Origin of the sequence: Streptomyces sp. NPDC005752 (assembly GCF_040630715.1) — a bacterium.
In the GTDB taxonomy this organism is placed as follows: Bacteria; Actinomycetota; Actinomycetes; order Streptomycetales; family Streptomycetaceae; genus Streptomyces.
The window spans coordinates 1-57,671 of the sequence record NZ_JBEXYB010000012.1; the positions used below are offsets into that span (position 1 = coordinate 1).

Here is a 57,671-nt window from a genome sequence, read left to right on the forward strand (position 1 = left end):
TCACCCGACCGCAACGCCTGAATCGCCCAGTGCAACGCCACCAACGACGACGAACACGCCGTATCCACCGTCACCGCAGGACCCTCCAGGCCCAACGCGTACGACACCCGCCCCGACGCCACACTGCCCGAGTTGCCGATTCCGAGGTATCCCTCGGAATCGTCCGGCGCGGTACGCAGCCGGGCAGCGTAGTCGTGGTACATGAGGCCCGCGAACACACCCGTCCGGCTGCCCCGCAGCGACTCGGGGTCGATACCCGCCCGCTCGACGGCCTCCCACGACGCTTCCAGCAGCAGACGCTGCTGCGGGTCCATCGCCAGCGCCTCACGCGGCGAGATCCCGAAGAACTCGGGATCGAACTCGGCGGCCTCGTAGAGGAATCCGCCCTCCTGCGTGTATGTCGTTCCCGTCCGGTCGGGATCGGCGTCGTAGAGTGCGGCGATGTCCCAGCCTCGATCTGCAGGGAAGCCGTCGATGCCGTCACCGCCGCCTGCCACCAGTCGCCACAGGCCGTCCGGATCGGACACCCCACCCGGATAGCGGCAACTCATGCCGACGATCGCGATCGGATCGTCCACCGCCACGGCGGCGACGGCCGAGTCACGGGAGGACCCGTCCTCGTCCCCGAGCGCCTCGGAGAGCACGAACGCGGACAACTCCGCGGGCGTCGGATAGTCGAAGACCAGGGTGGCGGGGAGCCGTAGCCCCGTCGAGGTCGCCAACCTGTTACGCAGCTCGACTGCGGTGAGGGAGTCGAACCCCAGCTCCTTGAACGCCTGCGTCGCTCCGATTGCATCACTGGACGAGTGCCCGAGAACCGTCGCCACCTGCGCCTTGACCAGCTCTTCCACGAGCCGAACCCGCTCAGCGGGCGACAGTTCGATCACGCGGTCGGCAAGCGCGGCCCCACGGCCGGCTCCAGCTCGTGCAGCTCGCGTCCTGGGTACCTGCGCGAGGTCCCGGAACAGCGGCGGCAAGGCGGCCGTGGAAGCGAGGCGCCTCAGGACGGCGCGGTCCAGCTTGATGGGCAGCAGAGCGCCTGCGCGGGCTCCTGGTGCGCCATCGAACAGAGACAGCGCTTCGGGTGCGCTCAGCGGCAGGACGCCGTCCCGGGCCATGCGCTGGAGGTCGGTGGCGTCGAGGCGCCCGAGCATCCCGCCCTCGGCCCACGGCCCCCAGCCCAGCGACAGACCCGCCAGCCCTTCCGCCCGCCGCACCACAGCCAGAGCGTCGAGGAACGCGTTCGCCGCCGCATAGTTCGCCTGACCCGACGACCCCAAAGTCGCCGCCGCAGACGAGAACAACGTGAACATCGACAGATCCATGCCACACGTCAACTCGTGCAGGTGCCAGGCGGCATCGACCTTCGGCCGCAACACCGCAGCAATCCGCTCCCGCGTCAACGACGACACCACACCGTCATCCAGCACACCCGCCGTATGCACCACACCCATCAGCGGATGTTCGGGAGCGACACCATCCAGCACCATGGCCAGCGCGGCACGATCCGCCACATCACACGCGACGAAACGAGCCCGCGCACCGAGCTCCTCCAGCTCCGCGACAAGACCTGCCGCCCCCGGGGCATCCCCACCCCTGCGGCTCACCAGCAACAGATGCCGAACCCCACGCTCCGCCACCAGATGACGCGCCACCAAACCACCCAGAGCACCACTGGCACCCGTCACCAACACCGTGCCCGACCCGTCCAGCCCGGCAGCCGTACTCGAACCGACCGCCGTACGCACCAGCCTCGGCACGAACACCACACCACCACGCACCGCCACCTGCGGCTCACCCGAAGCCACCGCAGCCGACAGAACCGACTCATCAGCCCCCTCGACATCGACCAGCACGAACCGACCCGGATTCTCCGACTGCGCCGTCCGCACCAGACCCCACACAGCAGCCTGCGCCGGATCCGGCGACTCGCAGAACACCGCACCCGAAGTCACCACCACCAGACGCGCATCGGCGAACCGCTCGTCCGCCAACCACCCCTGCACCAACTCCAACGCCCGGACCGTCACCTCATGCGCACGGGACACCACGCCCGCAGACCCCGAACCGGCCTCCGCGAGCGACACCGCCACCACGCCCGGCACCGCTTCCAGCGCTTCCAGCGCTTCCAGGCCCGTCCCCACCCGGACGACGGACGCCACACCCTCCCCACCATGCGCGTGCTCGACCCAGTCCACCTCGAACAACGCATCACGCGGCACAACCGAAGACTGAACCTGCTCAGCCGAAACAGGCCGCAGCACCAACGAATCCACCGACGCCACCGGCTCACCGGCCACATCCGCCAGCACCAACGACACCCCGGAACCAGCCGGCGCGATCCGCACCCTCAGAACCGAAGCACCCACAGCATGAAGAGAAACCCCGGACCACACGAACGGCAGCTGAGCCGACTCACCTTCACCGCCCACCAGCCCCATGCCATGCAGGGCAGCGTCCAGCAAAGCTGGATGAAGCCCGAAACCCTCGACATCCACACCCTCAGGAAGAGCTACCTCCGCAAAAAGGTCGTCCCCACGCCGCCACGCAGCACGCAACCCACGGAAAACCGGCCCGTACCCAAGCCCCAGCCCCAGCAACTCCCCGTAATAAGCGGTCACATCGAGTCCGACAGCGTCCCGCGGCGGCCACTCCCGCAGCGATTCACCCGTCTCAGAACCCACCGCCGACAGCACACCCGTCGCGTGACGCACCCACTCACCATCAGCATCATCAGCCGACCGCGAATGCACACTCACCACACGACGCCCCTCCACCGAGGGCCCACCCACCGACAACTGCAACGACACCCCACCACGCCCAGGCATCACCAACGGCGCCTGCAGCGTCAACTCCTCCAGGTACCCACAACCCACCCGCTCCCCCGCATACAACACCAACTCCACAAAAGCCGTACCCGGCAACAACACCGAACCCAACACCACATGATCCACAAGCCACCCGTGCGACTGAAGCGACAACCGCCCCGTCAACACCAACCCATCACCCTCAGCAAGCGACACCTCCGCACTCAACAGCGGATGATCAACCGCACGCGCACCCAGACCAACCCCATCAACCACACCCGCCGCAACAGACTCCAACCAGAAGTGCTCACGCTGAAAGGCGTAGGTGGGAAGGTCGATACGCCGGGCACCGGTACCGGCGAAGTGCGCCGCCCAGTCCACGGCCGACCCACGCACGTACAGATCGGCCAGCGCGGTGACCAGCGTCGTCGCCTCGTCACGGTCCCTACGCAGGGCAGGTACGAACGCCGCGTCCCCGACGCAGTCCTGACCCATCGCGGACAACACACCGACCGGACCCAACTCCAGGAACCTGGTCACGCCCTGGCCCTGGAGCGCCCGCATCCCGTCGACGAAGCGCACCGCCTCCCGGACGTGACGCACCCAGTAGTCCGCCGAGCACATCTCGTCACCCGACACGACCAGCCCGGACACATTGGAAACGATGCCGATGCCGGGCGGGTGGAAGGTCAGACCCTCCGCGACGGTGCGGAACTCCTCCAGCATCGCGTCCATACGGGGCGAGTGGAACGCATGACTGACACGCAGACGCTTGGTCTTGCGGCTCTGCTCCGCGAAGTGCGCGGCGATCATGAGGACAGCGTCCTCGTCACCGGAAATCACGGTGGCGGAAGGCCCGTTGAGCGCGGCGATAGATACACCGTCGGTCAGCAGCGGCAGGACTTCGTCCTCCGACGCCTGGAGCGACACCATCGCCCCACCCGCCGGCAGATCCTGCATCAGACGACCCCGGGCCGCGACCAGCTTCGCCGCGTCCTCGAGTGACAGCACCCCCGCCACATGCGCGGCCGACAGCTCACCGATGGAGTGCCCCAGCAAGTAATCCGGCTTCACACCCCACGCCGACACCAGACGGAACAACGCCACTTCAAGCGCGAACAGCCCCGCCTGCGTGAACTGCGTCTGATCCAGCCGCTCACCACCCTCGAACACCACATCCCGCACCGAACGGTCCACGTGCCGGTCCAGTTCCGCACACACGGCATCAAAGGCCTCGGCGAACACCGGGTAGGACGTGTACAGCTCACGGCCCATACCCGACCGCTGCGCACCCTGACCCGAGAACAACACCGCCAGACCACCATCGGTCACGGTCGAACCGCGTACCACCCGGTCGCCGATGACCACGGCACGGTGATTCATCACCGCACGCATCGTGACCAGCGAGAACCCGACATCCACCGGGTTCTGATCCGCGGCGGACGCCGACAACCGCTCCACCTGCGCCGAAAGACCCGCCTCGGACTTCGCCGACACCACCCACGGCACCACCGGCAACGACGAGGCACCTGCCACGTCAGCCGTCTCCGCCTCAGGAGCCTGCTCAAGGATCACGTGCGCGTTCGTGCCACTCACGCCGAACGACGACACGCCCGCCCGCCGCCGCTCCCCCGTCTCGGGCCACGCCACCGACTCCGTCAGCAGCCGGACGTCGCCGGATTCCCAGTCCACCTGCGGCGTCGGCTCGTCCACGTGCAGCGTCTGCGGCAGCACACCGTGCCGCATCGCCATCACCATCTTGATCACCCCGGCAACACCGGCAGCTGCCTGGGTGTGGCCGAGGTTCGACTTGATCGAACCGAGCCACAGGGGCCGGCCCTCCGGACGCTCCTGCCCGTAGGTCTCCAACAGGGCGTGCGCCTCGATCGGGTCGCCCAGTTTCGTCCCCGTGCCGTGCGCCTCCACCGCGTCGACCTGTGAGGCGTTCAGGCCCGCGCTCGTCAGACCCTGCCGGATGACGCGCTGCTGCGCGGGCCCGTTCGGCGCGGTCAGACCGTTCGACGCACCGTCCTGGTTCACCGCAGAGCCCCGCACGACCGCCAGGACCTGGTGCCCGTTGCGTCGCGCGTCCGACAGCCGCTCCACCACCAGGACGCCGACGCCCTCCGACCAGCCGGTACCGTCGGCGGTCGACGAGAACGACTTGCACCGCCCGTCGCCTGCGAGGGCGCGCTGACGGCTGAAGTCCACGAAGGTGCCGGGTGTCGCCATCACCGTCACGCCGCCCGCCAACGCCATCGTGCACTCGCCCTTGCGCAGCGACTGCACCGCCAGGTGCAGCGCGACCAGCGACGAGGAACACGCCGTGTCGACGGTGACGGCGGGGCCTTCGAGGCCGAAGGTGTACGCCACTCGGCCCGAGACGACACTGCCCGAGTTCCCGATGCCCAGGAACGCTTCCACGCCCTCGGGTACCGCCGCGAGACGGGCCGCGTAATCGTGGTACATCAGCCCGGCGAACACGCCCGTGCGGCTGCCGCGCAGCGTGGCCGGGTCGATACCGGCCCGCTCGAACGCCTCCCAGGAGGTTTCGAGGAGCAGCCGTTGCTGGGGGTCCATCGCCAGCGCCTCGCGCGGCGAGATCCCGAAGAATCCGGGATCGAATTCACCCGCGTCGTGAAGGAATCCGCCTTCCTCCGTGGCGGATTTACCGTTCTGACCGGAGTCGGCCTCATAAAGGTTGCCGAGATTCCAGCCGCGGTCGTCCGGGAATGCGGAGATACTGTCGGCGCCCGTGGCGACGAGTTGCCACAGGTCCTCGGGGCTCGCCACTCCACCCGGATACCGACAGCTCATTCCCACAATCGCAATGGGCTGTTGGTCCTGGGCCTCGATGTCTCGGAGGCGCTGTCGCGTACGGCGCAGGTCTGCGGTCGTACGCTTCAGGTACTCACGGAGCTTCTCTTCGTTGTCCACTCAACCCAACCCGTCGCGGCGGCCAGCAGGTGAATTTCGACCCACCGTCAAAGGTCCGTCAACACGGAAATCGGCTCAGCGTCACGCGATTTCCTTACGGTTGTTTCGCGGTGCCGCTCATCCGAAGCACTCCGCAGCACTCGAATTGTTCCCCTTACTCGGGGAATCTACGGGGGCTCCGTAGAACCGGACAACCCCTAGGGGGTTGGCTCAGCCCCCTACCCCGAAGTCCCCCTACCCGGAATGCGCGCCACGGGCGAGAAGAACGGCCCCGCGCAGGGACGACAGGCCGCCGAGCGCGGCGGCGCGTACCTGGGCGACGGGGTGGCCCGGCCTGGCGAGTGCGTGCGCTCGGTCAGCCACGGTGGCGGCGAAGCCGGGCAGTCCGTCGGCGAAGCCGCCGCCGATCACGGCCAGTGAGGGACGGACGAGTTCGTTGAGGTTGACGATCGCCACGGCGAGGGCGTCGCAGCTCTCCCCGATCGCCGTGACGGCCCAGTCCCGTTCGTCTCGCAGTCCTTCGGCGAGCTCGGCGAAGCTGACGGGCTCACCACGCAGGCGGGCGGCCCGGCTCAGGGTGGCCGGCCCGGAGGCGACGGCCTGCACGCAGCCGCGCCGTCCGCAGCCGCACCGTGGCCCTTCGGGGTCGACGATCACGTGGCCGAGCTCGCAGGACCCTCGGGCGGTTCCGGGGCAGAGGCGTCCGTCCAGGACGATCCCGCCGCCGATGCCGGTCCCGACGCCGACGTAGACGACGTCCTGGCAGCCCGCTTCGTCCGCCTCCGCGAGGGCTGCGAGGTCTCCGTCGTCCGCCCAGCGCACGGCACTTCGGGGGAAGAGCGAGTGGAGCGCGGCGCGAAGGTCGAGTCCCGTCCAGCTGGGGCGGCCCGGCCAGGTGGTCACCAGGCCGTCCGGGCCGACGGTCGCCGGCATGGCGACGCCGACGGCCTCGAGGGGCTCCTGAGCGTCGTCGAGCAGCGCGCGGACGTTGTTGGTGAGAGCTGCCAGGTCGTCCGCGGCACTGCTGGTCGGGGGCCAGGGGAACACCGCGCTGCGCACGGTTGTCCCCCCGTCGGTCCGCAGGGCAACCTTGGTGCCCCCGACGTCTATTCCCAGAACGGTCACGCCGGCGAGGCGACGACGGCGAGGGTGAGGATCAGGTAGCGGGCGGTCATGCCCTTGTCGGCGGTGATCCCGAAGGCGTACCGGTCGATCTTCGTGGTGGCGCGGAAGCTGATCCCGTCCGGCCCGCTCAGGGACTGCTCGATGAGGAGTTCCACCGGCCGGGTCGTGGCGCGGACGGTCAGTTCACCGTGCAGGGTGTAAGTGCCCTGGGACTCACGTACCGCGTCGGAGGTGAACGTGATGTGGGGGTGCGTGGCGGTGGCCAGGTACTTGTCGGAGCGTACGACGTCGTCCCGTGTGCCGTTGCCCGAGGTGAAGCTGTTGGCGTCGATGACGGCCGTCGCGCCGGATTCCGCGGTTTCGGCAGCGACCCGGATTTGGCCGCTGAGGACGGAGAAGGACCCGTCGACGCCCGCGAGGCCGAAGACATGTCGGGTACGGAAGGCGATGCTGCTGCGACTGGGGTCGATGGTGTAGGTGCCGGGGGCCGGCACGGTCAGGGCGTTCGCCGCTGTCTGGGACATCTCACTACCTCTGCAGGGGGTTCGAGGGGGCGTGCGGAGAAGGGGAATGGACTTCAGCCGCAGTCGAGTTGGGCTCGTTCAGTCTTGACCACATCACTGCGGAGATCCACAGGCAGGTCCTTTCGGCGTTTCACCTTGAGTTTGCGGTAGACGCGGGTGAGGTGCTGCTCGACCGTGCTCGCGGTGATGTGGAGCTTGCTCGCGATCTCGCGGTTGGTGCAGCCCATGACGGCCAGCGAGGCGACGCGCCGTTCCGAGCCGGTGAGTGAGGGGATCCCGTCGACGCCGGCGGAAGCCGTGTCGGGGCCGTTCAGGTCGCCTGTGGCCGCGAGGAGTTCCTTCGTCAGTGGACCGGCGTCGCACAGGTTCGCCACGTGCCAGGCCCGCCGGGAGACCATGCGGGCCCGCCGGTACTCCTCGAGCTGGTGGTGGCTGCGGCTGAGGTCGACGAGGGCTCTGGCCTGCTCGTAGCGGTCGCCGCAGTCCTCCAGCAGATCGAGCGCCTCGGTGAGCAGTTCGGGACGTCTGGCGGCGGGGCCCGTCGCCGCGAGCAGCCGCAGGGCGGAGCCGCGGGCACGCGGTCTGTCCGTTCCCGCGCCGGCCAACTGGTCGTGGAGGAGCCGCTTGGCCTGGTCCCGGTTGCCGAGGCGGAGCCATGCCTCGGCCGCACCGGTCCGCCAGGGTATGAGTGCTGCGGCGTCGAGGCCCCAGGCGCGCAGGAGTTCACCGCAGGAGATGAAGTCGGCGAGCGCGGCGTGAGGGTGATTGGTGGCGAGGTAGTAGTGGCCGCGGGCGTGGAGGTAGTGCAGCCCGTAGCGGCTCTGGAACATGGCGTCGGTCGCGGAGAAGGTGAGGTGCTTCGCGGCTTCCTCGTAGTCGCCCATCCTTGTCAGGGCGAGGACGAGGCTGCCCAGCGGAAAGCCGATCGCGACGCCCCACGCCTGGGGCGGGAGCTGTGTCAGAGCCTGCCGGGCGTGTTCGGCCCCCGCTGCCAGGTCGCCCTGCCTGACGTCGATCTCGGCACGTGTCGCGTAGGCCATCGCCACCCAGACGGGGGCCTCCCTCGACCCCGCCTCGGCCAGGAGGTTCTCGCACTGTTCGGCTGCGCTGCGCAGGCGTCCCGCGCAGATCAGGACGAGCAGGGCCAGCTGTACGGCTTCCTCGGTCCAGGGCGACGTACGGCCCAGGCCCAGGCCGAGGCCGTCCAGGACCCGTTCGGCTCGGTCCGCGGTCGGCTCACCGGGCCCGTGGGTCAGCAGACCTGCCAGTTCGGCGGCCGAACGCAGCCACGGATCACCGCGGGGGTCGGCGAAGGCGGGGGATCCGTCATCGGCCGGGACGGGCCCGTGGTGTCTGCGGGCGAGCTGGGGATGGGTGGCGGCCAGCCAGAGTTCGGTGTTCCGCTTCGGTGCGGTCTGCGGCGTCCGGTCCGTTTCGGGCCGGGCGCCGCGGATCCGTCGGAGAACGGTCTCGGCCTCGCTCGTGCGTCCGTGCCAGAGCAGGTGCCGGAGCAGCACCAGCAGATCGCAGTGGCCCAACTGGCCGGTGCCCGCCGCCGCTGTCAGCGGGGTGAGATGACGCGCGGCCGCCGCAGGGTTGAGTTCCCATTCGGCCTGGGCCAGCCGTGCCCTGATGCCCGGCCGCTCCCGCTCGTCGCCGCAGGATCTGTGGGCGAGCGCGAGGCACTCCGTCGCGAGCCGGGTCCTGCCCCCGAGCAGTGCCTGATCGGCGGCCTCCAGCAGTACCCGGACCGCCCAGGGGCCCTGGGTGTGCCTGGACTCCACGAGGTGGTGGGCGACGGTCATGGCCGACGCTCCCCGGGCGTGCATGAGCTGGGCGGCCCGGCGGTGCAGAGCCGCCCGGTCCGGGGCCTGCAGGCCGTCGAGGATGGTCGAGCGGGCCACCGGGTGGCGGAACACGCCGTTGTCGGTCAGGCCGGCCGCTTCCATGTCGAGGAGGGCGCGGCCGACCGCCTCAGTGTCGGCTCCGGCCAGTTGGGCCAGCTCCTTGACGGTTCCCTCCTCGTCGAGGACCGCGAGGGCGCGAGCCACGTGCGCGATCGCGGGCTTGTCCCGGTACAGGCAGTTGAGCAGGGCCAGCCCGTAACCCTGGGCACGCGCCTCACCCGCGATGTGATGGTCCTCGATGAGGGCGTGCAGGAGCAGGGGGTTGCCGCCGCTGATCCGGAAGAAGTCGTCCACGTCCCAAGGGGCCGTACCGTCCTCCGCCTGCTGCGGCGGGGCCTTGTCCTCCAGCTCGAAGGAACGGCCGGAGGGCCGGCCCCGGAGCACCTCGGCCACGCCTGCCCGGGTGAGCGGTGCCAGGCGCAGCCGGTGGAACTGCGACTGACGTCGAAGTTCGGCGCGGAACGGGCTGTGCTGTGCACCGAGTTCCGCGTCCTCGGTCAGGACGGCGAGGATCCGCGCCGATCCGATCCTGCGGACGATGTGGAGCAGGCAGTGCAGGGAGGACTCGTCGGCGTGCTGGACGTCGTCGACGGCGATCAGCACGGGGGATTTGGCGGCCAGGTCGAGCAGTACGACGCCGAGGCCCTGGAAGATCCGGACGACCTCCGGTTCGATGGTGTCGTGGTGAGTCCGCGACAGTGCGTCCGAAGCCGCTCCCTCCTTCAGCAGCTGCGCGGCCCGGTCCGCGATGTCCAGGGGCAGAGTGGCGCTGTGCAGCAGCTGGGTCAGGACGCCGAAGGGCAGGGTGCGCTCCGCGCGCGAGCACGTCGCGCGGAGCACGACGACGTCACTCGACGCGCGCTCGGTGAACACCCGCAGCAGTTCGGTCTTGCCCGTGGTGACCGGCCCGTCGAGGACAACGACGTGCCCCCGTCTTCCGCGGCACTCGTCCAGCAGCCCGTCCAGATACCGCACATGCTCGTCACGCTCGACCAGATGCACCCTTCGACCCCTGCCCTTGCACGCTGTTGCTGTCCCAGCACGACCCCTCGTCCGGGTCGTACTCAGATCGTCGGTTTCCGGGCGACCGCGATCACGTAGTCGATGGTGGCCAGCTCTTTCTTCAGCAGTTCCTGGTCACTCCAGTTCTGGCTGATGCCCTTGTACTGGGTGGGCGTGACCAGGTTCTTGTATTCCGGACTCTCGATCTTGTTCACCATGAACGTGCGGTACTGCTCCCAGACCCGGTCCCGGATCGAGTCGACACGGTTCTCCTCGAAGCCCGCCTTGGCCAGCTTCTCGGCGTAGACACCCGAGGTGTACCAGTTCTCCTCGTCGTAACTGAGGAGAATCCAGCTGAGCGCACGGGACTTGAGTTCCTTGCGCACGACCTCGTCGTGTGTCGGAAGGACGTCGGCGACGGCGAGTACGCCGCCGGGGCGCAGGACCCGGAAGGCCTCCTCGAAGAACGCGCTGCGCGGGTAGAAGTGGAATGCGGATTCGAGGGCGACCACCTTGTCGAACGTGTTGTCCGGAAAGGGAATGTCGGTGGCGGATCCCTGCTGGAATTCGAGTCGGTCCTCGAGTCCCTCCGCCTTGGCACGGGCTCGGGCGGCCTCTATCTGGTGCGGGGTGATGTTCAGGCCGTGGATCTTCTTGGGCTGCCTGTTGCGGACCCAGGAGAAGTCCTGGTCGCCGTAGCCGAACCCGAGGTCGAGCACGGTGTCGCCGGCCTCTATGCCGGCGGCGTCACCCAGCCGGGTGGCGAGTTCCTCCGCGGCGTCGTCGAGGCTGACGCATCCGTCGTTCCAGTAGCCGAAGTTGCAGTACGTGGTGGTGCGGTCCACGAACTCGAAACTGGGCGGCATGAACTGGTAGAGGCGCCGGGTCCGCTTGACGGGGTCACCCGTCGAGATCATCTGGATGAGCTTCCCGAACTGCTTGGCCGCTTCCAACATGGGGGTACTGCCTTTCGTGGGGTGGGTGAGGAGGTTCAGGTGGTGGTCCGGCCGAGACGGGCGCGTAGGTCGGCGATGAGCTCGACCAGGTCGTCGGGGCTGTGGGCGGCGCCGAAGAGGTAGAAGTCCGGGCGTACGAGCATGCCGATCGCACCGTCCGGTCCCGGGCCGGGCAGCCCGGCCAGGTAGGGCAGATAGAGGTCCTCGGTGTCGACGACGGCGTGTTCCCCCGCCTTCTCGGGCTCGGTCCCGGCGGGCAGGACCTGTACGAGGTGGCAGTCGAGCGTGTCGAGGAGCGCCAGGTCGGCGGTGCCGAGGAGCAGGCGCGGGTCCTCGGCGCAGAGCAGGACGAAGCCGGTGCCGACGACGTCGTCGAGGAGCCCCCGGGAGCCGCCGCGTGCGACCTCGGCCTGCGGGACGAGCGGGCCGGACGATCGCGGTGCCCCCTCGGCGGCGGGGGCCCCGGTACGCAGGAAACCCCCGCTGAGGGAGTCGGCCAGCGAGGGCCCGTCCGGGGCGGCCTGGTCCCGGCCGCCGCGGGCGCGCATGCGGGCGGCGAGCATGAAGGCGTCGCGCCCCGCCGCGGCGGCGCGGTCGGTCTGGCAGATGACGTTGCCCAGGGCGATCGACGTCTCGATGGCGGGCCGTACGTGTGCGCTGCGTTCGACGGTGTAGGTGTCGAGCAGGTCGTCGTGCGCACGGCCGTCCAGGACGAGGTCCAGCTTCCACGCCAGGTTGGCGGCGTCGCGGAAGCCCGAGCACATGCCCTGCCCGACGAAGGGCGGCATGACGTGTGCGGCGTCGCCCGCGACCAGCAGCCTTCCGGAGCGCCACTGGTCGGCGCAGCTGCCCTGGGTGGTGTAGACGGCGTGCCTCTCCAGGGTGGCGTTGTCCGGGGTGAGGCCGAACAGCCCGAGCAGCTCCCACACGGTCGCGACCTGCCCGAGTTCCTCGACCGTCTCACCGGGCATCCGCATGAACTCCCAGCGCCGGTGTCCGGGGCCTGCGGAGACCGCGGTCCTGGGTCGCGCGGGGTCGCAGATCTGGAGGTTGTTGGGCGTGTACTCGCGTTTGTCGTGGGTGACGACGTCGCAGATGAGCCAGTCGTGCGAGAACCCGTAGTCGGTGACGGTCGTCTCGATGTGCCGGCCGACGAAGCTGTTGGCGCCGTCGCAGCCGATGACCCAGCGGGCCCCGTACGTGTGCCGGTTGCCGTCGACGTCCTCCGCGACGACCTCCACGTGGTCGTCGTAGCTGGTCAGTTCGACCGCGGTCCGGCCGCGGTGCACGGTGACACCGGGCAGTTCGGCTCCGCGTGCGGCCAGGGCGGCCTCCAGCCCGGGCTGGTACATCGACGTGGACTCGGGCCAGCCCGACGGGCTCTTCCCGGGCACCTCCATGTGGATCAGCGTCTGTCCACGGGCGTTCTCCCATACGTACTCGCCGGTGGGTTCCCGGACACCGTCGAGACGGTCGGCGACACCCACGGAGGCGAGGATGCGGGCCGCCTCGCCGTCGTACGCCACGGCGCGGGGCATCGGATAGGGCTGCGGCCACCGCTCGACCACGGTGACCGTGCGGCCGTACTGGGCGAGCAGGATCGCCGCCAGCTGGCCCACCGGCCCGTATCCGACGATCAGCACATCGGAGTTCACCACGTCTGTATCTCCCTGAACGCTGCGGCGGGGACCCGAAACGGTGTTCAGGACGACCCCAGTTCCTTGTCGATGAGCCCGAAGATCTCGTCGTCGGAGGCCGTGTCGAAGTCGAACGTGTCGTCCTCGTCGTCGATGCGGCCCGCGGGCCCCCAGGCGGCGGTCAGCGCTTCCAGCCGCGACAGCCGCGACATGAGCTCCGTCCGCAGCTCCTCGTCGGGGTCCGCGTGTGCGAACGCCGCTTCCAGCCGGTCCAGTTCGTCGGCCAGCACCAGCGGCTGAGCACCGCCGGCCGGCGTGGCGGACCGTTCCGGGCCAAGCCGCTCGGCCAGGCACCGGGCCAGCGCGAGGGGGGTCGGATAGTCGAAGACCAAGGTCGCCGGCAGCCGCACCCCGGTGGCGCCGACGAGCCGGTTGCGGAGCTCCACCGCCGTCAGGGAGTCGAATCCGACGTCCTTGAACGCCTGGTCGGAGTCGATGGTCCCCGTGGAACCGTGACCGAGCACGGTCGCCGCCTCGGCGCGTACCAGCTCCAGCAGCGCGGACTCCAGCTCCGCCTCGTCCAGGCCGGTCAGTTCCTCCGTCCGGACGCGTGACGCGTCGAGGGCGCCACCGCGTGAGCTCTTACGGGTCGCGCGCGTCAGGCCGCGCAGCAGCGGCGGTACGGCGTCGGCTTCCGTGCCGCCGTACGCCCGGAGGTCGAGCTTGGCGGGCATCAGCTTCGCGTGTCCCAGATGCAGTGCGGTGTCCAGCAGCGCCATTCCCTCCCGTGAGGTGAGGGCGTCCATGCCGCCGCGCCGGCCACGTTCCAGTTCCGCGCTGCCGAGGCCGCCGGTCATGGCGGAGGCCTGGGCCCACAGTCCCCAGGCGAGGGACGTCGCGGGCAGCCCCTGGCTGTGCCGGTACTGGGCCAGGGCGTCCAGGTAGGCGTTGGACGCGGCGTAGTTGGCCTGGCCGGGGGTGCCGAGGAGGCCGGAGGCCGAGGAGAACAGCAGGAAGACGGCCGGCCCGGCGTCCCGGGTCAGGTCGTGCAGGTGCCATGCCGCGTCGGCCTTGGGCCGCAGCACGGTGTCCAGACGCTCGGGGGTGAGTGCCGTGAGCACCCCGTCGTCCAGCACACCCGCGGCGTGTACGACACCGGTGAGGGGCCGTTCGGCGGGGATCGCCGCGAGGACGGCCGCGAGTGCCTCGCGGTCGGCGACGTCGCAGGCGGCGAACGTCACGTGGGCGCCCAGTGCGGCGAGTTCGGCGTGCAGGGCGCGGGCCCCTGTGCTGTCCTTGCCGCTACGGCTGACCAGCACGACGCTGCGTACCCCGTGTTCGGCGACCACGTGCCGGGCGACCAGTGCGCCCAGGGTTCCGGTGCCGCCTGTGATCAGTACGGTTCCTTCCGGATCCAGCGGCTTTCCCTCGACCGGTGTTTCGGCGGGGACGCGCGCCAGCCTGGGCACCCGTGCCTCACCGGCCCGGACGGCGAGCTGCGCCTCCCCCGAGGCGACGGCCCGCGGCAGGGCACGCCTCGAGCTCTCCTCGGCGTCGATGTCGGCGAGGACGATACGGTCCGGGTTCTCGGACTGGGCGGCACGCACCAGGCCCCACACGGCGGCGGCTGCCGGGTCGGTGCCGGGCAGGCACGCGTCGCGGGTGAGCACCACCAGCCGTTCGGATGCGGGCCGCTCCTCGTCCAGCCAGGACCGTACGGCGTGCAGAGCCCGTCCCAGCAGGTCCCTGGCCCGGGCGGGGCCTTCTCCGGCCGGCGTGTCCGTGAGGTCGGCGTACTCCAGCCGCTGTGACGGATCCGGGTGTTCGGGCACCGTCACGGACGGCCAGTCGAGGTGGAACAGCCGGTCGTACGTGGCGGGCCCCGCGTGCGTCCGGTCGGCGGACACCGGGCGGAAGACAAGGGACTCGACGGACATCACCGGCAGGCCGTCCGCGTCGGTGGCCTCCAGGGCGAAGGCGTCCGGGCCCGCCGGGGTCACCTTGACGCGGAGCGCGCAGGCGCCCGAGGCGTGCAGGGTGACACCGGTCCACGCGAACGGCAGGAGGAGCGTTCCCTGTCCCATGCCGGCCAGGGCCCCGAAGCCCGCGGCGTGCAGCGCCGCGTCGAGCAGGGCGGGGTGGAGCCCGAACTGCCGTGCGTCGTCCTCGTGGTCCTTGGGCAGGGCGACCTCGGCGAAGATCTCCTCACCGCGGGTCCACACGGACCGCAGGCCCCTGAAGGCCGGACCGTAGACGTAGCCCGCCTCCGCCATGGAGGGATAGAAGTGCTCGGAGTCGACCCGCCCGGCGCCTCGGGGCGGCCACTCGGCGGACACGAGCGCCGGTTCCGTGACGTCCTTGGCCAGCAGGCCGCCCGCGTGTCTGGTCCAGGGGGCGTCGGGGTCCGCGTCCGCGGGACGGGAATGGACGCCCACGGGGCGGCGGCCGGTCGCGTCCGGTGCGGACACCGCGACCTGCAGCTGGACGGCGGCGTGGTCGGGCAGTACGAGGGGGGTTTCGATGACGAGTTCGTCGAGCACCGGGTATCCGGCCTCGTCGCCCGCCCGCACGACCGCCTCCACCAGCGCGGTGCCGGGCACCAGGACCTGGCCGCCCACCTGGTGGTCGGCGAGCCAGCCGTGGGTGGACACGGACAGCCTGCCGGTGGCGAGCACCCCGTCGCTGTCCGGCAGCGTGACGGTGCCGCGGAGCAGCGGGTGACCGGCATCGGTGAGACCGGCCGCCGCCGCGTCCGGCGTGGCACCGGCCGGGTTCAGCCAGTAGCGCCGGTGCTGGAAGGCGTACGTGGGCAGGTCGACCCTCCGTGAGCCGCTGCCCTCGAAGAGGGCCGCCCAGTCCACCGGCACGCCCCGGACGTGGAGCTGCGCGAGGGCGGACACGACCGCTTGCGGTTCGGGCCTGTCGCGTCGCAGGGTCGGAACGGCGGCGACGGTGTCGGTGACGTCGCTGAGGCAGTCCTGCACCATCGCGGTGAGGACGCCGCCCGGGCCGAGCTCCAGGAAGGTGTCGACGCCCTGACTGTGCAGGGTGCGTACCGCGTCGTGGAACCGCACCGGACGCCGCACCTGGTCGATCCAGTGGTCCGGGTCGCACAGGACGTCGGAGCCGGTCGCTTCCGGGGTGCTGGTCGACACGACGGGTATACGGGGCGCCTCGAAGCGGAGCGTCTCCACCACCGCGCGGAACGGGTCGAGCATCGGGTCCATCAGCGGCGAGTGGAAGGCGTGGCTGACCCGGAGCCTCCTGGTCTCGGTGCCGCGTGCGGCGAACTGCGCCGCCAGCTCCTGGACGGTCTGCTCGTCGCCTGACAGCACCACGGCGGACGGCCCGTTGACCGCCGCGACGCCCGCCCGGTCCTCCAGGCCGGCGAGCAGGGGCAGCACCTCGTCCTCGGACGCGGCGACAGCGATCATGGAGCCACCTGTGGGCAGGGTCTGCATGAGTGTCCCGCGGGCGGCGACCAGCGCGCAGGCGTCGGCCAGCGACAGGACGCCCGCGACGTGTGCGGCGGCGATCTCGCCGACCGAGTGTCCGGCGACGGCGTCGGGCCGCACGCCCCAGGACTCCATCAGGCGGAACAGGGCCACTTCGACGGTGAACAGGGCCGCTTGGGCCGTCGCCGTCTGTTCCAGCGGCGCGGGGTCGCTTCCCAGGAGGACGCTGTGCAGGGGCCGTTCCGAACGGGGGTCGAGCTCCGCGCACACCGTGTCGAAGGCTTCGGCGAACGCGGGGTAGGCGTCGTACAGTTCACGCCCCATGCCGAGACGCTGCGCGCCCTGGCCGGTGAACAGGACGGCGGTCAGGCCGCCCGCGCGCGTGCCCCGCACGAGGGTTCCGGCGGTCTGGCCGTGCGCCAGCGCGCGCAGCCCGGGCAGCGGGTCCTCGCCGTCGCCGGCCACGAGCACCGCGCGGTGTTCCAGGTGCGAGCGTGAGGTGAGGGAGTAGGCGACGTCGGCGGGTTCGGGGCCGTCGGGCCGCTCCAGTACGGCCACCAGGCGTGCGGCCTGGGCGGACAGGGCCTCCGGGGTACGCGCGGCGAGCAGCCACGGGACGGCAGGCAGGGGCGCGCGCGCCCCTGGGGCGGACGGCCCGCCGGCGGGTGGCTGCTCCAGGATCACGTGCCCGTTGGTGCCGCTGATACCGAAGGACGACACCCCGGCCCGCCGGGGCCGGTTCAGGTCGGGCCAGTCCCGTGCCTCGGTCAGGAGCTCCACCGCGCCCGACGCCCAGTCGATGTGCGGAGAGGGTTCGTCGACGTGCAGGGTGCGGGGCAGTACGCCGTGGCGCATCGCCATCACCATCTTGATCACGCCGGCCACACCGGCTGCGGCCTGTGTGTGACCGATGTTGGACTTGAGGGAGCCCAGCCACAGCGGCCGGCCCTCGGGCCGGTCCTGGCCGTAGGCCGCCAGCACCGCGTGTGCTTCGATCGGGTCGCCCAGCGTCGTACCCGTGCCGTGGGCCTCCACGACGTCCACATCCGGTGCGGTGAGGCCCGCATCGGCGAGCGCCTGGCGGATGACACGCTGCTGGGACGTCCCGTTGGGTGCGGTCAGTCCGTTGCTCGCACCGTCCTGGTTGATCGCGGTGCCGCGCACCACGGCCAGGACGGGGTGCCCCTTGCGGCGGGCGTCGGACAGCCTCTCGACGAGCAGGAGCCCGGCGCCCTCGGACCAGCCGGTGCCGTCCGCCGAGGCGGCGAAGGCACGACATCTGCCGTCCGTGGAGAGTCCGCGTTGGCGGGAGAACTCGACGAAGCCGTCGGGGGTGGCCATGACGGTCACTCCGCCCGCCATCGCCAGGTCGCATTCGCCCGAGCGCAGTGCCTGGGCGGCCATGTGAAGGGCGACCAGGGAGGAGGAGCAGGCGGTGTCCACCGTGACGGCGGGGCCTTCGAGGCCGAGGGTGTAGGCGACCCGGCCGGACAGCACGCTGGCCGCGTTGCCGGTGACGAAGTATCCCTCGGCTCCGCGCCGGGCCGGGCTCTGGCCTGTGCCGTAGTCCTGGTGCATGGCGCCGACGAAGACCCCTGTACGGCTGCCGTGCAGCGACGCGGGGTCGATGCCGGCCCGCTCCACGACCTCCCAGGCCGTCTCCAGCAGGACGCGCTGCTGCGGGTCCATGGCCAGCGCCTCGCGGGGCGAGATGCCGAAGAAGGCGGCGTCGAAGTCCCCTGCCCCGTACAGGAAGCTGCCGTGCCGCACGTAGGACTTGCCGGTCTGCTCCGGATCCGGGTCGTAGAGGTTCTCGACGTCCCAGCCACGGTCGGCGGGGAAGTCGGACACCGCGTCGCCGCCGCCCTCGACGAGCTTCCACAGGTCCTCCGGCGAGGTGATGCCGCCCGGGAGCCTGGCACTCATGGCGACGATCACGATCGGGTCGTCGTCGCGCGCCCCACCGGGGGCGGTCTCCGCCGTGACGGCCTGTTCCCCGAGCAGCAGGCCGCGCAGATGGGCCGCCAGGGCGGTGGGGCTGGGGTGGTCGAAGACGATCGTGGACGGCAGGGCGAGGCCCGCCTCGGCGGCCAGGCGGTTGCGCAGGTCGAGCGCGGTCATGGAGTCGAAGCCCTGGTCGCGGAAGGCACGGGTCGCGTCCACGGCGGCAGCTCCGGAGTGACCGAGCACGGCGGCGGACTGGGCCCGTACGAGGTCGAGCACCAGCCTGTCGCCCCCGGGGCCGGTGAGTCCGGCGAGGCTCCCGGCCGGCCTCGATGCGTCGCGCTGCTCCTTCTCGTCCGTCCGCGTGCCCCGCACCCCCGGCACATCGGCGATCAGCGGGCTGGGACGGGACATGGTGAACGCAGCGCCGAACCGCTGCCAGTCCATGTGCGTCACGGACACGCAGGTGTCGTCGTTCTCGACTGCGCGTACCAGCGCCGAGACGGCGGTGGCGGGCTCCATCTCGCGGACACCCGCCCGCCGGAGCCGTTCGGAGGCCCCGTCGCGTGCTCCGAGCCCGATGCCGCCGCCCCAGGCACCCCAGGCGACCGAGGTCGCCGTGCGCCCCCGGGCGCGGCGCCGCTCGGCGAGGGCGTCCAGGTAGGCGTTGGCCGCGGCATAGGCGCTCTGCCCGCCGCCGCCCCAGACTCCGGAGTTCGACGACATCAGGACGAACGCGTCCAGGTCGGCGTCCCCGAGAAGTTCGTCGAGGTGCGCGGCACCGGCCGCCTTGCCCGCGAGGACGCCGGCGAACTCCTCGGGTGTGGTGTCCGCGAGCAGGCTGTTCTGTCCCACACCCGCGGCGTGCACCACCGCGGTGAGCTGTCCCGGCAACGACGCGAGGAGGCGGCGCACCGAGTCCCGGTCGGCGACATCGCACGCGCTGAGCGTCACCTGCGCCCCCGAGGCGCGTATCTCGTCGGCCAGTTGCTCCGCTCCTGGTGCCTGCGGGCCGCGCCGGCCGGTCAGGACCAGGTGAGCGGCGCCGTCGGACGCGAGCCGGCGGGCGACCTCCGCGCCGACGCCTCCGGTTCCGCCGGTCACCAGGACGGTGCCGCGGGGGTTCCAACGGCGGACGGCGGGAGCGCCGCCCGTGGGCGCGGGTGTGAGGCGGCGGGCGAAGACCCCGGTCGGTCGGACGGCCAACTGGTCCTCGCCGTCCGTGCCGCTCAGGGCGCCGGCCAGCCGGCGCAGCGCCCGCTCGTCGAGGGTGCGGGGCAGGTCCAGCAATCCGCCCCAGCGGTGCGGGTGTTCCAGTGCCACGACTCTGCCGAGTCCCCACACCATCGCCTGCGCCGGGCTGGTCTCCGGGTTGTCGGAGCCCGTCGCGACGGCGCCGCACGTGAGCGCCCAGAGCGGGGCGTCGACGCCGCTCGCCTCGAGGGCCGCCACGAGTGCGACCGTGGCGGCCAGGCCGGCGGTGTGTGCCGGGGCTCCGGCCACGGGCCGTTCGTCGAAGGCCAGCAGGGAGAGCACGCCACTGATTCCGCCGGGCTGTGCGGCTTCCTCCCGGATGCGTGCGGCGAGCTCGCCCGCGTCGGTGTCCGGGGCGTCCACCTCCATCCGTACGCATTCGGAGCCACGCGTGCGCAGCCCGTCGAGGAGACCGTGGGTGCGTTCGTCAGGACCGTTCGAGGCGGGGGGTGTCATCACCAGCCACCTGCCCGGCAGTTCGTCACGGGCGGTGCCTGGCAGACGCTTCCAGGTCACCCGGTAGCGCCACGCTTCGCCGGCGGACCTCTCCCGGTGCTGCCGACGCCATGCGGCGAGCACCGGCAGCGCGCCGGTGACCGCGCCGAGCCCGTCGGCGTCGTCCTGGCCGCCCGCCGCCAGGGAAGCGGCCAGGCCCTCCAGGTCCTCGCTGTCGACGGCCTTCCAGAACGACGCCTCCAGGGGATCCACCGGCGTTCCGGAGGAGTGGGCGCTCCGGTCCGAAGCCCCCTGCAGCCAGAAGCGGCGGCGCTGGAACGCGTACGTGGGCAGGTCGGCACCCGGACCCGACGACGCGGTCGGCCAGTTGACGGCCAGTCCGCGCACCCAGGCCCCGGCGAGGGAGGTGAGCAGCCGCCGGGTGCCGCCGTCATCCCTGCGCAGCGTGCCGACGACGGTGACGGCGCCGCCGCCCGCGTCCTCGGCGGTGGCCTGCACCGCCGGCACCAGGACGGGGTGTGAGCTGACCTCCACGAAGAACCCGAAGCCCTGTGCCAGGAGGGCCCGGATCGCCTCCTCCATCCGTACGGTCCCGCGGAGGTTGCGGTACCAGTAGTCCGCGTCCAGCTCGCGCGTGTCCATCCAGCGGTTGTGGACGGTGGAGTAGAACGGGATGTCCGAGCGGCGGGGGGCGATCGGCGCCAGTGCGCTCGCGAGGTCGGCCTCGATGCGCTCGACCTGGGCGGAGTGGGAGGCGTAGTCCACGGGGATCCTGCGCACTCTGACACCCTCGGCCGTCAGGTCTCCGGCCAGGGCGTCCAGTGACTCGGGTGCTCCCGCGACGACGACGGACGACGGCCCGTTGACCGCTGCGAGGGACAGCCGTCCCCCGTACGGCGCGCCGTCCAGCCGCCTGCCCGCCTCCTCGGCGGACAGGGCGACCGACATCATGCCGCCCCTCCCGGCGAGATGCTGGGCGATGGCGCGACTGCGCAGCGCCACGACCCGTGCCGCGTCCGGCAGGGAGAGCGCTCCGGCGATGCAGGCCGCCGCGATCTCGCCCTGCGAGTGGCCGACCACCCCGTCGGGCTCGACACCGTGGGACCGCCACACCTGTGCGAGCGAGACCATGACGGCGAACGACACGGGCTGTACGACGTCGACCCGGTCGAGGGTGGGTGCTCCGGGAACCTGGCGGACCACGTCGAACAGGGACCAGTCGACGTGCGGTGCGAGCGCCTCCGCACACAGCGCCATGTGCTGCGCGAACACCGGTGACACGTCGAGGAGTTCGGCGCCCATTCCGGCCCACTGGGAGCCCTGGCCGGGCAGGACGAACACCACCTTGCCCTCGGTGTCGGCAGTGCCGGCGACGACGGACCTGGTGGGGCGCCCGGCGGCCACGGCGTCCAGCGCGGAACGCGCCTCGTCGAGGTCGTCGGCCACCACGACGGCGCGCTGTTCGAGCGCGGCCCGGGTGGTCGCCAGAGCGTGGGCGACCTCTCCGAGTCCGAGCCGCGGACGGGTCGCGAGGTGCTCGCCGAGGCGCGCGGCCTGGGCGGCGAGGGCCTGGGCCCCGCGCCCGGAGACCAGGAGCGGCAGGGGGCCGTGTCCCTCGCCCCCGCCCTTGTCGCGTTCGCTCCCCCTGACGGTCTCGGGAACGTGCTCCAGGATGACGTGGGCGTTGGTGCCGCTCACCCCGAACGAGGACACCGCCGACCGCCGGGGGCGTCCCGTCTCGGGCCAGTCGCGGGCCTCGGTCAGCAGTTCCACCGCGCCCGAGGTCCAGTCGACGTGCGGGGAGGGCGCATCGACGTGCAGGGTCCCCGGCAGCACGCCGTGCCGCATCGCCATCACCATCTTGATCACGCCCGCCACCCCTGCGGCGGCCTGGGCGTGCCCGATGTTCGATTTCAGGGAGCCCAGCCACAACGGGCGGTCCGCGGACCGGTCCTGCCCGTAGGTCGCCAGCAGGGCCTGCGCCTCGATGGGGTCGCCCAGGGTGGTGCCCGTCCCGTGCGCCTCGACGGCGTCCACCTCGTGGCCTTCCAGGCGGGCGTTGGCCAGCGCCTGGCGGATGACCCTGCGCTGCGCGGGTCCGCTGGGAGCGGTCAGGCCGTTGCTCGCACCGTCCTGGTTGACCGCCGATCCACGCAGCAGCGCGAGCACCCGGTGCCCGTTGCGCTGCGCGTCCGAGAGACGTTCGAGGAGCAGGACACCCACGCCCTCGGACCAGGAGGTGCCGTCCGCGGCCGCCGCGAAGGCCTTGCACCTGCTGTCCGGTGCCAGGGCGCGCTGGCGGGAGAACTCGACGAAGGAGCCGGGCTTGGCCATGACCGCCGCGCCTCCGGCCAGCGCCATCGAACATTCGCCGGACCGCAGTGCCTGCGCCGCCAGGTGCAGCGCCACCAGGGAAGAGGAGCACGCGGTGTCCACCGTGATCGCGGGGCCTTCGAGCCCCAGGGTGTACGCGACCCGGCCGGAGACGACGCTGCCCGCGGTGCCCGTGCCGATGTAGCCCTCGACGCCCTCGGGGGCGTCGATGCCGTAGTCGTGGTGCATGAGCCCGGAGAACACGCCGACGTTCTCGCCTCGCAGCGAGGTCGGATCGATTCCCGCCCGCTCGAAGACCTCCCACGAGGTCTCGAGCATGAGGCGTTGCTGCGGGTCCATCGACAGTGCCTCGCGCGGCGAGATCCCGAAGAAGTCCGCGTCGAAGTCTCCCGCGTCGGGGAGGAAACCGCCCTCGCGGACGTACGTGGTGCCGTGCCGGTCCGGGTCGGGGTCGTACAGCGCCTCGACGTCCCAGCCGCGGTCCTCGGGGAACGGCGTGACACCGTCCAGACCGAGCTCGACGAGCTGCCACAGGTCCTCGGGAGAGGTGATTCCGCCGGGCAGCCGGCAGCCCATGGCGACGATGGCGACCGGTTCGTCGGACGCCGCCGCGGAGGGCGTCGGCGAGGTGACGGCCGGGGTGTCGCCGAGCAGCAGCGAACGCAGGTGTCGGGCGAGGGCCACCGGTGTCGGATGGTCGAAGGCGACGGTCGCCGACAGGCGCAGGCCGGTGGTCCCGGTCAGGGCGCCCCGCAGCGCGACGGCCGCGACGGAGGTGAAGCCGAGTTCCTTGAACGCCCTGTCCGCACCGACGGTGGCGCCCTCCGGCAGGTCCAGCACGCGGGCCGCGTGGGCGCGCACGAGCTCCAGAAGCACCCGTTCCCGCTCGTTGTCCGGGACGGCCAGCAGTTGTTCCCTCAGTGCCGCGCTGCCGGCCTCGTCGGGGGCGGCAGCGCGCGGAGTCAACTCGATGACGCCTCGCAGTGGCGCGGGGACCTCGTCGGTGTGCAGCGTCGCGGAGTCCAGCCGCATCGGTACCAGGACCGCGTGGTCCACGGTCCGGGCGGCGTCGAACATGGCACGGCAGTCGTGCGCGGTGAGACGGCCGACGCCCGCGGGCGTCGCCGCCCCCGTGTCCCCGTCGTACGCCTCGGAGGGCCCCCAGGCCAGGGACAGTGCGGCGTGTCCGGCGGCGCGACGGTTCTGTGCCAGTCCGTCGAGGAAGGCGGCGACAGCACCGTGTCCGGGTGAGTCGGCCGCACCGAGGAGACCGGCCGCCGAGGAGTGGAGGACGAAGGCGTCGAGGCCCGCTTCGAGAGTCAGTTCGTGCAGGTTCAGGGCTTGGAGTGCGGCCGGGCGCAGGGGGTCGTCCCCGGTCCCCGCACCTGCCCCCGGGGTGTGCACCACAGCGGTGAGGGGGCGCTTGATCCGGGTCAGTACGTCGGCGAGCGCTGCGCGATCCGTCAGGTCGCAGGCCGCCAGCACGATCCGGGCCCCGGCCCGGGTCAGCTCGGCCTCGAGCTCGACCGCGGCACGGTCGCGCGGGCCCTGTTCGCTGATCAGCAGTACGTGGCGGACGCCGTGCCCGATCACCAGGTGCCGTGCGACCGCCGCCGCGGCGGCACCGTCGGCGCCGGTGATCAGGACGGTGCGCCGGGGGTCCGGCGCGGGTTCCCGTTCGCCCGGTGCGGGGGTGGCGGCGCGGGTGAGTCTGGGCAGCAGCGCGATGCCGGACCGGACCGCGAACTGCGGTTCCTCGCCGGACAGCAGGGTGGGCAGCACCGCACCGGAGCGCGCGTCGAAGACGTCCAGGTCGGCGAGGACGATGCGCCCGGGGTGCTGCCGCTGGATGTCACGCAGACGGCCCCACAGCGCTGCCTGCCACAGGTCGGGGATGTCCTCGTCGGACGCGGTGGCGACCGCCCGCCCGGTCGCGAGCAGCAGCCGGCCACCGCTGAACCGGTCGTCGGCCAGCCAGGCGGCGATGTGGTCCGTCAGCTCACGCACCACGCCGAGGTCGTCGGCCGATCCCGCGACGGGAGCGAGCACCGTGACGTCCGGGGCCGCTTCCCCGGTCGCGGAGGGGGCGTCCCGCAGGGCAGTCGGACCGGAGTGGTGCGACACCAGCATGCCCTGGTCGAGCAGTCCCGCGGTCAGTTCCTCCGTACCCGGGCCGACCAGCGCCCACCGGCAGGGGACCACGGGCGGCGGCGGTACCGAGGGCAGCGGGATCCAGTCCAGCCGGAACAGCGACTCGTAGTGGCTGGCACCGGCCGCGCGCAGTCGCGCGGGCTGTTCGAGCAGGACGTGCCGGGTGATCTTGCCGGACGCCGTACGGGGCACGCGGGCGATCTCGTACAGCTCCTCGGGCACCTTGTAGTACGAGAGTTCCTTGCGGCAGGCCGCGAACAGGGCCTGCGGGTCCAGCCCTTCGGGCCCGGGGACCAGGCAGGCGACCGGCACCTCACCGAGCGTCTCGTGCGGTCGGCCGACCACGGCCACGTCCGCCACGCCGGGGACGCCCCGCAGGACCTCCTCGATCTCGCCGGGGTGGATGTTCTCCCCACCGCGGATGATGAGTTCCTTGATGCGGCCGGTCACCGTGAAGTAGCCGGCCGCGTCGCGCCGGGCCAGGTCGCCGGTGCGGTACCAGCCGTGCCGGATCGCTTCCGCGGTGGCCTCGGGCTGGTTGTGGTAGCCGGCCATCACACTGGGCCCGCTCACCCAGACCTCGCCCTCGCGTCCCGCAGGGACGTCCTCACCGGTCTCCGGGTCGACGAGCCGTACTCCGAGACCGGGCACCGGGAGTCCGCAGGAGCCCTCGACCCGGGCGCCGGTCGGCCAGTTGATCGTGATGGAGCCGCACGTCTCGGTGGATCCGTACGCGTCGAGCAGCGGCGCGCCGAAGGCCTCCTCGAAGGAGCGGCGCAGCGAAGCCGTGGTGATGGCGCCGCCGACGAGGCACATCCGCAGGTGGGGCGCCTTGAACCCCTGGCGGCGTGCTGCCCGCACCAGGTAGTGGTACATGGTGGGCACACCGGCCAGGAAGGTCGCCGAGTCCTCGCGCAGGGCGTCCAGGACCTCCTCGGCCTCGAACCCGTCCACGATCCGGGCCGTCGCGCCGACCGCGGTGACGCCCAGCACGCACGCGATGTGGGACAGGCTGTGGAACAGCGGCAGGGGCCACACCACCCTGTCCTCGGAGTTCAGCCCTGGTACGGGTGCGTAGCAGGCCGCCACCGACCACAGGCAGTTGCGCTGGGTGGACAGGACGCCCTTGGGCCGGCCCGTGGTCCCCGAGGTGTAGAGCATCCACGCGAGGTCGTCCAGTCCCAGGTCGTCGCGCGGCCCGACAGGCGGCTCCGTGCCCGCGAGCGTCTCGAAGCTCAGCGCCCCCGCGGGCGCGTCGCCCGTGACGACGACCCGCACGTCGCTCCGGTCCCCCAGGACCCGCCCCAGCTGATCGGCGTGGGCCGCATCCGTGATGACCACGCGCGCGTTGCTGTCCTCGAGCAGGTACGCGAGTTCGGCGTCGGTGGCACGGGGGTTGAACGGCGATCCGATGGCACTGGCCCTGACGACGGCCATGTAGCTCTCGATGACTTCGACACAGTTGCCGAGGTGGATCGCCACGCGGTCGCCCGGCTGCAGCCTCATCCGGGCGAGGTGGCCGGCGATCCGTCCCGAGCGGCGCTCCAGCTCGGCGTAGGTCACGCTCCGGCGGGCGTCCCGGAAGGCCACCTTGTCCCCGAACCGGTCGGCGTGCGCCTTGAGGAGTTCGGGCAGCGGCCGTATCAGTTCGGTACGCAGCATCTCACCACTCCGTCGGTCGGCGAGGCACCTCGCCCGGGCCGGTATCCGTTGCCACCCACGGCAGTGGGCGAGTCAGTGCCCAGTGTCGGGCGGGGCCAGTCCCCCGCCCTACCCCTAGCGGCCCCCTAGGGCATCCCTAACTCCGCGGGGTTCCGGTTTCCCCGGAACCGGGCAGGGCAGCCGGGTGCGGGCGGTCCCGGACACCCTGAACCGACCCGGTTCTCCCGGTGCGGGTCCCTCCCCGGTCCCGTCGAGGGACCGGGGAGGAGGACTCGCCGCGGGGCGAGCCGGCCGTTCCGCACACGGCCGGCCGAGGGGTCGTTCAGCCGGCTTCGCCCGCCGGCCACAGCGCCAGTAGGTCCCCCGGCTTGTGGAGTACGGCGTCGGGTGACGCGGCAAGCAGCGCGGCCTCGTCCGTCTCCCCCCACAGCGCCGCCAGCGCGGCGACCCCCGCACCGTGCGCGCTCTCTATGTCGGTGACCGCGTCCCCGACCATCACCGCGCTGTCGGGCTCGGCACCGAGCAGTTCCAGTGCCTTGAGCACGATGTCCGGAGCGGGCTTCGGGTGAGCGATCTCGTCGGACCCGATGACATGGTCGAAGAGCTCCAGCACGCCCAGCTGCGACAGCAGTGAACGCGCCCGGGGCCCGCTCTTCCCCGTGGCCACGGCGAGCCGGAATCCCCGCTCCCGCAGCGTGTGCAGCATCTCCGGCACCCCGTCGAACATGGGCACCAGGTGAGCCATCCGGTAGCTCTCCCTGACGAAGGGCTCCTGCATCGCGAGCGGCAGGTCCATGATGCGCATGATGTCGGGGAAGTACCGGCCCAGATGCCGGTTGTACTCCGCGAACGGCGCCGGCCCTTCGCCCACGACCTCCGCGTAGGCGATCGAGAAGGCCTCACGCATCACCTCGGTGCTGTCCACCAGCACACCGTCGAGGTCGAACACGACCACACTTCTGGGGTGCTCCAGCGTACCGACGGCGGGCGCGTCCCCCGTCAGCCCCGTCATGCGCCTGTCCATCCGGTACTCCCTGGTCGCGTCGTGGTTCGAAACGGTCTGCCGGGCACTGGCGTAGAGACGCTCGATGACCCCGATGGTCCGGCGTGCGTCCGCCACGGCCCGCCCGGTCATGCCCGGGTCACCCAGCAACCCGGGCAGTTCGTCGAGCTGCCGGTCGTACTCCGCACCGATCTGCTCGGCCTCCAACGGCACCTGCGCCGTCTCACCGTCGACGGTGAACGTCAGGCCGGAGCCGCCCTCGCGGTTGGGGCTGAAGCCGAAGGTGCAGCGCAGCGAGGCCACGCCCGCACTGCCCTCCACCGTGATCCTCGTGACGTCGCGCGCCTCGTGCGACGCCCAGCTCGCGCGGAGCGCCACGGAGACGCCGTCCTCGGTGAGCAGGAAGCCCCGGACGGTGTCCTCGACGTCGCCGCCTGTCGCGCCCTTGCCCGCGGTCGGGACACGATCGCGCCAGCCGGCCCGCGCTCCCGACGTGTTGACGAAGTCGTCGGACACCGCGCCGACCACCTGCGTCACGGCGGCCGGCCCCAGAAGCGGCGCGACGCAGTCGAGCAGGTGCCATCCGAGGTCGACCAGTGCGCCGCCGCCCGCAAGCCGCGTCTGCGTGAACCAGCCCCCGGAGTCCGGAACGCCACGGGCCCGTACCCAGGACACGTCGATGTGCCGGATCCGTCCCACGGCCGACACCTGTTCGTACAACGCCCGGACGTCGGCCCGGTACCGGGCCGCGCTGCCGGCGAGCAGCACCGCGCCTCCGCCGCGTTCCGCCTCCGCGAGCCGGTCGGCCTCGGTGGAGGTCAGGCACACCGGCTTCTCGAGGAACACGGGTATGCCCCGGGCCAGTAGTTTCTCGGCGATGTCGGCGTGCAGGTGGTTGGGCACGGCGACGACCGCGAGGTCGACCGTCCCGGGCACGATCTCCGCGACGTCACCCAGCCGCGGAACCTCCGTGTCCTCGGGGCCGGCCACCGGGTCCACCACAGCCACGACGTCGAAGGCCGGATGGCCGGTCAGCCGGGGGAGCCAGATCTCCCGGCCCGCCCATCCCATCCCGACCACCACGACACGGACGGGCGCGTTCACGCCCCGGCCATGCTCTCGGCGATGACGGCTGCGATGTCGTGCATCTGCTGCTCGGTACCCAGCAAGGTCCGGTGGTGCAACCAGATGGAGTCCCGGGTGAGCGCCTCGGAGTTCGGGCAGCGCCGCGCGATGTCCTCCACGGACTCCTCGGGAGCGGCGGACTCCCAGAAACCGTCGCTGCGGTAGATGGCACGGAAGCCGACGAACGCCGGGAGCCCACGCTCGATCAGGGTGTCCACGAGCGCGTTGCGACGCTCCTCACCGAGGTCGGGGACCCGGAACATCGCCATGTAGTGCGGATTGCGGTCGTTGCGCTCGTCCCTGGTCTGGGGTACGACACCGGGGATCTCGGCGAGCAGGCTCGCCAGCAGCGGCCAGCGCTCCTCACGCGTGTCGATCTGCCCTGCCAGGCGCCCCAGTTGGGCCCGCAGGACCGACGCGCTGAACTCGTTCATCCGGAAGTTGGAGCCCGACGTGTTGTGGAAGTACTTGCGGTCCGTCGGGGGCCGGCCGCAGCTGTGCCGCAGGAACGCGCTGTCGTACAGCTCACGGGTCGGGAAGGTCACCGCGCCTCCCTCGCCGGCGGTCATGAGCTTGCCGTTCTGGAAGCTGAAGGCGGCCACGGAACCGAGCTCGCCGACCTTCCTCCCCTGCCACTGCGCACCATGGGCGTGCGCCGCGTCCTGCAGGATCGCCACTCCCGCGTCGGCGGTCAGCTTCTCCAGCGCGTCCATGTCGGCGATCTGACCCGCCATGTGGACCGGCATCACGGCCTTGGTCCTGGGTCCCATCGCGGCGGCGACGGCGGCCGGATCGATGCAGTACGTCTCCAGGTCGACGTCCACCGGAACGGCCACCGCGCCCAGCCGCTGGGCTGCCTGCGAGGAGGAGATGAAAGTGAAGGCGGGAACGATGACTTCGGAGCCGGGGCCGACTCCGAGTACCTGGAGGGCGAGCTCCAGCGCATGCGTGCCGTTGGTCACCGCGAGGGCGTACGGGGCACCGTGGTATTCGGCGAACTCCTCCTCGAAGGTGTCGACCTCGCTCCCCCCGATGCGCCACCACTGCCCCTGGTCGAGGGCACGGACCAGAGCGCTCCGCTCCTCGTCCCCGTACTGCGGCCAGGCGGGGAATTCAAATGACTGCGGCGAAGAACCCATTGACTACACACGCTCCGAGTGAATTGAATCGACCTGGGCCACGAAGCTAACGCAGCAATGCATTTGCCCCTCCCCCTCCCCTTTCCCCTACCACCCCCCTATTCGCGTGCGGGACGACGGATCGTCGACACGGATATCGGTTCGGGGCCGACGCGCCTGATGCAGCTGCGAACCGGGGAGGGATACGGCGTGCAGCGCTGTGACGAGTCGACGACATGCGCGTTTCGGGACGGGTTTCGTAAACGATGACCTGCCCGTGCGTGGCCACTTCCGAAGCCTTGGCGGAACACTCACGGATGGTCATTCATGCACAACGCCTCGCATGCGGCGTGTGGTGACGGCGGCGCAACGGGCGTCCGGGCCGCGAATGCGCGCACAAACCGAACCGATTACCGCTCTCACGGAGCCGCCGGCGTGGTGACGACGTCGCACCGCCCCGCGGGCACGTCGTCGGTGGGGCCAGGCCGGGCAGCGTGGTCACGTCCCGGTGGCGTCGTCCCCCGAAAGCAGTGTGTGGACGCGTTGCAGGACGTCGAGTTGGGCCTCGTTGTAGAACTCGACCACGGCCTGCACGACGACCGACCTGGTGATCGCCGCGTCCCGGCGGGAGGAGGCTTCCAGGTCGCCGAGGAACGGATGGTCCTCCTGCTGTTTACGGGTTCCGGGCGCGAGGCGTACCGCGAGTCGCTGCCGCACGTCGTCGGGCGCGTCGGCGGGGAGGGCGTCGAACTGCGCGGCGACGTCGCCCCGCGGCGCTGCGAGCTGCTCCTGGAGCGCTGCCATCGCCGCGGGGGTGAAGACGCTGGAGTACGCCACCAGTAAGGATCTCTGAGCCTCCGGCAGCCCGTCGGCGAGCGTCATGAGGTCCGCCGGGAGATCGATCGAGGCTCCGTCGTCCAGGATCGCCGCCAGTTCCCGTCGCATCCGCTGCTGTCGTTCGATGCTCGCCGCGAGTTCCGCGTCGAGGGCACGGAGGATCTGCTCCATCCTCTCGTCGGCCACCTCGACCGAGGCGATGTCCGACAGCGGCACGCCGAGGTCGACCAGCCTGCGGATGCGCAGCAGGCGGACCAGGTGCTTGATGTCGTACCGCTTGTAGCCGTTGGCCGATCGTTCGGGCTCGTCCAGCAGGCCGACCTTGTGATAGTGCCGGACGGTCTTCAGCGTCGTGCCGGCGAGTTCGGCCAGCTGCCTCGTGCTCCACGTCACCGGCGGACCCTCCCTTGGGTGCTCCGTACCTCGTCGCCGTCGGCGTCCTGCAGGTCGGCGAGATCGACTCCGGCAGGCTGCCCATTCAAGACCGTGCCCCTGGGGCATGGTCAACCCTCGTCCGCGCGCGCATGCCTCCGAAACGGTGTTGACCGTGCCCCAAGGGCACGGTGTGCGATGGGCGCCGACCACCACCACGAGACGGACATGAGGAGACTGGACATGAAACGACAACGCCCCGTCGGCCGGAGCTCGGCCCTGGCGGTCGTCCTCGGCCTCGGCTGCTCGCTGGTCGCCGTGCCCGCCGCCGCGGACGAGCCCCACGCGCCGCAGGTGAGGTGGGGCGCCTGTCCCGAGGACGTCGTGGCCGAAGCCGCTCCGACCGAGCTGGAGTGCGCCACCGTGCCCGTGCCGGTGGACTACGCCGACCCCGACAGCTCCCCGATCGACCTCATGATCTCCCGGCTGGCCAGCGCGAACCCGGACGAGCGACGCGGCACGCTCATGCTCAATCCGGGCGGGCCCGGAGGCTCCGGACTGGCGCTGCCGGCGCTGCTGGTGGCCCGGGGCCTGCCCGCAGGCGTCCTGGACGGCTACGACCTGATCGGCATGGACACCCGCGGCATCGGGCACTCCGCACCCGTCGGGTGCGGGTTCGCGCCGGACGGCCCCTACAACGCCAACATCCCGCCCTACGCGGTCGACGACGCCGCGGTCACCGCACAGGCGAAGGTCGCGGAGCAGGTGGCCCGGCAGTGCGCGCACCATGACCGGGACGGAGTGCTGCGCCACCTGACCACGGCGAACACCGCCCGCGACCTGGACCGCATCCGGGCCGCGCTCGGCGAGGAGAAGACCAGCTACCTGGGCTACTCCTACGGCACGGCGCTGGGTGCCGCCTACGCGTCGATGTTCCCCGAGCGCTCGGACCGGATCGTGCTCGACAGCAACATCGGCGACACCCACCTCGACCGCGACGGCATGCGCCGCTACGCCCTCGGGATGGAGCAGTCGTTCCCGGACTTCGCGAAGTGGGCGGCCGCACGGCACGACAGCTACGGCCTGGGCCGCACTCCCGCGCAGGTCCGCAGGAACCACCTCGCCCTCGCCGGGCGACTGGACAGGACCCCGGTCGCAGGAGTCGACGGCAACCTGCTGCGGCTGTCCACCTTCGGCCTACTGTTCAAGAGGACGCAGTACCCCAAGCTGGCCCAGCTGTGGCAGACGCTGGCCGACGGCGACGGCACGGCGGCCCGGCTGCTCCCACAGAACGCCACCACGGAGAAGCCGACGTCATTCGACAACTCCTTGTCGGTGTTCCTCGCCGTGACCTGCAACGACATCGAGTGGCCCAAGAGCGTCGACACCTATCGGCACGGTGTCGCCGAGGACCGCGAGCGCTACCCGCTGTTCGGCGCCGCCGCAGCCAACATCACGCCCTGCGCCTTCTGGCCGTACACCCCGGCCGAGCCGCCGGTCGCGGTCGACGACGACGGACCGCGCAACGTGCTCCTCGTACAGAACCTGCGCGACGCGCCCACACCGCACCTCGGCGGGAAGATGCTGCGCCAGAAATTCGCGGACCGGTCCCGGCTGCTGAGCGTCGACGACGGCGGGCACGGCGTCTACGTCCTCGGCGACAACGCCTGCGCTCTGAACATCACCACGCGTTACCTCGTCGAGGGCCGGATGCCCGGCAAGGACACGCTCTGCCAAGCGGGTTGATCCCCGGACCGGACCCCCACGGCGCGTGAGACGGCCGGCACCGGCGAAGACGCCGCAGCCCGCGGTCCGGCGCCGGCCGTCGGATCCGTTGCGGCTCCGGAGCACGACCCTGACCCGCGGATCCTCGCAAGGGGCCCTGCCGCCCCGGCGGCAGGGCCCCGACCACCTCAGCCCTCGACCCATCCGCGGTTCTTGGCGAACTGCAGCAGCCCCTGGCGCACCTGGAGAATGTGCTCCGCGGTGAGCGCCGGCGCCGACTCCAGCAGCACCTCGGTGACGTCCCGTACGAACTCGTCCGTGCTGAGCACATCGCACAGCACGTCGTCACCGTCCGCCGTCTGCCTGCTCGGGGACACGAGAGTCCCCGCGGAAACGGACGCCGGGGCCGCGGTCGGCTCACTGCCGGCGGTGCCGGTGGCGAGGCGCACCGCCGAGGCCTTGAGTCCCCGGTCGCTCTGCTCGACCTCGAACTCGACCCTCAGACCGGGCCTGACGGACGCCTCCGGAATCCAAAGGTCGTTCACATGCAGAAAGACGTCCTCGCCACCGTGTTCCGGCGCGATGAATCCATAGCCCTTCGCGCTGTCGAACCGCACCACACGCCCGCTGACCATCAGAACCCGCCTCTCGAACAACTCCCCGGACCCCATGCCCGGGGACACCACTGCCGCTGCGGGAGGCCCGGCCCACCTACACCTGGTCCGGACATGCCGCGCGGCGTACCCGCCGCTACCGTCGCGGCCGTCATGAGCTGCGGGTGACACCCGAGCCCTCGGTACCGGCCACAGCATAGTGTCAGTGACGCCGACGGGCGGGTGACCGGCCGTCAGCCGGTCAGCACCACGGTGCGCTGGGCCGAGAAGTCGCCCCACTTCCCGTCGGGGAGCCTGGGCCGGAGTTTGAGCGAGTAGCGGGTGCCCGGCGGGTCGGTGAGAGTGAGCCGGTACGTCGCGCGGCCCGAGGGCGGGGTGCCGCCCCAGACGATGGTGGTGGTCAGCTTGCCGTTCAGGAACAGCTGGTACGCGGGAATCGTGCCGCCGGTGTCCGGCTGGTCCCAGGAGAGGTCGACGAGCGACTCCCCGCCCCGGGCCGTCACCTTCGTCCGCAGCCCGGTCGGCGCCGTGCTCGCGGGGGCGCCGGGTGCGGACGGGGTGGTGAGGTCGAGCGCGTCACTGTCGGGCGAGGAGTGGTCGGCGGCGTCACGGGCGCGGACGGTGAAGGTGTAGACGGTGCCGGGCCGCAGCCCCGTGATCCGGGCCGTGGTCCGCGTTCCGGAGACGCTGTGGATCCTGGAATCCTCCTGGTAGACGTTGTACGAGGTGACGCCGACGTCGTCCGTGGAGCCATCCCAGGACAGGGTGACCGTCCGGCCGCTGTCCGCCCTGCCCCGTAGCTTCGACGGTCCGGTCGGTGCCTCCTCGTCGGCGGGGGCGGTCGCGGGTGTGGTGACGGTGGCCGCGGCGCTCGGGGCGGAGTGGTTTCCGGCGGCGTCGCGGGCCCGGACCGTGAAGGTGTAGGACGTGGACGCGGTGAGCCCGTCGATGTCGGTCATCAGCTTGGCAGCGGCCACCGAGGCCGCCTTCCTCCCCTCACGGTAGACGTCGTAGCCGGTGACGCCCCTGTCGTCGGTGGACCGCTCCCACATGACGTGTACGGAGGTGGCGCTGCCGGCCTGGGCCGTCACCCCCTCGGGGGCAGTCGGGTTCCTGGAGTCCGCTTCGGCGGAGCCTCCACAGGCACTGAGAGCGGCGAGGAGCAGCGCGGCGGAACAGGCCAACGCGGTGCGTGCGTGGGGGCGTTGCACGGTGATGCCTTCCATCCGACAGCAATGGTCCAGACCTATATGCCATGCGGGTGGCGCCTCCGACAAGAGGACGGACCGGAACACTCCGCGATGTCCGCGATGAGTTCCGGGCCCGAGGGGGGTCTTATGGGTATGGAAACGCATGACGGAACCGCACCCGGCCTCGATCTCGGACCGGCGGCGCGGCAGATCCGCGAACTGATCGGTGACATCGAGGACCGGCAGCTGACCGGCCCGACGCCCTGCCCGGACTACTCGGTGCGGGAGCTGCTCGGGCACCTCCTGGGGCTGACCGCCGCCTTCCTGGACGCGGCGCACAAGAAGCTCGGCCCGACGACCGACACCCCGCCGACGGCGGCCCTGCCGGCACTGCCCGCCGACTGGCGCACGGCGCTGCCGCCGCTGCTGGACGAGCTGGTCGCGGCCTGGCGCTCCCCCGCCGCACTGGAGGGCATGACCCGGGCCGGCGGGATCGATCTGCCCGGCCAGGTCGCCGGAATGGTCGTACGGAACGAGCTGGTGGTGCACGGCTGGGACCTGGCCAGGTCGACGGGGCAGGCGTTCCGGGCGGACGAGGCCTCCCTGCGCTCGTCGGAGGCGATGCTGGCGCCCGGGGACGACGACAGGTCCGGCCCGGACGCGATCTTCGGCCCGCCGGTGCCCGTCCCGGCCGACGCGCCGCTGGCCGACCGGGTGATCGCGCTGAGCGGGCGCCGGCCCGACTGGCAGCCGGGCGACTGACGACGTCGCGCGCGGGCACGGGCACGACGGCGGCGTCGCACGTGGGCCGGCGGAGGCATCGTGCTCGGGTGAGACGGTGGCGTCGCGCGCGGGGCAGGCGGTCAGGGTCCGGGGCTGCTCAGCTGGTGAAGAACTCGGTGATCTGCTGGGCCACCTGGTCCGCGTGCTTCTTGTGCACATGGTGGCCGCCGCCCAGGGTGAGCAGCCGGCAGTCGGGGATGAGCGAGGCCATGTCGGCCAGCCTCCCCTGCGGCATGCTGCTCTCCGGACCCCCCGCGATCATCATCGTCGGGGCGACGATCTGCCCCAGCTCCTGCTCCCACCGGGGATCCGGCTCGGCCACCTGGGCCCGGACGGCCGGCACGACGTTCTCGTCGTAGTCCACCGGGCCCGCGTGGCGGCTGTCGGCCACCAGCTGGCCGGGGAACGGCGGCGGGGTCTCGACCAGCACCAGCCGCTCCACCCGGTCGGCGTGCTCCTCGGCGAGGAGATAGGCGACCACGCCGCCCATCGAGTGGCCGACGAGGCCGACCCGGTCGAGTTCGCAGGCGTCGAGGAACTCCAGGACGTCGTCCCGCATCTGCTCGAAGCCGTACTCGTCGGGCCAGTCGCTCTCGCCGTGGCCGCGCAGATCGATGGCGTACACCCGCCACTCCTCGCCGAGCAGGGTGCCGACGGCCTCCCAGCTCAGGGACGAGCCACCGAGGCCGTGCAAGAGGACGACGGGCGAACCGAAGGGGTCGCCCCAGGTCCGGTACGCCAGCCGCACTTCGCCGACGTCCACAACAGACTGATCTTCCATATCGCGAACGCTACAGGCGCCCCACCCCGGTCGGGACCGCCCCCCGGCCTGACAGGCTTGGTGCGTGAAACACAGGCGCCCCGCCCTCGCCGCCGTCGCGGCCCTCGTCCTGACCGGCTGTTCCGGAACCGGCTCCCACTCCCCCGAGACGGGTCTCGACGACCCCGCGAAGAAGGACATCGCCATGCGGCTGGTGTCCAGCGCGGAGAACTCCACATTGGACTGGAAGGCCCAGTACGGCTACGTCGAGGACATCGGCGACGGCCGCGGCTACACCGCCGGCATCATCGGATTCTGCTCCGGCACCGGCGACCTGCTGAAGGTCGTCGAGCGCTACACGGCGAAGCACCCGGGCAACGTACTCGCGGACTTCCTCCCGGCACTGCGCGCGGTGAACGGCAGCGACTCGCACGAAGGGCTCGGCGCCGCCTTCACCCACGCCTGGACGGAGGCGGCGGCGGATCCGGGGTTCCGGGCGGCACAGGACGCGGAGCGGGACAGCTCGTACTTCGATCCGGCGGTCGAACGCGCCGAGGCCGACGGGCTCAGCGCCCTGGGGCAGTTCGTCTACTACGACGCCTATGTGATGCACGGGTACGCCGACGCCGAGGGCACGGTCGGCTTCCGTACGATGCGCGCGCAGGCCCTCGCCGAGGCCGATCCACCGTCCGGGGGAGGTGACGAGGAGGCCTATCTGAACGCCTTCCTCGACGCCCGGGTGGCCGCGATCCGCAAGGAGCCCTCACACAGCGACACCAGCCGGGTGGAGACCGCCCAACGCGTCTTCGTCCGGGAGGGGAGGCTCCAGTTGGAAACTCCCCTGGTGTGGAAGGTCTACGGCGAGCGCTTCCGCATCGACGGAGCCTGAAGAGCTCGGGTCCGTCCGTGCACGGGGGTTACGACACGCTCCGACCTCTGGTAGGAAAGTTTACTAACAGAATATCGGAACGACGAACTCCTGCTGGAGGACCGGTGCATCACCCCCACAACAGCACCTCACGTCGCACCACCCGATTCACCCGCACCGTCGGATTCGCCGCGCTGGCCCTCGGGCTCACCTTCACGGCGGTTCCGGCCATCGCCCACGCCGGCGCCCTCACGCCGCCGGCCGCACACCTGGAGGCAGCGGCGACCGGTCTCGACGACCCCGCGAAGAAGGACATCGCGATGCAGCTGGTGTCCAGCGCGGAGAACTCCACGCTGGACTGGAAGGCCCAGTACGGCTACATCGAGGACATAGGCGACGGCCGCGGCTACACGGCCGGGATCATAGGGTTCTGCTCCGGCACCAGCGACATGCTCGGCCTGGTGGAGCTGTACACGGAGCGGAAGCCGGGCAACGTCCTGGCGTCGTACCTCCCCGCCCTGCGGGACGTGAACGGCACCGATTCGCACGAGGGGCTCGACCCCGGTTTCACCGGCCACTGGGCCGAGGCCGCGGCGGACCCCGCGTTCCAGCAGGCCCAGAACGACGAGCGCGACCGGGTGTACTTCGACCCGGCCGTGCGCCAGGCCAAGGCCGACGGCCTCGGCACACTCGGGCAGTTCGCCTACTACGACGCCATCGTGATGCACGGCGGGGGCGACGACAGCACCAGCTTCGGAGCTGTCCGGCAGCTGGCCCTGGCCGAGGCGAGCCCGCCGTCGCAGGGCGGTGACGAGGTGGCCTACCTCGACGCGTTCCTCGACGCACGGGTCTGGGCGATGAAGCAGGAGGAGGCCCACTCGGACACCAGCCGGGTGGACACGGCCCAGCGGGTGTTCCTGCGCAACGGCAATCTGAACCTGGACCCGCCGCTGGACTGGCAGGTCTACGGCGACAGCTTCCACATCGGCTGACACCACCCGCCGAGGGTGCGCGTACGGATCCCTGCCGCGGGCCTCCGTACGCGCACCGCCGGGTTAGTGGGCGACGGGCAGGGCCATCGGGTCCTTGGGCTGTTCACTGTCCGCGGCTTCCGTCTCCGGCTCCGCGTCGGGCCTCCGGCCCCAGTGGTTGAAGGCCAGGTTCAGGACGATCGCCACCACGCAGCCGGTGGAGATTCCCGAGTCCAGGACGACGAGCAGGTCCTCGGGGAAGGCGTGGTAGAAGTCCGGAGCCGCGATCGGGATGAGGCCGACACCGACGGCCGCCGCGACGATCAGGGCGTTCTCGCCCTTCTCCAGGGCCGCGGTCGCCAGGGTCTGGATACCGCTCGCGGCCACCGACCCGAAGAGCACTATGCCCGCGCCCCCGAGGACCGGAAGCGGTACGAGGGCGATGACGGACGCGGCCACGGGGAGCAGTCCGAGCAGCACGAGGATCGCCCCGCCCGCGGCGACGACGAACCTGCTGCGCACCTTGGTCATGGCGACCAGCCCGATGTTCTGGGCGAACGCGCTGCACATGAAGCCGTTGAAGAGCGGGCTCACGGCGCTGCCCAGGGTGTCGGCACGCAGTCCGCCCTCGATGGTCCGCTCGTCCGCGGGGCGGCCGACGATCTTGCCGAGGGCCAGCATGTCGGCGGTGGACTCGGTCATGCAGACCAGCATCACGATGCACATCGAGATGATGGCCGCGATCTCGAACTGCGGGGCGCCGAAGTGGAACGGTGTCGGGAAGCCGACCACGTCGGCGTCGCCCAGTGCCCCGAAGTCGGTGATGCCGGCGGGGATGGCGATCAGGGTGCCGATGACCAGGCCGAGCAGGATGGCGATCTGCTGGAGGAAGCCCCGCAGCAGTTTGCGCAGGGCGAGCACGATCACGAGGGTGACGGCGGCCATCGTGATGTTCGTCGTCGAACCGTAGTCGTCGGCGGCCGCGTCGCCGCCCTGCGACCAGTTGAAGGCGACCGGCAGCAGCGAGACCCCGATCAGGGTGATGACGGTGCCGGTGACGACGGGCGGGAAGAACCGCACCAGCTTGCAGAAGTACGGCGCGAGGACGAAGCCGAGGAGGCCGGCGACGATGATCGCGCCGAAGATGACGGCGATGCCGTCGTGCCCGCGGTCCTTGCCTATCGCGATCATCGGGGTGACCCCGGCGAACGAGACGCCGTTGACGAACGGCAGCCGGGCGCCTATTCGCCAGAAGCCGAGCGTCTGGAGCAGGGTGGCTATCCCCGCGGTGAAGAGGCTCGCCCCCATGAGGAAGGCGGTCTCCTTCGCGCTGAGGCCCACGGCGGGCCCCACGATCATGGGCGGGGCCACCACCCCCGCGTACATCGCGGCCACGTGCTGGAGACCGCTGGTGAACATCCGCAGGGGCGGAAGCTTCTCGTCGACCGGATGCTTCCGGCCGGGCTCCTCGACTGCGCTTGCATCGGCTGCGCTTCCTTCGGCTGCGCTTCCTTCGACTGCGTTCTTACGAAACCTGGGCGTAGCTGCCACGGCTTCCTCCGGTCGGGTACACGTCGGGCGACGTGGGTGTCAGGGAGGTGGTGCGGAGTGGTGCGTTGGTGCAGGTCGTGCAGCTGGTGCGGGCAGCTTGGAGCTCACCTGTGCGGGTGCGCGTACGCGACGTACGCGCACCCGCACAGGCTGCCGTCGACCCTGCTGGGTCCACGGCGGCCGGCCGAGGGCCGTCCCCCTCGGCCGGCCTGTCAGGGGGCGCGGAGCATCAGGCTCCGGCGGCGATCCGGGCCAGTCGCCCGGCCTCGTCGCGGGTCGCGCGCGCGATGGCGTCCTCGTCCACCGTGGTGAGGTGGTTGTCCTCGACGACGGTTCTGCCGTTGACGAGGGAGAGGGTGACGGGGGCAGCGGCACCGAGGACCAGTGCGGTCACGGGGTCCGCGATGGAGGCGTGGGCGAGGGTGTCCATCTTCCACAGCACGAGGTCGGCGAGCTTGCCGGGCTCCAGCGAGCCGATCTCATCGGCCCGGCCGAGCACCCTGGCTCCGCCGTACGTTCCCAGGCGCAGCGCCTGACGGGCGTTCAGGGCCTTCTCGCGGTGGGCGCCGAGGCGGTTGACGAGGAGGGCGTTGCGCAGTTCGGTGTGGAGTTCGCCGGACTCGTTGGAGGCGGTGCCGTCGACGCCGAGCCCGACCGGCACACCGGCGGCGAGCATGTCGGGGACGCGGGCGATGCCCGCGGCGAGACGGGCGTTGGAGGACGGGCAGTGCGCGACGCCGGTGCCGGTGCGGGCGAAGGCGGCGATGTCGGAGTCGTTCATGTGGACGCAGTGCGCCATCCACACGTCGTCACCGAGCCAGCCGGTCGACTCGAAGTAGTCGGTCGGCCCCATCCCGAACAGCTCCTTGCAGAACTGCTCCTCCTCGACGGTCTCCGAGCCGTGGGTGTGCAGCCTTACGCCGCGACGACGTGCCAACTCCGCTCCCTGCCGCAGCAGTTCGGTGGACACGGAGAACGGCGAGCAGGGGGCGACCGCGATCTGCGTCATCGCGCCGAACGAGGAGTCGTGGTACTCGTCGATGGTCGCCTCGGTGGCGGCGAGCGCCCCGTCGAGGGTTTCCACCGCGAAGTCCGGCGGCAGTCCACCGTCCTTCTCACTGCGGTCCATGGAGCCGCGGGCGAGGGTGAAGCGCACGCCCGTCTCGCGGGCGGCGCCGACGATCGCACCGGACAGGTCGCCGGAACCGCGAGGGTAGACGTAGTGGTGGTCCATGGCGGTGGTGACCCCGCCGCGGGCCATCATCGCGAGCGAGCCCTGAGCGGCCGCGCGGGCCATCGGCTCGTCGATGCGCGCCCACGTCGGGTACAGCGCGACCAGCCAGTCGAAGAGGTTGTGGTCGGTCGCCAGGCCCCGGGTGATCCACTGGTAGAAGTGGTGGTGGGTGTTGACGAGGCCGGGCGTGGCGAGGTGCCCGGTGCCGTCGATGCGGCGTACGACACCGGCGAGGCCCTCAGGTGCCTTGCCGGCACCGACGGACTCGATGCGGTTGTCCGCCACGACGATGTGCCCCGAGGCGTACTCGGTGTCGTGGGCGTCGACGGTGGCGATGGAGCAGTTCTCGATGACGATGCGCTGAATGGTCCGTGGATCCGCCGTAGTTGCCATGGTGCTTCCCTCTTCTGTCTCTGGCGATGTGGGCACGGCAGGACCCTAGGAGGATTTGAGTGCCACAGCGTTACGGCTGTGGGTGCCGAGATGATGGAAGAACAGATTGAGCAGGACTGCCACGAGGGCTCCCGCGCTGATCCCTGAGCCGAGCACGGTCTGCGCCCAGGACGGGAATCCGGCGTAGAAGGCGGGCGCAGCGAGCGGGATGATGCCCGCGCCGAGTGCCACCGCCACGAGGATGATGTTGGAGCTGTCGTCGAGCCCGGCCTCGGACAGGGTCCGGATGCCGCTGACCGCGATCGAGCCGAACAGGACGATGCCGGCGCCTCCGAGCACGGGCATCGGGACCAGCGAGACGACCGCCCCGAGTACGGGGAAGGCGCCCAGGACCAGCAGCACACCGCCCGCGGCGGCGACCACGTAGCGGCTGCGCACCCGGGTCAGCGAGACGACGCCGACGTTCTGGGCGAAGGCGCTGGTGGGGAAGCCTCCGAAGACGGGTCCCAGGAGGGTGGCGATGCCGTCGGTGCGCAGGCCCCGCGTGATGGTGGCGCCGTCGGTTCGCCGCTCGCAGATCTCACCGAGTGCCAGCATTCCGGCTGACGACTCCGTCATCAGCACGAGCATCACGATGCACAGGGAGAGGATCGCGGCGGGCTGGAATTCGGGTGCGCCGAAGGCGAAGGGTGTGGGCAGGGCGGCGACGGGCGCGGACCCGAGTGCGGAGAAGTCGGCGAGTCCGAAGGGGACGGCCGCGACGGTGCCGACGAACATGCCCGCGAGCAGGGCGACCTGCTTGACGAAGCCGCGTCCGAAGCGCTGGATCAGGAGGATGACGACGAGGGTGAAGGCGGCGAGCGCCAGGTACTTCATGGCGCCGAAGTCGGCGGCGGTGGCGTCGCCTCCCTGGGCCCAGCCGACGGGCACCGGCATCAGGGTGACGCCGATGAGGGTGATGACGACGCCGGTGACCAGTGGGGGGAAGAAGCGCAGAAGGCGTCCGAAGAACGGGCCGACGGCCAGGCAGAAGATGCCTGCGACGAGCACCGCTCCGTAGATCGCGGGGAGTTGGCGACCGGGGGCACTCGTCTCGGCGATGGCGAGCATCGGTGCGATACCGGCGGAGGACGCCGCGTTGACGAACGGCAGCCGGTTCCCGGCGAAGCCTCCGGCACCGAGGGTCTGGAGGAGGGTGGCGAGTCCGGCGATCAGGAGACTCGCCGCGATCAGCCGGGTCATGCCGGCCGCGTCGAGTCCCACGGCCTGCCCGATGATGAGCGGAGGGGTGACGACGCCCGCGTACATGGCGGCGATGTGCTGGAGCGCGGCGGGGACGAGCCGCGAGGGCGGGAGCTTTTCGTCCACCGGGTGAACTGCCTTTCCGGCAGCGGTCGGTGGGGCGGTACACGGGCCTTTCGCCGGCCCCGTTGCAGGCTGTGCCATGGGATTTCCCTCCGGGATGACCGGCCCTCGCCCCACTCGGGGCGGGGCCGGTTCAGCACCGCGTCAGAGGTTGGTCATGTCGAGCGGGATCTTCGGCTCGACGCCGTCCCGGAGCACCGTCGCCTCGATGAGGCCGTACGGGCGGTCGGCCGCGAAGTAGACCTCGTTGTCGTTCTTGAGGCCGAAGGGCTCCAGGTCCACGAGGAAGTGGTGGTTGTTCGGCAGGGAGAAGCGGATCTCGTCGATCTCGCTGCGGTTGTCGATGATGCGAGAACCCATCTGGTACAGGGTCTGCTGGAGCGAGAGGGAGTACGTCTCCGCGAAGGCCTGGAGCATGTGCTTACGCGTCTGCTCGTAGGACTTCTCCCAGTTCGGCATGCGCTCTTCGTCGCTGGTCCAGTTGTATCGCCACCTGGCGGAGACGTCGGTCGCCAGGATGCGGTCGTACGCCTCCTTCAGCGTCGTGTACCTGTCCTTGACGTAACCCCAGAACTCCGAGTTGGTGGAGTTCATCACGGTGAGGTCCTTGAGGCCGGAGACGACCTCCCACTTCTCACCGTCGAAGGTGATCTGGGTGGTGCGCGTCTCCTGGCCCTTGCGGACGAAGGAGTGCTTGACCTCGTCGGCACCGATGAACTTCGAGTTGCCGTCGGAGGTCGCTATGCGCTCCCAGGCGTACTCCTCGATCCTGATCCTGGCCACCTTGATCGGCTCCTGCGAACTCACGAAGTGCCGGGCGAGGTGGATGCCGAACTGCTCGGCCGACTCGATGCCGTGTTCCTTGGCGAAGGCGAACACCGTGTTCTTGGTGGTGTCGGTCGGCAGGACGTTGGCGTTGGAGCCGGAGTAGTGGACGTCGTCCATGTCGCCGGAGAGGGCGACCGAGACGCTGAGGTCCTTGATGTGGTGGGTGTCGCCGTCCCGCGTGATCCTGACGACGCGGTTCTCTGCTTTGCCGTACTGGTTCTGGCCGAGAATCGTGGGCATTGTCTGCTAGCTCCCTCGGTAAACGGAGTAGCCGAACGGGTTGAGCAGCAGCGGTACGTGGAAGTGCTCGCCCGGGGTGACGGCGAATGCGATCGCCACCTCCGGGAAGAACGCGCCGCTGTCCCTTACGCGGGGGGCGTCCTGCTGCGCCTCGGCTTGTTTCTTCGCGGTGAAGTACGACTCGGTGTCGAAGACGAGCCGTACGTGGGTGGTTCCTTCCGGCAGGGCCGGCAGGTCTTTGCAGCGCCCGTCCGCGTCGGTCGCGGATCCGCCGAGCGCCACGTACTGCGCGTCGCGGCCGCTGCGGGCGGCCAGGGAGACGGTGACGGCTTCGGCGGGACGGCCGATGCTGGTGTCCAGGATGTGGGTGGACACCGAAGCGGTGGTGTCGGTGCTCAAGACCGTCACGCTCCTTGTTGTCGGAAGGGCTGTACGAGGTCCTGGTGCTCAGGAGTCCTGTACGAGGCGGGTCAGCCGGATGCGGTTGATCTTGCCCAGCTCGGTGCGGACGATCTCCCTCTCCTGCTCGGGCGAGTTCCCGGTGCGGGCCTTCACCGCGTCGCGCATCTGCTCACCGGTGGCTCCGGTGGCACAGATCAGGAAGACGTGTCCGAAGCGCTCCTGGTAGGCCAGGTTGAGTTCGAGCATCTCCGCCCTGAGCTCCTCGGACGCACCGGCCATCCCCCGCTGCTCACGGGCGGAGGCCGGGTCCCCCGGCTTGGGGCGGCCGATCGGCGGATGGCCCGCCATCGCCTCGGCCAGGTCCTCCGCGGAGAGCTCCGCCATGGCGGCGTCACTGGCGGAGAACAGGGCTTCCTTGCCGGCGTAGGGCCGGCGGGCGAGGACGGCGCGGCCCCAAGCCGCGCTGGCACACACCTCGTGCAGCTCGGCTGCGGCCTCCTCGGCCGCCAGGGTGTTGAACCGGGCGAGGCCCGGTGTGGAGCTCGTAGTCACGGGAGCCTCCGTGGCTTTTTCGGCTGTGCGTTGTCGGGCTGCGGACAGCTAACGCCCTTCACAACACCACGTCAACAGTTTGTTGAAATTCCGCGAACAGATGATGCCGCCGCCCGAGTTCCCGGACGACGGCATCGGCCCCCGGGGTCGACTACTCACCCTTGGCCGCGTTGTCCCGGTTCAGATAGTTGTAGACGGTGAAGCGGCTCACCCCGAGCGCGCCGGCGACGGTCTCGACGCCGTGCCGCACCGAGAAGGCGCCGCGTGCCTCGAGGCTGCGCACCACACCCTGCTTGGCCTTGCGGTCCAGTTGTGCGAGCGGCATTCCGTGCCGCCGCTCCATGGCGGCCAGGATGTGGTCGAGCGACTCCGAGAGCTGCGGGAGCCGCACCGCTATGACGTCCGCCCCCTCCCACGCGAGCACCACGTCGTCGGCGGTGGCCTGCCCCGGGTCGAGCAGTTCGGCCCCCATGGCGTCGACGAGCGGCTTCACCGCGAGGACCAGGGGGTGGTCGGCCGGTCCGGTCACGGGGTGTCCTCCCCGATCACGTTGAGCTGGAGGGACACCCGCGTGGCTCCCGAGGCCAGGGCCTTGCGCAACAGGGAGTCCACCGCGGTGAGGACCTGGTCGGCACCCCCTTCGGCCGTGTTCCCGAAGGGGCCCACGTCCACCGCGTCCAGATCGGCGGTCTGGATGACCTCGCGGGCCACGACCGCGTGAGCGGGTGCCTCGTCGAGATCGAAGGGCTCGGTGGTGAATTCCACCCTCAAGCGCACGGTGCCTCCCTCATGTCCCGCCGCGTCCGTCGGCTCGCACGGCTCGTCCCGACCCTAAGGCACGGGCCTCCCGCACCGAGGGGCTCACGGGCGCCACACCCCGTGATCCGGCGCCGACCGCCTGACCAGGCACATCCGGGCAGGCACGGAGCGGGGACGAGCGGGCCCTCACCCCGTCCCCACGCGTCCGGAATTCGGCTCCCCCCTTGACAGCCTCACCACCGGCCGGGCAATCTTCCGTTAGGCAGAAACAAACTTCCGCTATACGGAAGGAGCGCATGATGGGTCACTCGGACCAGCGCTTCGATGTGAACCTCTCGATCCTCTTCACCGAACTCCCGCTCCTGGAGCGTCCCGCGGCGGCAGCCGCCGCCGGCTTCACCGCGGTCGAGCTCTGGTGGCCCTGGACCGAGACCCCCACCCCGGCGCAGGCCGAGCTCGACGCCCTGAAGAAGGCGCTCGACGACGCGGGAACACAGCTGGTGGGGCTCAACTTCTACGCGGGCCGGCTCCCCGGCCCCGACCGCGGGGCGCTCTCGCTGCCCGGCGAGGAGTCGGACCGGTTCCGCGCCAACATCGACGTGGCGGCGGACTTTGCGGCCTCGGTCGGCTGCAAGGCGCTCAACGCGCTCTACGGCAACCGCGTCGAGGGCGTGGACCCGGCCGCCCAGGACGAACTCGCCCTGGAGAACCTGGTCCTGGCCGCCCGGGCGGCGGACCGGATCGGGGCGACCCTCCTGATCGAGACCCTCAACGCCACGGAGTCGCCGCTCTACCCCCTGGTCAGCGCACCGGCGGGCGTCGAGGTCGTCGACCGCGTCAACGAGGCGACGGGCCTGGGCAACGCCGCATTCCTGCTCGACCTCTACCACCTGTCGATGAACGGTGAGGACCTCGGCCAGGTGATCAAGGCGTACGCCGCGAAGACCGGTCACGTCCAGATCGCCGACAATCCGGGGCGCGGCGCGCCCGGCACCGGCTCGCTCCCGCTGGAGCGACTCCTCGACGAGCTGACCGAGGCCGGTTACGACGGCTGGGTCGGCCTGGAGTACAAGCCGGGCGACCGCACGGGCGCCGAGTCGTTCGCGTGGCTCGCCGCCGAGCACCGGCCGGCCCGCTGAGGGCCCCCGCCCCACGTACACACGCTTACCGGAAGGCACCCTCATGAGCAGCAACCTCCCCAAGGTCGCCTGGATCGGACTCGGCATCATGGGCTCCCCCATGTCCGAGAACCTGGTCGAGGCCGGGTACCGGGTGACCGGTTACACCCTGGAGCAGGACAAGGTCGACCGGCTCGTCGCGGCGGGCGGCACGGGGGCCGCCTCGATCGCGGACGCGGTCCGTGACGCCGATGTCGTCATCACCATGGTCCCGGCGTCCCCGCAGGTCGAGGCCATCGCGTACGGCCCCGACGGCATCCTGGAGAACACCAGGCAGGGTGCCCTGCTGATCGACATGTCGTCGATCACCCCGCAGACCTCCGTGGACCTGGCGAAGAACGCGAAGGACAAGGGCATCCGCGTACTGGACGCCCCCGTGTCCGGCGGTGAGGCCGGCGCGATCGAGGCCGTCCTGTCCATCATGGTCGGCGGCGATCAGACGGACTTCGACGCCGCCCAGCCGCTGCTCCGGGCACTGGGCCGGACGATCGTGCTGTGCGGCCCGCACGGCTCCGGCCAGACGGTGAAGGCGGCAAACCAGCTGATCGTCGCGGTCAACATCCAGGCGTGCGCCGAGGCCGTCGTCTTCCTGGAGAAGTCAGGCGTCGACCTGGCCGCCGCACTCGACGTGCTGAACGGCGGTCTCGCCGGCTCGACGGTCCTGACCCGCAAGAAGGACAACTTCCTCAAGCGCGACTTCGCGCCGGGCTTCCGGATCGACCTGCACCACAAGGACATGGGCATCGTGACGGACGCCGCCCGCAACGTCGGCGCGGCACTGCCCGTCGGCGGGGTCGTGGCCCAACTGGTCGCCTCCCTGCGCGCCCAGGGCGACGGCGGGCTCGACCACTCGGCGCTGCTGCGCTCCGTCGAGCGGCTCTCCGGCTCCCAGGTCTGACATCCCGGCCCCTCCCCGGGGCCCCTGAACTCCGGGTCGCGGCGGCGCTGACACCTGTCCTGTCGCGCCCAGGCGTCGCCGCGGCCCGGAACCTCTTCCTCCAATTTCAACAAACTGTTGACGCCTTGATCCCGGCTTATCTACGCTCCTGAAGCCGTCAGCAGCCCCGTACGGAAGGCCTCCATGTCCCAGCGTGTGCTCACGACCGAGTCAGGCGCCCCGGTCGCCGACAACCAGAACTCCGCCACGGCCGGCGCCGGCGGGCCGATCATCGTCCAGGACCAGCACCTGTTCGAGAAGCTCGCCCGCTTCAACCGTGAGCGCATCCCGGAGCGCGTCGTCCACGCCCGCGGGTCCGGTGCGTACGGCTACTTCGAGGTGACCGACGACGTCACCGGTTTCACCCGCGCCGACTTCCTCTCCCGGGTGGGCCGCCGCACCGAGACGTTCCTCCGCTTCTCCACGGTCGCCGACTCCCTCGGCGGCGCGGACGCCGTACGCGACCCCCGCGGCTTCGCCCTCAAGTTCTATACGAACGAGGGCAACTACGATCTCGTCGGCAACAACACCCCGGTGTTCTTCGTCAAGGACCCGGTCAAGTTCCCCGACTTCATCCACTCCCAGAAGCGGAACCCTTTCACGGGCCGTCAGGAGCCGGACAACGTCTGGGACTTCTGGGCACACTCCCCGGAGGCCACCCACCAGATCACGTGGCTGATGGGCGACCGCGGCATCCCCGCCTCGTACCGTCACATGAACGGCTACGGCTCGCACACCTACCAGTGGACGAACGCGGAGGGCGAGGCCTTCTTCGTGAAGTACCACTTCAAGACGAACCAGGGCGTGCGTTCCCTCTCCGCCGAGCAGGCCGCCGAACAGGTCGGCAAGGACGCCTGCTCGCACCAGACCGACCTGCTCCAGGCCATCGAGCGGGGCGTCAACCCGTCCTGGACGCTGCACGTGCAGGTGATGCCGGCCGCCGAGGCCGCGGACTACCGCTTCAACCCGTTCGACGTCACGAAGGTGTGGCCGCACTCCGACTACCCGCTGCGGCGTGTGGGCCGGCTGGTGCTGGACCGCAACCCGGACAACGTCTTCGCCGAGGTGGAGCAGGCCGCGTTCTCGCCGAACAACTTCGTGCCCGGCATCGGTCCCTCCCCGGACAAGATGCTGCAGGGCCGGCTGTTCGCGTACGCGGACGCGCAGCGCTACCGGCTGGGCGTCAACCACACCCAGCTGCCGGTCAACGCACCGAAGGCCGCCGTCGTCGACAACTACGGCCGCGACGGGCTGCACGCGACGCGTCACGGCTCACGCCAGGACAAGAACTACGAGCCCAACTCCTACGCCGGACCCTCGCAGACGGGTGAGGCACAGACCGCCCCGCTCGCCGTGCACGGCTGGACCGGTACGCACGAGGCGCCCTCACACACGAAGGACGACGACTTCTTCCAGGCGGGCGAGCTCTACCGGCTGATGTCGGCCGACGAGAAGGACCGCCTGATCGCCAACATCGCCGGAGGCCTTTCGCAGGTCACCCGTGACGACGTCATCGAGAAGAACCTCTCCCACTTCCACGCCGCCGACGCCGACTACGGCAAGCGCGTGGAGGAGGCGGTCCGCGCCCTGCGCGAGGACTGAGCCTCCCTCCCAGGGCCCTGCCCGTGCCGCGCACCCGGATGAGGGGCAGCGCGCGGCACCGGCAGGACGGGACCGCGGCGGCGGACGACGCCAGTGCGGTGGCGAAGGGCCGGGCGGCCCGGCTCCAGACCTGAGGGAACCGGGCCGCCCGCCGCCCACGCCCGCCGTCGCGGTCGCCGTGGCACATGTGACAGCAGGGGTGCGGTGTACGCCGGTCAGGCGTGCACCGCACCCCTGCTGTCATGTCGTGCCGCCACACCCCACCCGTCCCGCCACAGGTCACCCGGGGTCATCCCGCGTCCGGGAGGTCCTCACCGGGCAGGTCGAACAGGCGTTGCGAGCGTTGCCCGTTGAAGAGGCGCAGAGCCGTGACCCACGGCCAGTGGTCCTCGGGCTCCGGACGGGGGCACGCGATGCGGTGCGGAATACGGCACCTGGCGCCGGGCAGCGGCTCCGCGTCCCACAGGTTCAGTGCGGTCCCGGTCGAGGTGATGATCCACCGCCGCCGAGGGGGGACGGTGTGGGCCGGGACGAGGACGCGGGGTTCCAGGAGGATCCGGTGCCCGGCGTACGCGGTGGCGTACCGGTCCTGCGGGAGGTCGCAGAACGGGCAGTCGGGCGGTGCCGGTGGGCGTGGGGCGGTGGCGCCTTCGAGGAGCGCGTGGAAGGCTGCCGTCAGGTGGCCAGAGTCGCCGTCGGGTCGGTCCGGGCAGGACGCGGTGTTCTCGGTGTCCCCCATGGGCCAAGGATCCGGGCGGGCCTCCGGGTTCGGGTAGGACGCGATCCGGCCGCACCGGTCGGTGCGCGAGCCCTCCGGTGCGCCGGGGGACACCCCGTGAGGCGCACGGAACCCCCGGAGGCACACGAGGCGGGGCCGGTAGTCGCCCACGCCGGTATCACTGCGGGGCGGACGCACCGGGGCCCGGCCCGCGGCCGGCTCCCGGACGGGGAGCGGGCGGGCCGGACCCCGGGGGTTCCGGCGGCGGTGGCTGCGGCGTCAGGACACCGTCAGCGCCCGGATCGCGGTCGGCGCGTGACCCGGTTCGGACGCCACGTCCTCGAACTCGTTCACCGACGCGATGTCACTGCCGCTCATCGAGATGTTCGTGACACGCTCCAGGATCGCCTCGACGACGACCGGGACCCGGTGCTCGGCGGCGAGCTTCTTCGCCTCCTCGAAGGCCGGCAGCAGCTGGTCGGGTTCGGTGACCCGGATCGCCCGGCAGCCCAGGCCCTCCACGACCTTGACGTGGTCCACGCCGTAGACGCCCAGCTCCGGGGAGTTCTGGTTCTCGAACTCCAGGTTGACCTGGAAGTCGATGTCGAAGTTGCGCTGCGCCTGCCGGATGAGCCCCAGGTAGGAGTTGTTCACCAGCACGTGGACGTACGGGATACGGTGCTGCGCGCCGACGGCGAGCTCCTCCAGCATGAACTGGAAGTCGTAGTCGCCGGAGAGGGCGACCACGGAACCGTCCGGGTCGGCCGTGGCGACACCCAGCGCGGCGGGGATCGTCCAGCCGAGCGGTCCGGCCTGACCGCAGTTGATCCAGTGGCGCGGGCGGTAGACGTGCAGCATCTGCGCGCCCGCGATCTGGGAGAGGCCGATGGTGGAGACGTACCGGGTCTCGGGGCCGAACGCCCGGTTCATCTCCTCGTAGACCCGCTGCGGCTTCAGCGGCACGTCGTCGAAGTGCGTGCGGCGCTGCAGCGTGGCCCGGCGTTCCTGCGTGGACGCGGCCCACCGTGAGCGGTCCTTCAGCTTGCCCGCCGCCCCGAGTTCCCGCGCCACCTCGACGAAGAGCGTCAGCGCCGCCTTCGCGTCAGAGGCGATGCCGAGGTCGGGGGCGAAGATCCTGCCCAGCTGGGTGGGTTCGATGTCGACGTGGACGAAGGTGCGGCCCGCGGTGTAGACGTCCAGCTTGCCGGTGTGGCGGTTGGCCCAGCGGTTGCCGATGCCGAGGACGAAGTCGGACTCCAGGAAGTTCGCGTTGCCGTAGCGGTGCGAGGTCTGTAGGCCGACCATGCCCGCGTTCAGCTCGTGGTCGTCGGGGAGGATGCCCCAGCCCATCAGGGTGGGGACGACCGGGACGCCGGTCAGCTCGGCGAACTCCACCAGGAGCGCGGAGGCGTCGGCGTTGATGATGCCACCGCCGGCGACGAGCAGCGGGCGCTCGGAGGCGTTCAGCATCTCGACGGCCCGCTCGATCTGCCTGCGGCTGGCGGCGGGCTTGTGCACGGGCAGCGGCTCGTACAGCTCGGGGTCGAACTCGATCTCGGTGAGCTGCACGTCGATCGGGAGGTCGATGAGGACCGGCCCCGGCCGGCCCGTGCGCATCAGGTGGAAGGCCTGCTGGAAGACCCCCGGGACCTGCGCGGCCTCCAGGACGGTGGTCGCGGCCTTCGTCACCGGCGCGGCGATCGAGGCGATGTCGACCGCCTGGAAGTCCTCCTTGTGGAGGACGGCGGTGGGCGCCTGGCCGGTGATGCAGAGGATCGGGATCGAGTCGGCGATGGCCGAGTAGAGGCCGGTGATCATGTCGGTGCCGGCGGGACCCGACGTGCCGATGCAGACGCCGATGTTCCCGGCCGCGGCCCGGGTGTAGCCCTCCGCCATGTGGGAGGCGCCCTCGACGTGGCGGGCGAGGGTGTGATGCACCCCGCCGGAGGCCTTGAGGGCCGCGTAGAACGGGTTGATCGCCGCACCCGGCACACCGAACGCGTTGCTGACGCCTTCGCGCTTGAGGATCTCAACTGCCGCTCGGGCAGCGGTCATACGAGGCATGAGTGCTCCTGCTCGGACCTGGTGGAGTCGGGCTCTGTCGCGCCACCTGAGAGCACCAATTCCGCATTACGGAAATTTAGTTCTGCTATACGGAATCAATTTAGGGCGGGTCGTCACGGCCGTCAAGGGAGGAGAGGGGAGACGGCGGAACCCATCGGGCCGAAGTGCGCAATTCCCACCCCCGGGCGTCGCTCCTGGTGGACGATGGGGATACGCAACGGAGTCACCGCCGCAGCGGCGGAAGGAAGGGGCAGCACGTGGAGTCCGTACCGGTGCGCTGCCCGGCCTGCCACCGGGAGCACGCGTTCGTCACGCCGGTGTATCCCTGCCCGTGCGGTTCCCCGACGGCTCCGCCGCTGATGCGCGGCGCGCCGGCCGTGCCCATCACGCACCGCACCTGGAACGACGACTGGGTGAGCGTGCGGTGCCATTCCTGCGGGCGCCGCGACCAGTGGCCACACCCCGAACTCTGCTGCCCGTGCGGTGCGGTGCTGCGCATCCCCGTGCGCCCGGTGACCACGTACGGCACCACGCCGACGCCCGCCGCGCCAGGTTCACCCGACCCCGCGCACATACCGCTGCCGCGCACGGCCGCGCACCCGAGGCCGTCGTTCCGACCTCTGGTGATACGAACGGCCCGCGACGCGGTGAACACGGCGGCGCTGTACCTGAAGTGGCTGGGCTTCAGCGACGTGGTCCAGTCCGAGGTCCGGCCCAGCTCCCGGATCGACCTCAGGGCCGCCGGCCTCATCGCCCAGGTCGACGCGACCACGCGACCGACCGCCCCGCGCGACGTGGAGTGCCTCTGGCTGAACGCACTGAACACCTCGGTGGCAGGCGTACTGTTCTCCCTGGCCGGCTACACGGACGAAGCGCGCTCACGCGCCGACGGCCTCGTCGTCCCGCTGTTCGTCCTGGACCTCACCGGCACACCGCAGCCGGTGAACGGGGCCGCGGACGAGTTGATCAGCGTCGGCCCGTAACACCCGGCCCCCGCCGCATGATTTCGGTCACCTGTGCCCCGCCGACCGCTTATGTTCGAGCTGTTGTCATTGTGAGGACGTAGAGTGAAGACATGCTCTTAACTCTCCGGCATACCACCCACTGCGCACCCGATCTGCTGGCCCAGCCCGCCCACCCCTCGGCCGTCGAGGCCAACGACGCGATCCGCGCACTCGTCGACTCGAGGGCCGGTCAGGACTGGACTCCGGTGGAGGCCGCGGAGTACGAGGTTCTGCTCATCGAGTGGGCGGCCGCGACCCAGAGCATAGGCTCCGGCGTCATCGAGGCCGCCTGACCCGGCGGCCTACGCGCCGTACCCCTCCCGCAGTTCGACCTTCCGGACCTTGCCGCTGACGGTCATCGGGAACGCCTCCAGGATCCGCAGCCCGCGCGGGATCTTGTAGTGCGCCAGCTGTTCACGGCAGTACGCGGTCAGTTCGTCGAGCGTCGGCGGATCGGCCGGGTCACGGGGAATGACGCAGGCCAGGATCTCCTCGCCGTACCGGTCGTCCCGCACTCCGACCACCTGGACGTCCGCGATCTTCGGGTGGCCGTAGAGGAACTCCTCGATCTCGCGGGGATACACGTTCTCGCCGCCACGGATGATCATGTCCTTGATCCGGCCGACGATCTGCACGTAACCGTCCTCCCGCATCACCGCGAGGTCCCCCGTGTGCATCCAGCGTCCCGCGTCGATGACTTCGGCGGTCCGCTCCGCCTGTTCCCAGTAGCCGAGCATCACGCTGTATCCCCGGGTGCACAGTTCACCGGCCTCACCGCGCGGCAGGGTCACGCCGGTCACCGGGTCGACGACCTTCACCTCGGTGTGGGGCATCACCCGGCCCACCGTCCCCGTCCGCCGCTCCAGGTCGTCCTCCCGGCGGGTCTGGGTGGAGACGGGCGAGGTCTCCGTCATGCCGTAGCAGATGGACACCTCGTCCATGTGCATCTCCGCCACGACCCTCTTCATGACCTCGACGGGACAGGGCGATCCGGCCATGATCCCGGTGCGGAGCGAGGAGAGGTCGTACGAGGCGAAGTCGGGGAGGCCGAGCTCCGCGATGAACATCGTGGGCACGCCGTAGAGCGAGGTGCACCGCTCCTGCTGGACGGCGGCCAGCACCGCGGCGGGCTCGAAGGCGGGTGCGGGGATCACGATGCAGGCACCGTGCGAGGTGATGCCGAGGTTTCCCATGACCATGCCGAAGCAGTGGTAGAAGGGCACGGGCAGACACACCCGGTCATGTTCGGTGTAGGCGACCAACTCCCCCACGGAGAAGCCGTTGTTCAGGATGCTGTGGTGGGAGAGCGTGGCGCCCTTGGGGAAGCCCGTGGTCCCGGAGGTGTACTGGATGTTGATCGGGTCGTCGCAGGACAGCTCCGCTTCGCGGGCCGCCAGCTGCTGCGCGGTCACGGCCCCGGACGCGGCGGTCAGCTCGTCCCAGGAGGGGTCGCCGATGTGGTGGACCGACCGCAGCCCGGGGCAGTTCCCGCGGACCTGGGCGACGAGTGCGCGGTAGTCGCTGGTGCGGTGGGCGAGCGAGGCGATCAGGACGGAGATCCCGGCCTGTCCGAGCACGTACTCCAGTTCGTGCGCGCGGTAGGCGGGATTGATGTTGACGAGGACGGCACCGATGCGTGCCGTGGCGTACTGCACGAGGACCCACTCCGGGCAGTTGACCGCCCAGATGCCGACCCGGTCGCCCTTGGCCACCCCCGACGCCATCAGCCCGCGGGCCAGCTCCTCGACGGCGGCGCCGAACTCGTCGTACGTCCAGCGGCGTCCGGAGACGACGTCGACCAGGGCCTCACGCTCCCCGAACGCCTCGATCGCCCGGTCCAGGTTGCGTCCGATGGTGTCGCCGAGCAGCGCGGTGTCACCGGTGCCGTGCGCGTAGGAGAGGCCGCTCATCGCACGTCCCCCTCGTCGAACTCGGTTCCGGTCCCCTGCGCCGTGCGCTCGCGCAGCTCGATCCTGCGGATCTTCCCGGAGACGGTCTTGGGCAGCTCGGCGAACTCCAGGCGGCGGATGCGTTTGTACGGGGCGAGGACCGACCGGGAGTGCTCGAACAGCACCTTCGCGGTGCCGGGCCCCGGCTCCCAGCCCTCGGCGAGCACGACGTACGCCTTCGGTACGGAGAGCCGCACCGGGTCGGGCGCGGGCACGACCGCGGCCTCGGCGACCGCCTCGTGCTCCAGCAGGGCGCTCTCCAGCTCGAAGGGCGAGATCTTGTAGTCGGAGGCTTTGAACACGTCGTCGGCCCGGCCCACATAGGTGATGTAGCCGTCCTCGTCCCGTGCACCGATGTCACCCGTGCGGTAGTAACCGCCCGCCATGGCCTCGGCCGTGCGCTCCGGGTCTCCGTGGTAGCCGGTCATCAGGCCGACGGGGGCGGCGGACAGATCGAGGCAGATCTCGCCGTCCGCCGCGCCCGGTTCGCCGGTGACCGGGTCGAGCAGTTCGACCTTGAACCCGGGACTGGGGCGTCCCATGGAGCCGGCCTTGAGCAGTTGTCCCGGTGTGTTGGCCACCTGCACGGCGGTCTCGGTCTGGCCGAAGCCGTCGCGGATGGTGACACCCCAGGCGCGTCGGACGCTCTCGATGACCTCGGGGTTGAGCGGTTCACCGGCCGCGACGACCTCGCGCGGCGGTGTCTTCAGCTGTGTGAGGTCGGCCTGGATGAGCATCCGCCAGACCGTCGGCGGGGCACAGAAGCTGGTGATCGCCGAGCGGTCCATCTCCGCCATCAGTCGCGCGGCGTCGAACCGGGTGTAGTTGAAGATGAAGACGGTGGCCTCGGCGCTCCACGGCGCGAAGAGATTCGACCACGCGTGCTTCGCCCAGCCGGGCGAGGAGATGTTCAGATGCACGTCCCCGGGCTTGAGCCCGATCCAGTACATCGTCGACAGATGGCCGACGGGGTACGAGACGTGGGTGTGCTCGACCAGCTTCGGACTCGCCGTGGTCCCCGAGGTGAAGTAGAGCATCAGGGGTTCGTCGGCGTCCGTCTCCCGGTCCGGGGTGAAGCGCACCGGCGCGTCGTCGGCCCCGCTGTAGGAGAGCCACCCCTCGACGTCGGCGCCTACCGCGATCCGGGTGTAGTCGCCCGGTACCTCGTCGAACTTCGCGGTGTCCGCCGACCGTACGAGGACATGGCGGACCCTGCCGCGCTCGACCCGGTCACGCAGGTCGGCCGGTCCCAGCAGGGGGGTGGCGGGGATGACGACGGCGCGCAGTTTCATCGCTGCCAGGGCCGTCTCCCACAGCTCGGCCTGGTTGCCGAGCATGACGAGGATCCGGTCGCCCGCGGCCACGCCCTGCTCCCGCAGCCAGTTCGCCGCCCGGTCGGAGCGGGCCGCCATCCGGGCGAAGGACACCTCGGTGCGGCCGCCGTCCTCCTCCACGATGTGCAGGGCGGTGCGGTCGTTGTTCTCGGCGATGACGTCGAACCAGTCGAGCGCCCAGTTGAAGTGGCCGGGCCGGGGCCAGCTGAAGCCCTCGTACGCCGTGGTGTAGTCCTCACGGTGCTCGATCAGGAAGTCCCGGGCCGCCCGGAACGTCTCCGTCGCACTCGTTGCCGGCATGTGCCCTCCTCGTCGTGAACTGGTCCATTACCATCATGTGAACAGTGACCCAGATCTCACCACCCCCGAACAGGGGTGGGACCGACAGGGCGGAGAGTCATCGGCGTGCCGGAAGCGGGCGAGGCGACCGAGCTGCGGGCGGCCCTGCTGGGGCTGCGCCGGACGAGCGGGCTGCCGGTGGTCTTCGGCGGGCTGCTGTCCGACGCCCGCCACGCCCTGATCGCCGAGCTGAGCGGGGCACAGACCCCGGCCCTGCGCGGGCTCGTCATCTCCGCGGGGAGCGGCCTGGGCGGTAAGGCGATCGCCTTGTCGCGGCCGTGCGCGGTCACGGACTACTCCTCGTCGCGCCACATCAGCCATGAGTACGACTTCGCGGTCGCGGCGGAGGGCCTGCGTTCGGTCGTCGCGGTGCCCGTCGTCGTGCGGCGGGCGGTGCGCGGTGTGCTGTACGGGGCGCTGCGCCAGCCGCTCACGCTCGGGGACCGTACGTTCGACGCGGTGGCCTCGGCTGCCCGGGACGTGGAGCAGGCCCTGGCCGTCCGGGACGAGGTACAGCATCTCCTGGCGGCCACGCGCGAACAGATCGCCGATCCCGGCACGGGCCCCGGCACCTGGGAGGACGTCCGCGAGGCTCATCGCGAGCTGCGCGCCCTGGCGCCGAAGATCGTGGATCCGGCGCTGCGCGGCGAACTGCTCGCCGTGTGCGGGCGGCTCGCGTCCGCGGCGGAGGCGGACCGTGACACGTCGGCCGGGCGGGTCCGGCTGGCCCCGCGCGAGGTGGATGTGATCGCCTGCGTCGCGTCGGGCGCGACGAACGCTGCGGCGGCGGAACGTCTGGGGCTGCGGCCGGAGACGGTGAAGAGTTATCTGCGGTCCGCGATGCGGAAGCTGGGGGCGCACACCCGGCTGGAGGCTGTGGTGGCGGCGCGCCGGGCGGGTCTGCTGCCGTAGGCGGTCCCCGCGCGAGCCGGCTCGCTCCGGCGGGGGCGGCTCAGTCCCCGAAGTCGACGAACGTGTCGAACCGGACGTCGTACGCGGGCGCCGGGGACATCACGGTCAGCAGGTCCACGGCCTCCTGGGTGATCTCCTCGCGGGTGGCGGGTCCGAGCTCGCCCAGGGCCTGGACGGTGACGACCCCTGTGTCCTCGGTCGCGTCGAGGCGCCAGAGCGCGGTCAGGAACCCGTCGGCCAGGACGGTCCCGTAGGACTGGTTGCCCACTCCGTTGCGCCCCTTGTACGCGGGCGGGATCACCCGGGTCCGGTCGGCGTGTCCGAGCAGGATGTTGTCGAACTCGGGGAGGAAGCGCACCGGGGCAGGGGTGCCGGGGTCGGGGCGCGGGGCCTCGGGCAGGTCGAAGAGTTCGACGCCGTTCTCGTCGCGGAAGGTGACGAGGCGGGGCCGCAGGCGGTCGAAGACCTCACGCATACGGGTGAGCCCGGCCCACGTCTGCATGTCCTTCACCGAAGCGGGGCCGAAGGCGCCGAGGTAGCGCATCACGGTCGCGTCGGGCGAGGCCGCCGGCCGCGAGGAGCTGCTCAGCCAGTGCTCGGCGGTCGTGAGGGAGACCTGCCCGCTGCGCCCCCAGAGCCCGCGGGGGGTGACCTGGACCAGCGGCAGCCGGCAGCGGGCGGCGACCGCGAGTGCCCGGGGGTCGGCTCGTGGCCAGTGGACGCTCAGTTCCTCCCGCAGTTCTCGCATGGTGCGCGGCCGTTCCTCGACGAGGTCCCTGGCGAGTGAGGTGAG

The 57,671-nt window shown here is 71.0% G+C and carries 36 protein-coding genes (1 of these 36 running past the window's edge); 10 read left to right on the plus strand and 26 right to left on the minus strand.

Annotated features, from left to right (window positions below; all coding sequences use genetic code 11):
- From ABZ441_RS12385 to ABZ441_RS12430, 10 genes are all read right to left on the minus strand, one after another.
- A partial coding sequence (locus tag ABZ441_RS12385; RefSeq protein WP_358971627.1) for a type I polyketide synthase occupies nt 1-5,744 on the minus strand: 5,744 nt, incomplete at its 3' end.
- A gap of 234 nt (nt 5,745-5,978) precedes the next feature.
- Nucleotides 5,979-6,869 (minus strand): ROK family protein, encoded by an 891-nt coding sequence (locus ABZ441_RS12390; RefSeq protein WP_358971630.1) that lies wholly within the window; start codon nt 6,867-6,869, stop codon nt 5,979-5,981.
- Nucleotides 6,866-7,393, minus strand: coding sequence for a YceI family protein (locus ABZ441_RS12395; RefSeq protein WP_358971633.1), 528 nt, complete (start codon nt 7,391-7,393; stop codon nt 6,866-6,868). The genes ABZ441_RS12390 and ABZ441_RS12395 overlap by 4 nt, the downstream gene beginning before the upstream one ends.
- Nucleotides 7,394-7,446: 53 nt before the next feature.
- Nucleotides 7,447-10,302, minus strand: coding sequence for an AAA family ATPase (locus ABZ441_RS12400; RefSeq protein ID WP_358971636.1), 2,856 nt, complete (start codon nt 10,300-10,302; stop codon nt 7,447-7,449).
- Nucleotides 10,303-10,364: 62 nt separating this feature from the next.
- Nucleotides 10,365-11,258, minus strand: a complete 894-nt coding sequence (locus ABZ441_RS12405) for a methyltransferase domain-containing protein (RefSeq protein ID WP_358971639.1) — start codon at nt 11,256-11,258, stop codon at nt 10,365-10,367.
- A gap of 35 nt (nt 11,259-11,293) precedes the next feature.
- A complete protein-coding gene (locus ABZ441_RS12410; RefSeq protein ID WP_358971642.1) occupies nt 11,294-12,916 on the minus strand; it encodes a bifunctional 3-(3-hydroxy-phenyl)propionate/3-hydroxycinnamic acid hydroxylase in 1,623 nt (540 codons plus the stop codon).
- A gap of 44 nt (nt 12,917-12,960) precedes the next feature.
- Nucleotides 12,961-26,151 (minus strand): type I polyketide synthase, encoded by a 13,191-nt coding sequence (locus ABZ441_RS12415; RefSeq protein ID WP_358971645.1) that lies wholly within the window; start codon nt 26,149-26,151, stop codon nt 12,961-12,963.
- A 322-nt stretch (nt 26,152-26,473) separates the two neighbouring features.
- A complete protein-coding gene (locus ABZ441_RS12420) occupies nt 26,474-28,258 on the minus strand; it encodes an HAD-IA family hydrolase (protein WP_358971647.1) in 1,785 nt (594 codons plus the stop codon).
- Nucleotides 28,255-29,418, minus strand: a complete 1,164-nt coding sequence (locus ABZ441_RS12425) for a DegT/DnrJ/EryC1/StrS family aminotransferase (protein WP_358971650.1) — start codon at nt 29,416-29,418, stop codon at nt 28,255-28,257. Before ABZ441_RS12425 ends, ABZ441_RS12420 begins: the two co-directional genes overlap by 4 nt.
- Nucleotides 29,419-29,895: 477 nt before the next feature.
- On the minus strand, nt 29,896-30,627 hold the full coding sequence (locus ABZ441_RS12430; protein ID WP_358971652.1) for a MerR family transcriptional regulator: 732 nt from the start codon (nt 30,625-30,627) through the stop codon (nt 29,896-29,898).
- Between the two features lie 222 nt (nt 30,628-30,849).
- Here ABZ441_RS12430 and ABZ441_RS12435 point away from each other — a divergent pair, with 222 nt between their 5' ends.
- Entirely contained in the window at nt 30,850-32,352 is a 1,503-nt protein-coding gene (locus tag ABZ441_RS12435; protein WP_358971655.1) for an alpha/beta hydrolase, read from the plus strand.
- Nucleotides 32,353-32,519: 167 nt separating this feature from the next.
- Here ABZ441_RS12435 and ABZ441_RS12440 read toward each other — a convergent pair whose 3' ends face one another.
- Nucleotides 32,520-32,966, minus strand: a complete 447-nt coding sequence (locus tag ABZ441_RS12440) for a cold shock domain-containing protein (RefSeq protein WP_358971658.1) — start codon at nt 32,964-32,966, stop codon at nt 32,520-32,522.
- Between the two features lie 212 nt (nt 32,967-33,178).
- Nucleotides 33,179-34,171, minus strand: coding sequence for a fibronectin type III domain-containing protein (locus ABZ441_RS12445; RefSeq protein WP_358971661.1), 993 nt, complete (start codon nt 34,169-34,171; stop codon nt 33,179-33,181).
- Between the two features lie 117 nt (nt 34,172-34,288).
- On the opposite strand from ABZ441_RS12445, the gene ABZ441_RS12450 reads away from it, so the two are divergent.
- Nucleotides 34,289-34,897 carry a TIGR03086 family metal-binding protein gene (locus ABZ441_RS12450; protein WP_358971663.1) on the plus strand — a complete coding sequence of 203 codons (609 nt, stop codon included), beginning with the start codon at nt 34,289-34,291 and terminating at the stop codon, nt 34,895-34,897.
- Between the two features lie 118 nt (nt 34,898-35,015).
- On the opposite strand, the gene ABZ441_RS12455 is transcribed toward ABZ441_RS12450, so the two are convergent.
- Nucleotides 35,016-35,699 carry an alpha/beta hydrolase gene (locus ABZ441_RS12455; RefSeq protein ID WP_358971665.1) on the minus strand — a complete coding sequence of 228 codons (684 nt, stop codon included), beginning with the start codon at nt 35,697-35,699 and terminating at the stop codon, nt 35,016-35,018.
- 64 nt (nt 35,700-35,763) lie between these two features.
- Here ABZ441_RS12455 and ABZ441_RS12460 point away from each other — a divergent pair, with 64 nt between their 5' ends.
- A complete protein-coding gene (locus ABZ441_RS12460; RefSeq protein ID WP_358971668.1) occupies nt 35,764-36,567 on the plus strand; it encodes a chitosanase in 804 nt (267 codons plus the stop codon).
- A gap of 104 nt (nt 36,568-36,671) precedes the next feature.
- A complete protein-coding gene (locus ABZ441_RS12465) occupies nt 36,672-37,538 on the plus strand; it encodes a chitosanase (protein WP_358971670.1) in 867 nt (288 codons plus the stop codon).
- A gap of 63 nt (nt 37,539-37,601) precedes the next feature.
- On the opposite strand, the gene ABZ441_RS12470 is transcribed toward ABZ441_RS12465, so the two are convergent.
- From ABZ441_RS12470 to ABZ441_RS12505, 8 genes are all read right to left on the minus strand, one after another.
- A complete protein-coding gene (locus ABZ441_RS12470) occupies nt 37,602-39,068 on the minus strand; it encodes a nucleobase:cation symporter-2 family protein (RefSeq protein ID WP_358971673.1) in 1,467 nt (488 codons plus the stop codon).
- A gap of 229 nt (nt 39,069-39,297) precedes the next feature.
- The gene (locus ABZ441_RS12475; protein ID WP_358971676.1) at nt 39,298-40,695 is read right to left on the minus strand and encodes an 8-oxoguanine deaminase; all 1,398 of its coding nucleotides are present in this window, start codon (nt 40,693-40,695) and stop codon (nt 39,298-39,300) included.
- A gap of 45 nt (nt 40,696-40,740) precedes the next feature.
- Nucleotides 40,741-42,141 (minus strand): nucleobase:cation symporter-2 family protein, encoded by a 1,401-nt coding sequence (locus tag ABZ441_RS12480; RefSeq protein ID WP_358971679.1) that lies wholly within the window; start codon nt 42,139-42,141, stop codon nt 40,741-40,743.
- Nucleotides 42,142-42,204: 63 nt separating this feature from the next.
- Nucleotides 42,205-43,128: a factor-independent urate hydroxylase gene (gene pucL / locus ABZ441_RS12485; protein ID WP_358971681.1), complete on the minus strand. Its 924-nt coding sequence runs from the start codon at nt 43,126-43,128 to the stop codon at nt 42,205-42,207.
- A 6-nt stretch (nt 43,129-43,134) separates the two neighbouring features.
- Nucleotides 43,135-43,527 (minus strand): hydroxyisourate hydrolase, encoded by a 393-nt coding sequence (gene uraH, locus ABZ441_RS12490; RefSeq protein ID WP_358971684.1) that lies wholly within the window; start codon nt 43,525-43,527, stop codon nt 43,135-43,137.
- A gap of 48 nt (nt 43,528-43,575) precedes the next feature.
- Nucleotides 43,576-44,082: a 2-oxo-4-hydroxy-4-carboxy-5-ureidoimidazoline decarboxylase gene (uraD, locus tag ABZ441_RS12495; protein WP_358971687.1), complete on the minus strand. Its 507-nt coding sequence runs from the start codon at nt 44,080-44,082 to the stop codon at nt 43,576-43,578.
- A 151-nt stretch (nt 44,083-44,233) separates the two neighbouring features.
- On the minus strand, nt 44,234-44,611 hold the full coding sequence (locus ABZ441_RS12500) for a helix-turn-helix domain-containing protein (RefSeq protein WP_358971690.1): 378 nt from the start codon (nt 44,609-44,611) through the stop codon (nt 44,234-44,236).
- Nucleotides 44,608-44,859: a hypothetical protein gene (locus tag ABZ441_RS12505; RefSeq protein ID WP_073748564.1), complete on the minus strand. Its 252-nt coding sequence runs from the start codon at nt 44,857-44,859 to the stop codon at nt 44,608-44,610. Before ABZ441_RS12505 ends, ABZ441_RS12500 begins: the two co-directional genes overlap by 4 nt.
- A 281-nt stretch (nt 44,860-45,140) precedes the next feature.
- On the opposite strand from ABZ441_RS12505, the gene ABZ441_RS12510 reads away from it, so the two are divergent.
- The 3 genes from ABZ441_RS12510 to ABZ441_RS12520 all read left to right on the plus strand — a co-directional run bounded on the left by ABZ441_RS12510 (nt 45,141) and on the right by ABZ441_RS12520 (nt 48,558).
- Nucleotides 45,141-45,980: a TIM barrel protein gene (locus tag ABZ441_RS12510; protein ID WP_358971694.1), complete on the plus strand. Its 840-nt coding sequence runs from the start codon at nt 45,141-45,143 to the stop codon at nt 45,978-45,980.
- Nucleotides 45,981-46,023: 43 nt separating this feature from the next.
- Nucleotides 46,024-46,917, plus strand: coding sequence for a 2-hydroxy-3-oxopropionate reductase (locus tag ABZ441_RS12515; protein WP_358971696.1), 894 nt, complete (start codon nt 46,024-46,026; stop codon nt 46,915-46,917).
- 183 nt (nt 46,918-47,100) lie between these two features.
- Nucleotides 47,101-48,558 carry a catalase gene (locus ABZ441_RS12520; RefSeq protein WP_358971698.1) on the plus strand — a complete coding sequence of 486 codons (1,458 nt, stop codon included), beginning with the start codon at nt 47,101-47,103 and terminating at the stop codon, nt 48,556-48,558.
- Nucleotides 48,559-48,847: 289 nt separating this feature from the next.
- On the opposite strand, the gene ABZ441_RS12525 is transcribed toward ABZ441_RS12520, so the two are convergent.
- Together ABZ441_RS12525 and gcl are read right to left on the minus strand one after the other, a co-directional pair.
- Nucleotides 48,848-49,297 (minus strand): DUF6083 domain-containing protein, encoded by a 450-nt coding sequence (locus ABZ441_RS12525; RefSeq protein ID WP_358971701.1) that lies wholly within the window; start codon nt 49,295-49,297, stop codon nt 48,848-48,850.
- Between the two features lie 258 nt (nt 49,298-49,555).
- Nucleotides 49,556-51,340 (minus strand): glyoxylate carboligase, encoded by a 1,785-nt coding sequence (gcl, locus tag ABZ441_RS12530; protein WP_358971703.1) that lies wholly within the window; start codon nt 51,338-51,340, stop codon nt 49,556-49,558.
- A gap of 257 nt (nt 51,341-51,597) precedes the next feature.
- Here gcl and ABZ441_RS12535 point away from each other — a divergent pair, with 257 nt between their 5' ends.
- Both ABZ441_RS12535 and ABZ441_RS12540 read left to right on the plus strand, forming a co-directional pair.
- Nucleotides 51,598-52,323, plus strand: coding sequence for a hypothetical protein (locus ABZ441_RS12535; protein WP_358971706.1), 726 nt, complete (start codon nt 51,598-51,600; stop codon nt 52,321-52,323).
- A gap of 92 nt (nt 52,324-52,415) precedes the next feature.
- The gene (locus ABZ441_RS12540) at nt 52,416-52,637 is read left to right on the plus strand and encodes a hypothetical protein (RefSeq protein ID WP_358971709.1); all 222 of its coding nucleotides are present in this window, start codon (nt 52,416-52,418) and stop codon (nt 52,635-52,637) included.
- Between the two features lie 9 nt (nt 52,638-52,646).
- Here the strand turns inward: ABZ441_RS12540 and ABZ441_RS12545 are convergent, their stop codons facing one another.
- Both ABZ441_RS12545 and ABZ441_RS12550 read right to left on the minus strand, forming a co-directional pair.
- Entirely contained in the window at nt 52,647-54,254 is a 1,608-nt protein-coding gene (locus tag ABZ441_RS12545; RefSeq protein WP_358971712.1) for an AMP-binding protein, read from the minus strand.
- Nucleotides 54,251-55,927, minus strand: a complete 1,677-nt coding sequence (locus tag ABZ441_RS12550; RefSeq protein ID WP_358971715.1) for an AMP-binding protein — start codon at nt 55,925-55,927, stop codon at nt 54,251-54,253. Before ABZ441_RS12550 ends, ABZ441_RS12545 begins: the two co-directional genes overlap by 4 nt.
- A 105-nt stretch (nt 55,928-56,032) precedes the next feature.
- Between ABZ441_RS12550 and ABZ441_RS12555 the strand changes: the two genes are divergently transcribed.
- Entirely contained in the window at nt 56,033-56,878 is an 846-nt protein-coding gene (locus ABZ441_RS12555; protein ID WP_358971718.1) for a helix-turn-helix transcriptional regulator, read from the plus strand.
- A 40-nt stretch (nt 56,879-56,918) separates the two neighbouring features.
- Here the strand turns inward: ABZ441_RS12555 and ABZ441_RS12560 are convergent, their stop codons facing one another.
- Nucleotides 56,919-57,671, minus strand: partial view of a winged helix DNA-binding domain-containing protein gene (locus tag ABZ441_RS12560; RefSeq protein ID WP_358971721.1) — the 3' portion only. It continues 366 nt past the right edge of the window; only the last 753 of its 1,119 coding nucleotides appear in the window; the start codon falls outside the window, past its right edge — the gene reads right to left on this strand; its stop codon occupies nt 56,919-56,921.

Excerpts from the sequence above, each read along its gene's own strand:
- ABZ441_RS12395 (WP_358971633.1), bottom strand. The coding sequence starts at position 7,393 with ATGTCCCAGACAGCGGCGAACGCCCTGACCGTGCCGGCCCCCGGCACC.
- ABZ441_RS12405 (WP_358971639.1), bottom strand. The coding sequence starts at position 11,258 with ATGTTGGAAGCGGCCAAGCAGTTCGGGAAGCTCATCCAGATGATCTCG.
- ABZ441_RS12415 (WP_358971645.1), bottom strand. The coding sequence starts at position 26,151 with ATGCTGCGTACCGAACTGATACGGCCGCTGCCCGAACTCCTCAAGGCG.
- ABZ441_RS12425 (WP_358971650.1), bottom strand. The coding sequence starts at position 29,418 with ATGGGTTCTTCGCCGCAGTCATTTGAATTCCCCGCCTGGCCGCAGTAC.
- ABZ441_RS12435 (WP_358971655.1), top strand. The coding sequence starts at position 30,850 with ATGAAACGACAACGCCCCGTCGGCCGGAGCTCGGCCCTGGCGGTCGTC.
- ABZ441_RS12440 (WP_358971658.1), bottom strand. The coding sequence starts at position 32,966 with ATGGTCAGCGGGCGTGTGGTGCGGTTCGACAGCGCGAAGGGCTATGGA.
- ABZ441_RS12445 (WP_358971661.1), bottom strand. The coding sequence starts at position 34,171 with ATGGAAGGCATCACCGTGCAACGCCCCCACGCACGCACCGCGTTGGCC.
- ABZ441_RS12450 (WP_358971663.1), top strand. The coding sequence starts at position 34,289 with ATGGAAACGCATGACGGAACCGCACCCGGCCTCGATCTCGGACCGGCG.
- ABZ441_RS12455 (WP_358971665.1), bottom strand. The coding sequence starts at position 35,699 with ATGGAAGATCAGTCTGTTGTGGACGTCGGCGAAGTGCGGCTGGCGTAC.
- ABZ441_RS12475 (WP_358971676.1), bottom strand. The coding sequence starts at position 40,695 with ATGGCAACTACGGCGGATCCACGGACCATTCAGCGCATCGTCATCGAG.
- ABZ441_RS12480 (WP_358971679.1), bottom strand. The coding sequence starts at position 42,141 with ATGGCACAGCCTGCAACGGGGCCGGCGAAAGGCCCGTGTACCGCCCCA.
- pucL (WP_358971681.1), bottom strand. The coding sequence starts at position 43,128 with ATGCCCACGATTCTCGGCCAGAACCAGTACGGCAAAGCAGAGAACCGC.
- ABZ441_RS12510 (WP_358971694.1), top strand. The coding sequence starts at position 45,141 with ATGGGTCACTCGGACCAGCGCTTCGATGTGAACCTCTCGATCCTCTTC.
- ABZ441_RS12515 (WP_358971696.1), top strand. The coding sequence starts at position 46,024 with ATGAGCAGCAACCTCCCCAAGGTCGCCTGGATCGGACTCGGCATCATG.
- ABZ441_RS12520 (WP_358971698.1), top strand. The coding sequence starts at position 47,101 with ATGTCCCAGCGTGTGCTCACGACCGAGTCAGGCGCCCCGGTCGCCGAC.
- ABZ441_RS12525 (WP_358971701.1), bottom strand. The coding sequence starts at position 49,297 with ATGGGGGACACCGAGAACACCGCGTCCTGCCCGGACCGACCCGACGGC.
- gcl (WP_358971703.1), bottom strand. The coding sequence starts at position 51,340 with ATGCCTCGTATGACCGCTGCCCGAGCGGCAGTTGAGATCCTCAAGCGC.
- ABZ441_RS12540 (WP_358971709.1), top strand. The coding sequence starts at position 52,416 with ATGCTCTTAACTCTCCGGCATACCACCCACTGCGCACCCGATCTGCTG.
- ABZ441_RS12545 (WP_358971712.1), bottom strand. The coding sequence starts at position 54,254 with ATGAGCGGCCTCTCCTACGCGCACGGCACCGGTGACACCGCGCTGCTC.
- ABZ441_RS12550 (WP_358971715.1), bottom strand. The coding sequence starts at position 55,927 with ATGCCGGCAACGAGTGCGACGGAGACGTTCCGGGCGGCCCGGGACTTC.